The following is a 56,823-nucleotide window of genomic DNA, read 5'->3' as shown; positions in this document are numbered from 1 at the left end:
TTACCCGCAATCTCGATCGCGATATATGGCGGGATTTAATGAAGAAGTCGGGGATGCTGAGCCTTATGGATGCTGCAGCTCGTGAGCAGTGGAACCTGAGCCTGGAAAAGGACGATATTCCGGCTGTCAGTGAGGCCAATATACTCAGTACGTTTGAGCAACTGCATCAGAATAAAGGAGAGGTGTTTGAGCGCGGGGTGATAAACGTGTTTAAAGGGCTGAGCTGGGATTTCAAAACGAACAGCCCTTGCAAGTTTGGCACGAAAATTATCGTTACCGGGCTGGTCAAATTCGACAGGTGGGGCTTTGGTCTGAACTGGGGCTGGCAACGTGACCGCCTGGCTGACCTTGAGCGCATGCTGATGCTGCTGGATGGAAAACCTGTCCCCGACAACCGGGCTGACGTTACCCGTCGCCTGGGCGATCATATTCATGAGAACAGGCACAGCACGCGCTATGAAGATGAGATGTTTACGATTAAGTACTTTCAGAAGGGAACAGCGCACATCACCTTTAAGCGGTCAGAACTGGTCGATAAGCTTAATGACATCATCGCGCGACAATATCCGAGAACGCTGGCTGAGAGATAAGGAGGGAAGGAAGCAAATCCTTACCTGACCCATTACCTGACCCAAATTGCATTCAAAGAAAAAGGAGTTAGACGATTTTTCATCTAACTCCTTGTTTTATTTGGTGGCCCCTGCTGGACTTGAACCAGCGACCAAGCGATTATGAGTCGCCTGCTCTAACCACTGAGCTAAGGGGCCGTGGCGATGGATTATAAAGTAACTCCGCGTTGCAATCCAGACATAAGCGTACGGATGCTGTTTTTATAAACAATGTATTTTCAGTCCGTTATACTTGTTCCTCTGATGTATTGTTCGGAGTAATTATGGTTAAGGACATACTGGCACCGGGGCTGCGGGTGGTATTTTGTGGCATCAATCCGGGGCTCTCTTCTGCGGGTACAGGATTTCCCTTTGCGCATCCCGCGAATCGCTTCTGGAAAGTCATTCATCAGGCGGGATTTACCGATCGCCAGCTTAGGCCAGAAGAGGCGCAACACCTGCTGGACTTCCGCTGCGGCGTGACGAAATTTGTCGACAGGCCGACGGTGCAAGCAAATGAAGTCAAGCTCCTGGAGATGCGTAACGGCGGTCGTCTGCTCATTGAGAAAATAGAAGAGTATCAGCCCGCCGCACTCGCAATCCTCGGTAAGCAGGCATTTGAGCAGGGCCTTAGCCAGCGTGGGGCACAGTGGGGGAAACAGACGTTGACCATTGGCGCGACGCAAATATGGGTATTGCCGAATCCCAGCGGGTTAAGCCGGATCACGCTGGATAAACTGGTGGAAGCGTATCGGGAAGTGAACGACGCCCTGCTCAGGCGGGGACTATAAAGAAAAACGCCACCTTGCGGTGGCGTTTATGCTTAAGCGGCGAGATTAATCGTCGAGGAAGCTACGCAGTACTTCAGAGCGGCTCGGGTGGCGCAGTTTACGCAGCGCTTTCGCTTCGATCTGACGGATACGTTCGCGGGTAACGTCGAACTGTTTACCGACTTCTTCCAGCGTGTGGTCGGTGTTCATATCGATACCAAAACGCATACGCAGAACTTTCGCTTCACGAGCGGTCAGGCCAGCAAGAACGTCGTGCGTTGCGGCACGCAGGCTCTCGGTAGTCGCAGAGTCCAGCGGCAGCTCGAGGGTGGTATCCTCGATGAAATCACCCAGATGCGAATCTTCATCATCGCCGATCGGCGTTTCCATGGAGATAGGCTCTTTAGCGATCTTCAGCACTTTACGGATCTTGTCTTCCGGCATCAGCATGCGTTCAGCCAGCTCTTCCGGCGTCGGCTCGCGGCCCATCTCTTGCAGCATCTGACGGGAAATACGGTTGAGCTTGTTAATGGTCTCAATCATATGCACCGGGATACGAATGGTACGCGCCTGATCCGCGATAGAACGGGTGATCGCCTGACGGATCCACCAGGTTGCATAGGTGGAGAACTTATAACCACGACGGTATTCAAACTTATCAACCGCTTTCATCAGACCGATGTTGCCTTCCTGAATCAGATCCAGGAACTGCAGACCACGGTTGGTGTATTTCTTGGCGATAGAGATAACCAGACGTAAGTTCGCTTCAACCATCTCTTTTTTCGCACGGCGGGCTTTCGCTTCACCGATGGACATACGACGGTTGATATCTTTAACCTGCTCGATGGTCAGGCCAGTTTCTTCTTCAATCTGCTGCAGTTTCTGCAGGCCGCGCTGAACGTCATCTGCCACATCGTGCAGTTTTTCAGACCACGGCTTGTTCATCGCGATTGCTGCGTTGAACCAGGTTTCGCTGGTTTCATTGCCAGTGAACAGAGTGATGAAGTTTTTCTTCGGCATTTTGCACTGCTCAACGCAGAGCTTCATGATCAGACGTTCCTGAGTACGCACGCGGTCCATCATGACGCGCATGCTGTTTACCAGGTAGTCGAACTGCTTCGGCACCAGGCGGAACTGTTTGAACACTTCAGACAGCTTCTGAATTTCTTCCTGCGCGGCTGCATGGCTGCGGCCTTTCGCTTTGATAGTGTCGCGAGTGATTTCGTACTGAGTACGCAGTTCACCGAATTTCTCACGCGCTAATTCAGGGTCGATGCTGTTGTCATCATCGCTGCTGTCGTCGTCCTCTTCTTCATCTTCGTCTTCATCGTCGTCCATCTCTTCCTGAGAGAGTTCAGAACCGACGTGTGTCGCCGTTGGCGCCATGTCTTCTTCCGCGTTCGGATCGACAAAGCCGGTGATCAGATCGGAAAGACGTGCTTCTTCTGCTTCTACGCGATCGTATTGCTCAAGCAGGTAGGTGATGGCTTCCGGGTATTCGGCAACAGAGCATTGAACCTGGTTAATCCCGTCTTCGATGCGTTTAGCGATGTCGATTTCGCCTTCACGGGTTAACAGTTCAACGGTACCCATTTCACGCATGTACATACGGACCGGGTCCGTTGTACGACCTATTTCAGACTCAACGCTGGACAGAACCTGGGCAGCCGCTTCTTCTGCGTCTTCATCGGTGCTGTTGGAGGTTTCAGCAAGCAGCAGATCATCGGCATCAGGTGCTTCTTCCATCACCTGAATACCCATGTCATTGATCATTTGGATGATGTCTTCGATTTGATCTGAATCGACGATATCTTCCGGCAGATGGTCATTGACCTCGGCATAGGTCAGATAGCCTTGCTCCTTACCACGTTGGACAAGAAGCTTCAGCTGTGACTGCGGGTTTTGCTCCATAAGACGGTATCCACACTTAATTCGTTTGATTGGTGTTGGGCGGTAAAACCGCCAACGGCAAAACGAGGGCATACTTATATTTTGCCGCTGCCTCTCCGTGCGGCTGTCGGGGGCTTCCCGATAGGTATTCGGCAGTTAAGCCGTTAAATTCATTTTTTTTCCAGGGCCTGTCTGATTTCCCAGAACTCCCTGCGCTCTTCACTGCTCAAACCGTGCGTGCGATCGCGAGCTATCAACTCTTCCTGTCGCTGTTCAAGCATTGAATCAAAAATTCGGTTTAGCGTGTCGGTGAACATTTTTTCAACATTCTCATCCTTTATATCGTTCCAGGTTGAGAGTTTTTCAAGTGTTGCGTATTCACTTGCTCCGCGATAATTCTCTAACAGTTGACCCGTTGTCAGGCTGGGTTGCGCCACACACAGGTTGACCAGTTCGCTGAACAGGTTGAGCCCCGGTAGCTTTGCCTGAGCCAGCCCATGCATAGGTGGTACAAGTGGTGCCAGATTTGGGTTTTGCACCAGTAGTCCTATAAGTATACGCATAGGCGTCTGTTTTATCTGCTGAGGCGGGCGTACCACGCCACTTTCTGCCTGTTTTGGCATTAAACGATCAAGCGCCGCATCGTCAAAGATGCCCAGCTTCAGTCCCAGCGTCTGGCGCAGCTGAATCCGGTGCGCGTCACCTGGCACTTGGCTTATCAGCGGCAGGGCCAGCGCGGCGAGCTGCGTGCTGCCGTCCGGTGAACTGAGATCAACCTGCGGTAAGAGACTGTTAAATAAGAAGACGGAGAGCGGTTGTGCGTGCTCCATCCGTGCTTCAAAGGCCTCTTTACCCTCTTTACGTACCAGCGTGTCCGGATCTTCACCTTCGGGCAGGAACATAAAGCGTAGCTGACGACCGTCGGTCATGTACGGCATCGCGGTTTCCAGCGCACGCCATGCGGCGTCGCGGCCGGCGCGGTCACCGTCGTAACAGCAAATCACGTTGTTTGTCGCACGGAATAACATATGAATGTGGTCCGCCGTGGTCGACGTACCCAGCGAGGCGACGGCGTAGTTGATACCGTATTGCGCCAGCGCGACAACATCCATATACCCTTCGACAACCAGCAGACGCGGTGGTTCAGCGTTGTGCTGCTGGGCTTCATAAAGGCCATACAACTGACGGCCTTTATGGAAAATATCGGTTTCCGGGGAGTTGAGGTATTTTGGCGTATCGTTACCGAGTACGCGGCCACCAAAACCAATCACCCGGCCTCGTTTATCGCGAATCGGGAACATCACGCGATTGCGGAAACGGTCGTAGGTTCTTCCCTGGTCGTTATTGACCAGCATTCCGGCATCGAGCAGCAGCTTCCTGTTGTCGACATTTCCGCCGAAACGTTTTAAGGCGTTATCCCATCCCGGCGGCGCAAAACCAATAGCAAACTGCTGGACAATCTCGGCACTCAGACCGCGTTGCTCCAGATACTGGCGTGCTGGCTCGGCGATGGGTTGGGCGAAGGATTGCTGATAAAAATCATTTAACCCTTCCATTAGCTGATAGAGATTCTGACGCTGGTGACGCTCTATCTGGCTAAGACCTGTTCCGGCTTCATAAGGCACTTCAAGGTTGTGCATTGCGGCCAGTTCTTCGACGGTTTCCACAAACTCGAGCTTGTCATAGTTCATGAGAAAGTCGACGGCGTTGCCATGCGCGCCACACCCAAAGCAGTGATAAAACTGTTTTTCACCGTTTACAGTGAAAGAGGGGGTTTTTTCGTTATGGAACGGACAGCACGCGTGATAATTTTTGCCCTGCTTTTTCAGCTTTACCCGCGCGTCGATGAGATCGACGATGTCGGTTCTTGCCAGCAGGTCATTGATAAATACACGTGGGATTCGTCCAGCCATATGCCCCGTTATTACACTTCATCCTTCAAACTGTCTCTGCGTTGACTGCACTCGCTCACCCCTGTCACTTACTTAAGTAAGCTCCGGGGATTCACTCGCTTGCCGCCTTGATACAGTGTGAATGATTTTGTGTAATTGCTGATGTATAAACGAAAACAAGCCGCGCATTCCTTCCGGAAGCACGGCCTTACAACTACAACTCAGTCTGAATTGAGAGCTTTGGCTCTCAATAGATTAGTACAGACGAGTACGGCGTGCGTTTTCGCGAGCCAGTTTCTTCGCGTGACGTTTCACAGCAGAAGCTTTAGCGCGCTTACGTTCGGTAGTCGGTTTTTCATAGAACTCACGACGACGAACTTCCGCCAGAACACCTGCTTTTTCGCATGAACGCTTGAAGCGACGCAGTGCTACGTCGAACGGCTCGTTTTCACGTACTTTAATTACCGGCATGTAACTCTCACCTTTAATAAATTCGGTTTGCCGCTGGCATCAACGCCAGCTTATTTCAAAATGGTGCGGAATTTTACTGCAATTGCTGCTGCTTTGTAAAGCACCGACGCGATTTTGAAAGGGACTTTTATAAGGACAAGGAGTATACACGAGCGAAACACTTGGGGCGAACAAAGTTTTACATCAACCCGCATTGGTCCTACACTGCGCGGTAATAAAGCGAGGTAAAACAAGTCATGCGTGTACTGGGTATTGAAACATCCTGCGATGAAACCGGCATCGCCATTTACGACGATGAAAAAGGTCTTTTAGCCAACCAATTGTATAGTCAGGTGAAATTACACGCTGACTACGGCGGCGTAGTGCCAGAACTGGCCTCGCGCGATCACGTACGTAAAACCGTACCGCTGATCCAGGCCGCGCTGAAAGAGGCGGGACTGACGGCAACAGAGATTGATGCGGTGGCGTATACCGCAGGTCCTGGTCTGGTTGGCGCGCTGTTGGTCGGCGCTACCGTAGGACGCTCCCTGGCGTTCGCCTGGGACGTGCCGGCAATTCCTGTACACCATATGGAAGGGCATCTGCTGGCACCGATGCTGGAAGATAATCCTCCTGCTTTTCCGTTCGTCGCGCTGCTGGTTTCCGGCGGACATACGCAACTGATTAGCGTCACCGGTATCGGTCAGTATGAATTGCTGGGCGAATCGATTGATGATGCCGCTGGCGAAGCGTTCGATAAAACGGCCAAGCTGCTGGGGCTGGATTATCCAGGCGGCCCAATGCTGTCAAAGCTTGCCTCGCAAGGCGTTGAAAAACGTTTTGTCTTTCCGCGCCCGATGACCGACCGTCCGGGGCTGGATTTCAGCTTCTCCGGCCTGAAAACCTTTGCCGCGAATACCATTCGTAATAACGAAAATGACGATCAGACGCGCGCAGATATCGCTCGTGCGTTTGAAGATGCAGTAGTTGATACGCTGATGATCAAGTGCAAACGCGCGCTGGATCAAACCGGTTTTAAACGTCTGGTGATGGCAGGGGGCGTGAGCGCAAACCGTACGCTACGCGCAAAATTGGCCGAGATGATGCAAAAACGTCGTGGTGAAGTATTTTACGCGCGTCCGGAATTTTGTACTGATAATGGGGCGATGATCGCCTACGCGGGCATGGTGCGTTTTAAAGCGGGCGCAACGGCAGATCTTGGCGTGACCGTGCGTCCACGCTGGCCGCTGGCGGAATTACCGGCGGCGTGATTTTTTGCCCGGTGGCGGCTTCGCTTACCGGGCAGACAAAACCGTGGGCTGCCCCCCGGTGATAAACTGCACTACATCCGCAGCATCCCTTTCTCTTCAAGAAACGCGATAATTTTTTCCAGACCCTCTCCGGATTTTAAATTACTGAACGTCCACGGACGCTCGCCGCGCATACGCAGGGTATCGCGTTCCATCACCTCCAGCGAGGCACCGACGTATGGGGCCAAATCGGTTTTATTGATCACCAGAAAATCGGATTTAGTGATCCCCGGACCACCTTTGCGTGGGATCTTCTCGCCTTCGGCAACGTCGATCACATAGATCGTCAGATCTGCTAATTCCGGACTGAAGGTGGCGCTCAGGTTATCGCCGCCGCTTTCTACAAAAATCAGATCCAGATTGCCGAATTTCTCGCTTAATGCCTCTACGGCAGCCAGATTCATCGATGCATCTTCGCGGATAGCGGTATGCGGGCAGCCGCCGGTTTCCACACCGACGATCCTGTCTGGCTCCAGTGCGCCCGCTTCGGTGAGAATGCGCTGATCTTCTTTGGTGTAGATATCGTTGGTGACTACTGCCAGTTGATAGCTGCTGCGCATGGTTTTACATAACGCTTCCAGCAGCGCCGTTTTGCCCGAACCGACCGGGCCGCCAACGCCTACGCGCAGGGGATGCTTGCTGTTACTCATTTTTTCTCCTCAGGAGCGGAATAATCGGGAATATTGCGTTTCATGCCGGGCAGATGCGATTGCAGCCAGCGGCGTTGCGGAGCCGAGACTGGCATCAGGACACGCCAGCGCCTGTGCCAGGCCCTGCGCATAGCGATCGCATAGCGCAATAATCAAACGCTGGGCTGCCTGTTGACCAAAGGGAACCAGTTTGACGCCAGCCATCACTGCGCTCTCAATCCAGCTGTAGCCGAGGCTTAACGCCAGTTCGGTCAGGGGGATTTTCCAGCGCACACCCAGCCAGGCCATGCCGCAAAGCTGGCTGTCGACAAAGAGCGTTCGCCACTCCCGCGAGCAATCTGCTTCCCAATCGGTGACCAGTCGCGTAAACGCTGCGCCCCGACAGCGTTCTTCATCCCGCAGTTCGCGGGTTTCCCGGCAGGCCAACAGGTAAGCGGTCCAGCGGCGCGCTGCGGTGAGATCGCCCTGCTCGCAGGCGCGATACAGCCTCGCCAGCAGCGGTAGGTCGACGGTAAAAAAGTTCTGCTCCATCTGCTGAATTTGCCAGTCAGAGAAGTCATCGACGCTTTTCACCCAGCCGATTTCCACCGCCCATTCCAGGCCCTGGGACCAGGTAAACGACCCCACCGGGAGCGCGCTGCTGGCGAGCTGCATCAGACGTAGCTGTTGGGTGTTATGCATCAGTGTGCATGCCCGTGATGATGCCCGTGGGATTCACTGGCATAAGCGCCTGCTTCCGGTTCAAACGGTAGCTGAGCGAACGTCACCTCGAGGTTGAACTGGCGCAGCATGGCGTCCAGCACGTGATCGTGGTGGTAGCGCAGCTCATCGGGCAGAATTTGCAGCGGAACGTGGCGATTGCCGAGGTGATAACAGGCTTTGGCGAGCAGGAAAGGATCGACGCAGTGCACCACGGAAACCGACTCCGGCGCGGCGATCACTTCGATCACCTCGCTGCCATCTTCGGTGGCCAGCAGGTCGCCACCGCGTAACAGCAAACCGCGCGGTAGCATCAGCCCGGCTTCGCGACCGTCGTTCAGCGCTACTCTGGCGCGACTTTTTACGCGCATATCAATGGGTAGCGTGACGCTTGCGGTGACGCGGTGGGCGTGGTCAAGGCGTTGGGTCAGGTAGATCATCGTCACTCCTCAAAACAGAAAATAGCGTTGCGCCATCGGCAAAACGTTTGCCGGTTCGCTGGTAATCAGTTCGCCATCAATACGCACCTCGTAGGTCTGAGCATCGACAGTGATATTGGGTTGCAGGTCGTTGTGGATCATGTCGGCCTTTTTCACCGTTCTGCACCCTTTGACAACGGCGATGGCGCTTTGCAGGTTGAGCTGCTGCGGGATGTTTTGCGCGTCAGCGGCCTGAGAAATAAAGGTCAACCGGGTGTGATGCCGCGCCGCACCAAGTGCGCCAAACATCATGCGGTAATGTACCGGCTGCGGGGTGGGAATCGAGGCATTGATGTCGCCCATCGGCGCACAGGCGATCATCCCGCCTTTAACGATCGTCGCCGGTTTTACGCCAAAGAATGCCGGTGACCACAGCACCAGATCGGCCAGTTTGCCAGGTTCAACGGAGCCGACTTCATGGGCGATACCGTGGGTTAGCGCCGGATTGATGGTGTATTTGGCGACGTAGCGTTTAACGCGCAGGTTGTCGTTGTCGCCGGTTTCTTCAGCCAGTGGGCCACGCTGCGCCTTCATACGGTGTGCCACCTGCCAGGTGCGCAGGATCACTTCGCCCACGCGCCCCATTGCCTGTGAATCGGACGAGGTCAGGGAAAACGCGCCAATGTCATGCAGCACATCTTCGGCAGCGATCGTTTCCCGGCGAATGCGTGATTCGGCAAAGGCCACGTCTTCGGCGATATCCGGATCGAGATGGTGACAAACCATCAGCATATCGAGATGCTCGTCGATGGTGTTGATGGTATAAGGCAATGTCGGATTCGTGGAGGAGGGCAGGATATTCGGATGTGCGCAGGCGGTAATGATATCCGGCGCATGACCGCCGCCCGCGCCTTCGGTATGGAAGGTATGAATGGTACGATCGCCAATCGCCGCCAGCGTATCTTCCACGAAACCGGATTCATTGAGCGTGTCGCTGTGGAGTGCCACCTGGATGTCCATCTCGTCGGCCACGGTCAGCGCGCAGTCGATAGCGGCAGGTGTGGCGCCCCAGTCTTCGTGGATCTTCAGGCCAATGGCACCGGCCGTGATTTGCTCGCGCAGGGCGTCAGGGTTTGAGCCGTTACCCTTGCCCAGCAAACCAATATTAACCGGCAACGCGTCTGCCGCCTGCAGCATGCGCGCGATGTACCACGGACCCGGCGTACAGGTGGTGGCGTGAGTTCCGGCGGCCGGTCCGGTGCCGCCGCCTACCATCGTCGTCACGCCGGAAACCAGCGCTTCTTGCGCCTGCTGCGGGCAGATCCAGTGAATATGCGTATCCACGCCGCCCGCGGTGACGATCTTACCCTCCCCGGCGATGACTTCAGTTCCCACACCTATCGGGATCGTGACGTTGGGCTGAATATCAGGGTTGCCCGCTTTGCCGATGGCGAAGATCCTGCCAGCTTTGATGCCGATATCCGCTTTCACGATCCCCCAGTGATCGACGATCAACGCGTTGGTTATTACCAGATCCACACACGCTTGCGCGCACATTTGTCCCTGACCCATACCGTCGCGGATCACTTTGCCGCCGCCGAATTTGACCTCTTCGCCGTAGGTGGTGAAGTCTTTTTCCACCTCGATCCACAGGTCAGTATCCGCCAGTCGCACCTTATCGCCGGTGGTTGGGCCAAACATGTCGGCGTACGCCTGCCGGGAAATTTCACTCATTATCTGCCTCCAGCGCGCCTATCACTTCGCTGCGAAACCCGACGATCCTTTGTGCGCCAGCGACGCGCACCAGTTCGACTTCGCGTTTTTGTCCCGGCTCAAAACGTACCGCCGTGCCCGCCGCAATGTTCAGACGAAAGCCGCGAGCGGCCAGTCTGTCAAAGCGCAGCGCCGGGTTCACTTCAGAAAAGTGATAGTGCGATCCCACCTGGATGGGTCTGTCGCCATGATTTTCCACCACGATCGTGCAGGTCTCCCGCCCTTGGTTGAGCGTGATATTGCCTTTTACGATTTGATATTCACCTGGGATCATTACCGCTCCTTAGACGATCGGGTTGTGGACGGTGACCAGCTTCGAGCCGTCCGGAAACGTGGCTTCAACCTGAATATCCGGGATCATTTCCGGTACGCCTTCCATCACCTGATCGCGACGCAGCACGTGACGTCCGTCTTCCATCAGTGCGGCCACGGTTTGCCCGTCGCGCGCGCCTTCCATGATGAAAGCGCTAATCAGCGCCACCGATTCCGGGTAGTTCAGCTTCAGCCCGCGGGCCAGACGACGTTCCGCTACCAGTGCGGCGGTAAACAGCAACAACTTATCTTTTTCTCTGGGAGTCAGTTCCATAAGGGTTCTCTTAGGTTTGCCAGATTCGCGGTAGTACAGGCGTTTTATGTGTCAGCAGCGGGCGCAGGAATTGCCAGATGTCACGCATAACGCGCTGTACAATCAGGTTGTCGTCGGCAAGAAAGCGGATTGTCAGCAGCGAGTCATTAAGCGTTGCTCCGGCGTAATCGCCAAGTGATGTAAGCCGTTCGCGCGTGCCCTCCAGCATGTGTTCGCTGGCCGGATAACACAGCAACGTGCCGACCCAGGGATGATGCGCAACGCCACTCAGGTCTCCCTCCTGCAACTGCAAGCGTTCTATCAGCAGCGGCTGGCCATCCCGCCACACTTCCAGACGGTTTTGCAGCACGCCGTGGCTGAAGATTTCTTGCATAACCGGTCGCCCGAGACACAGTAGATCCCAGGCCAGCAAGCGACTCTCTGATGCGATGTGAAAGACGGACTGAATAACAGCGTTGGCGCCGGGAAAGAGGATCGTATCCTGCGGCAGCCACTCCAGCGTGGCATTCGAAGCGAGCGTGAAATGCTGGTGCAGCAACGCTTGTGGCCCACGACTGCGATAAAACTTGCCCGCGCCGGGCTGGGTGATTAACGCATGGCTGTTTTCGTCGAGTGTGACGGCAATATGAAGCTCATCTCCGCCAACGATCCCCGCCGGTGGATGAAGCAAATAGAGGTGACAGACGTCCTCTTCCGGGTAAAACGGACGCTGAACCGTCAATGGACCATGATGACGCGCCGAGGCGAGCACCGTTTTGTGCCCAGTGCGGGTAAAATGCAGATCCAGTTCGGCCTGCCAGCCCCTTGTGAGTGTCTCGTGCGCAACCGTGTCCAGAGCGTTTCTCTTATCAGCATGAGGGTGTTTGCATACAAAAAAGTATGCCTCAGCGCATCGGGAAATCGATCATATGAGAAGCTTATGGATTAAGGGGCGACAATACGCCGCCCCACCAGGGTTTTACAGTAAAACGAGGGGCATCCAGACCAGACCGGTGATCACCAGCAGAACGAGAAAAATCAGGCCAAAAATAGCGCCGAGCCGCCAGTAATCCACCGTCGGCAAATAGCCGCTGCCGTAGTAGATAGGGCTAGGACCGGTGGCGTAAGGGGTCAGAATGCTGCCCAGACCAATGGCGGCACCAACCATCAGGCAGAAGACCGGTAATGGGATTTCCGGCATCGCCAGCGCGGCGGCAATCATCATTGGCGCCAGGGCAGAGGTATACGCCGTGGCGCTGGCAAAGAAGTAGCGTAGCAGGTAGAACACCACGATGAGCGCCACCATCACCATCATCGGCGAATAGCCGCTCAGTCCTCCCGCCAGCAGTTTGCCAAACCAGGAGATAAAGCCGGTGTTGTTCAGTCCGGTGGCGAGCGTGATCAGCGAGGCCAGCCAGAAAAAGACGTTCCACGCGGCTTTATTACTGACGATGTCATCCCAACTGATGATGCGCAAAACCAGCATCAAGGCCACTACGCTGTATCCGACCATCGCGGCGTCAATAAAATCGCCGCCGAAGATCCACAGTACCAGCGCGCCGACCATCAGCACCAGCATCTTTTTCTCGCGAGCGCAGAGCGGTCCCATCGCTTTTAGCTCTGTATCCGCCCAGCGTGGAACCTGATCGCCGGATTTCAGTACCGGTGGGTACAACACATACGCCAACCACGGCACGGTCAACACCAGCAAAATGCTCAGCGGCAGCATGCCTAAGAACCAGTCGCCCCAGCTCAGCGCCGTGTGGGACGCACCTTTCATCAGGCCGATCAACAGCAGGTTCGGTGCCATCGCCGTTAAGAAAATGGCGCTGGTGACGCAGTCGGCGACAATGCCCATCCACATGATGTATGAGCCAATGGAGCGTGAACTGGTACTATTGGGCTGTGAGTTATACAGCGGCGGCAGGTTGCGGATAATCGGGTAGATTATTCCGGCTCCGCGCGCGGAGTTGGAAGGTGTGACGGGGGCGAGGATAAGCTCAGAGAACATCACCGCATAGCCGAGAAACAGCGTCCGGTGCCCCATCTTTTTCACCAGCATCAGCGCGATACGCCGACCGAGTCCGGTTTTCTCATAGCCGGTACCAAACATAAAGGCCGCGAAGATCAGCCAGATAACCGAGTTTGAAAAGCCAGATACCGCCCACGACAGTGATTTGGCGGTAAATTTAAAACCGTCCTGCGCGAGTTGCTCCGGGCTGAACAGCAGCCACGGTGAAAGGACGGCGATGATCGAAATGCCAATCATCGCCACTACCGCGCCCGGTACAGGTTCCAGAATAAGCCCGACAATCACACCGGTAAAGACGGCAAAATAGAGCCATGTATGACTCTCAAGACCGGTGGGGACGGGAAGAACAGCAATAATGGCGATGACCACCAGCGGAGCCAGGTATCGCCACCAACCAGCTAAAGGTGCCATTGTTGTACCCCTGCGAAGAGGGAGAGGCGTTACGCCCCTCCGGGAGGGTTATTTGATGTAGTGCACGTGCTCGCAGATTTCATCGACGATAGGATCGCGACGTTCAGCGAACAGCTTTTTGTTTTCGGCAATCAGGTTATTGCCGTGGGTATCGATGGAAACGATCAGCGGGCCAAACTCTTTTACCCGGCATACCCATAGAGATTCCGGCATGCCGAGTTCGGTCCAGTGTACCTCTTCAATTTCTTCAACCTGAGTTGCCGCCACGACCGCACAGCCTGCGGGGAAGATGACGTGCAGCGCTTTGAACTGCTTACAGCCTTCTTCCGTCAGCGGTCCCATGCCGCCCTTGCCGACCACCAGCTTGACGCCCGTCTGCTCGATAAAGTCTTTCTCAAACGCTTCCATACGCATGCTGGTAGTTGGGCCAACGGAGACCATCTCCCATTTATCACCGTTCTTACGGACGATCGGGCCCGCATGGAAAATGGCTTTGCCGTTCAGGTCATAAGGAATCGGGCGCTTCAATTCGATCAGGCGGCGGTGGCAAACGTCACGGCAGGTCACCAGCGTGCCGCTCAGGTAAATGACATCGCCAACGCGAATGTCTGCCAGATCTTCGGCTTTGATCGGGGTTGTGAGGATCTTTTTCATAACGCGCTCCGGGTGTGAGACAGGTTTTCGAAGGAGAGGTCGGCATGAACCAACAGCGTGCCGCGACGGTGCGCCCAGCAGCCGGTAGAGACGGCAACGCCGATAGTCGACGGGTGGCGCGCGGCGGATTCGACATGTACGCCCATCACCGAGCTATTCCCGGTCAACCCTTGCGGCCCAATGCCCAGACGGTTAAGCCCTTCTTCCAGACGCAGTTCCAGCTCAGCCGCTTTTGGGTTTGGATGGCGTGATCCGATAGGGCGTAGCACCGCTTTACGAGAAAGCACGGCAGCGGTTTCTACAGAGGTGGCTATACCCACACCTACCAATACCGGCGGACAGGCGTTAACAGCCAGCGTGGAGATATTTTCGAAGACAAATTTCACCACGCCTTCATAGCCTTCAGAAGGCATTAACACTTTTGAGCGCCCTGGCAGCGTACAGCCGCCGCCTGCCATGTAGACTTCGATTTCCGCGTCATCATTATCAGGGATGATGTCCCAGGTGACCCACGGCACGCCCGTACCGGTATTTTTTCCGGTATTCACTTCGTCAAAAATCTCAACCGCGTTATGGCGCAGCGGCGCTTTTACCGTAGCGTCTTCAACGGCCTGTTTCAGAATGCTTTGCAGTTCGCCGAGGAGCGGAAAACGGGAACCGACCTTCACGAAGAACATAATCTCTCCGGTGTCCTGACAGGCAGGGCGGTTCAGGTCGATAGCTTTCTGCATGTTGTCAAACATGGTGTGGTAGATGATTTTACCCATCGGCGAGGTTTCGCCTTCACGCAGTTGCTTTAATTTATCCACAACGTCGTCAGGCATGCGGGTAGAAATCATGGCGGTAAAGTCGGCGACAATGTTCGTCAGCGTAGTTATCGCATGTTGGTTATTTTGATTGCTCATCTTATTAACTCCAGTTCTTTTATTTATCTGGAAATAAACTCTCCGCCAAAAACTAACACTAAAAATGTGGATTTATATTATTTGGCACTGTGAATATCCAATTAGCAGTTCGTGAATGATGTCCAGATAAGGCAATAAAAATTGCGGCAGAGCAGGGTTTAATACGCATGAGAGAATTACACTGCGGTTAATCACATTACGGATTACCGATCATGCTGAACACGTATCCCCTGGCGAAAGACCTGCAGGTGCTGGTTGAAATTGTTCATAGCGGCAGCTTTAGCGCCGCCGCCGCGACGCTGGGCCAGACGCCTGCGTTTGTGACGAAGCGCATTCAGATCCTTGAGTCTACGCTAGGGGCTACGTTGCTAAGCCGCTCGGCACGCGGCGTGGCGCTAACGGAGAGTGGTCAACGTTGCTATGAACACGCGCAGGCGATCCTCGCAAGCTATCAGCATTTGGTCGATGACGTTACGCAACTCAAAACGCGTCCGGCAGGGATGATTCGTATCGGCTGTAGCTTTGGTTTTGGGCGCAGTTATATTGCACCGGCAATTACAGAATTGATGCACAGCTATCCTGAATTACAGGTACATTTCGAACTTTACGATCGGCAAATTGATTTGGCGCAGGATAATATCGATTTGGATATTCGCATCAATGATGAGATTCCTGATTATTATATTGCGCATTTGTTAACGAAAAACAAAAGGATATTATGCGCGGCACCGACGTATTTACAGAAATACGGTGAGCCGATGACGTTACCAGAATTAATTCGACATGATTGCCTGGTCACCAAAGAACGGGATATGACTCACGGGGTGTGGGAACTGGATAACGGCCAGGAGAAAAAGTCGGTTAAGGTGGCGGGACATCTTTCTTCTAACAGTGGTGAGATTGTGCTGCAGTGGGCGCTGCAGGGAAAAGGGATTATGTTGCGTTCCGAATGGGACCTGCAGCCATTTCTGGCTAGCGGGGAACTGGTGCGGGTGCTGCCGGACTATGCGCAAAGCGCCAATATCTGGGCGGTTTATCAGGAGCCGCTGTATCGCAGCGTGAAGCTTCGCGTGTGCGTGGAGTTTCTGGCGACGTGGTGTCAGCGTCGATTAGGCAAGCCGGTAGAAGGGTATCACATCCCCGAGGCCGGATAAGACGCCGACGCGTCACTATCCGACAATAAAATCACTCGGGGTCTTTTTCGCGTTTTTTCTTCAACTTGGTCCAGATCTTCGGTTCCTGACGACGCCACAGGCGCTGAATGTTGTCATGGTGACGAAGCAGAATTAAGCACGACAACATGGACACCGGGAAAGTGAACTGGGGATTGAACCACCAGACGTAAAAAGGGGCAATCAGCGCGCTGACAATAGCGCCTAACGACGAATAGCCGCTTAACAGGACGGTTAACAGCCAGGTTCCGGCCATCACGCCGGTTAAATCCCAGCCAATCGGCGCAATTGCGCCAAAGGCGGTGGCAACGCCTTTCCCACCTTTAAAACCGAAGAATACCGGCCAAATGTGTCCCAGACAGGCGGCGATTGCGATCAATCCCAGCCAGAAGGGGCTGATGCCTAGCGCATAGGCACCCCAGACGGGTAACATACCTTTCAGGACGTCGAAAATCAGCACCGCGACGGCGGCTCCCTTGCCACCGATTCGCAATACATTCGTCGCGCCCGGATTCCCAGAACCACTGTCCCGCGGGTCCGGCAATCCAGCAAGGCGGCATACCAGAATAGCACTGGAAATTGAGCCACAGAGGTACGCGAAGATAATCATTCCAGGCGCGATTGCACTCATAAGCTGTTCCGTTTTGAAAATGTCGTGTAAAACGCTACTTCTGTGGATAATACGCACATTTCGCCGGAAGTGGTATCCGGGTTAGCCAAAAAGCAGGCAGGTCGTGATGGATATTGTATTTATAGAGCAACTTTCCGTAATCACCACTATCGGTGTTTACGACTGGGAACAAACGATTGAACAGCAGTTGGTGTTCGATATCGAAATGGCGTGGGATAACCGCAAAGCGGCTAAAAGCGATGATGTGGCTGATTGCCTGAGCTATGCTGATATTGCACAAACGGTTGTTAACCATGTGGAAGGTGGGCGTTTTGCGCTGGTAGAACGTGTGGCGGAAGAGGTGGCGGATATGCTACTTAGCCGCTTTAATTCACCATGGGTGCGGATCAAACTCAGTAAACCTGGTGCGGTAGCCCGTGCGGCAAACGTCGGGGTCGTCATTGAGCGTGGCAATAATCTGAAAGAAAATAATTAATTTAATAATTTCTAAATCAAACGGGTATAAAAGAGTCCTTTCGTCGGCTCTTTTTTGCCGTGGTTTCTCTATCTAGGGGTTTATTAATGAGTGATATGCACTCGCTGCTGGTGGCGGCAATTTTGGGTGTGGTCGAAGGATTGACGGAATTTTTACCCGTTTCCAGTACCGGCCATATGATTATTGTTGGCCACCTGTTGGGTTTTGAGGGTGATACCGCAAAAACATTCGAGGTGGTGATCCAGTTGGGGTCTATTCTGGCAGTGGTGGTGATGTTCTGGCGACGTTTGTTTGGCCTGATCGGCATTCACTTCGGCAAGGACCCACATGAAGGGACAGGCAAAGGTCGGCTGACGCTGGGGCATATCCTGTTGGGGATGATTCCGGCCGTTGTACTGGGACTGGTGTTCCACGACACCATCAAGTCGCTGTTTAACCCGATCAACGTGATGTATGCGCTGGTGGTTGGGGGCGTGCTGCTGATTGCCGCAGAATGCCTGAAGCCGAAAGAGCCGCGCGCGCCGGGTCTGGATGATATGACCTATCGCCAGGCGTTTATGATTGGCTGTTTTCAGTGTCTGGCGCTGTGGCCGGGCTTTTCTCGTTCCGGTGCGACGATTTCTGGCGGTATGCTGATGGGCGTGAGCCGTTACGCGGCTTCTGAGTTTTCATTCCTGCTGGCGGTACCGATGATGATGGGCGCCACGGCGCTGGATCTTTACAAAAGCTGGTCGTTCCTCAGCGCATCAGATATACCGATGTTTGCAGTTGGCTTCGTGACGGCATTTATTGTGGCGCTGGTCGCGATCAAAACCTTCCTGCAGCTGATTAAGCGCATTTCGTTCATTCCGTTTGCGATTTACCGCTTTATTGTGGCCGCTGCCGTTTACGTCGTGTTCTTCTGATGACTAACCTGGTGCCGGATGGCGGCGTTCCGCCTTATCCGGCCTGGGGGTGATATCCGTTCAGGCGGTGGGTTTAGGACACCGCTTCTCCTTCCAGTTAGCCACCGCTGCGATGCGACGTCGGGTCAGTTCTTCACGAATTGCCTGACCTTTGAATCCCGCTTCCACGACATCTTTCGTGGGTACCGCCTGCGCAACCTGCCAGGCCTCGCGCAACAACCTGCCTTGCGGGTAATCCGCCGCTTCAAAACCGGTTCGCCCACGCACGTCGGCCTCGCTGGTCAGGGCGATTTGCTCCACGCGCTGCGGTTTACGCCAGGCATCGATGGAATCAAACAGCTTAACGATGGTTTTCGGCTGCAGGATCGGGAAGGTATGAATCAGGTCGTGGAACTCAGCCACCAGTTTGGCTAAATCACGGATGTCATTCGGCACGCGCAGGCGCTGACACAGTTGCTCGACCAGCTTAACGCCCGCCGGACCGTGGCCGTGATGGCGCGGCCATAGCGCTTTAGGCGTTAATGCTTTGCCAAGATCGTGGCACAGCGTGGCGAAACGCACGTCGACCTCCGGGCTTAACATGGCTGCCATCGACAGCGTCATCAGCGTGTGAATGCCGGTATCAATTTCCGGGTGCCATTGCGCGGGCGCAGGGACGCCGAACAGGGCATCCACTTCAGGAAACAGAACGCGCAGTGCGCCACAGTCGCGCAGGACCTGAAAAAAAACGTGTGGATTACGGGTGGTTAAGGCGCATTCCGTTTCTTTCCACACGCGCTCTGGCGTCAGGTGTTCCAGCTCGCCAGCGGCGTTCATCTCGCGCATCAGCGTCATGGTTTCGTCGGCAATACGAAAGCCGAGGTGTGCATAACGGGCAGCAAAGCGCGCCACGCGCAACACGCGTAGCGGATCTTCGCTAAAAGCAGGGGAAACATGGCGCAGCAGGCGGTTTTCCAGATCGTCGAGTCCATTATACGGGTCGATAATCTCCCCGTCGTCATCGCGGGCCATTGCGTTGATGGTCAGGTCGCGACGCTGAAGATCGGCCTCCAGCGTCACATCTGGCGCGGCGTAGCAGGTGAATCCGGTATATCCTGAGCCTGATTTACGTTCAGTACGTGCCAGCGCATACTCTTCCCGGGTTTGCGGGTGCAGAAACACGGGAAAATCGCGACCTACCTGCTGGTAACCCGCGTTGAGCATTCCTTGCGGCGTGGCGCCGACTACGACCCAATCTTTATCTTTAATCGGTAGCCCTAATAACGCATCCCGAACTGCACCACCGACCAGATAAATCTTCACGCCACTTTCCTTTTGAAAAAAACATTCCTTAATCATATGTCAGTGTGGCGGAGAAGGCGATTCAGTTCATCCAGCGATCTTTGCGTTTACGGCTTGGGATCATGTGTGGCAGAACCAGACCGAGCAGCAGACCAAGACCCAGCACGCCGCCGCCATACATAAACCATTGCATGATGATAGTACGCTGCTTGTCATCAAGCTGAAGGTTGGCTGCGCTCACCTTCTTTTGCGCCACGATAAGTTCGTTCTTCAGCTTCTGGTTTTCTTGTTTCAGCCCGTCAATCACGCTGTCGCTTTGTGCTACCTTTTGCTGCATGTCGGCGGTACGCTGATTCCATGTGGTATCGATATTATTGAGCTTATCGGTCAAGGTCTTAACCTGGTTTTCCAGGTCGGGAACGCGGGTACGCAGGCTCGGCGTACTGTTCAGCTCTTTCAGTGGGATCCAGGCGGTACGTCCGGTGCTGTCTTTCACCTGGGCGTAGTTGGTGTTGGCATCGGTCTGTAATAGCGTGACTTCCTCGCCGGCGTTAACCGTACCCACGAGGCGATAATTATCTCCCGGACCGCTGCGGACCCAGGTGTTCAGTTCGTCAGAGACATAGCGCTTTTCTTCGGCATGAGAGACTGCAGTGGCGCTAAGTGCGAGTAAAGTTAATCCAATCAGGCGTAATTTTGGCATCAGGCTGTCGTTATTGTCATAGAAAGTGGAACGATAGTAGTGGCATCAGTGTCTCTACGCAAAGCATTCGACATCAATCGGAATCATCTGTGTCCTTTTTGCCACCACCCGAAACTTTTACGCCCGTCAAATTGCTCGTTGCATGGCAATTTGGCGCAAAATACTATCTACTGACCATAAAGAACGAACTTAGTTCGCAGTCAGTTTTCTCAACTGTGACATAACCCATAAGTACAAGACCATGGCCCAGGAAATCGAATTAAAATTTATCGTCAATAGTGACGCTGTAGATGCGCTGCGTGAATGTCTGAATACGCTGGGGGGAGAGCATCATGCGCCCAGCCAGTTGCTGAATATTTACTACGAAACGCCGGATGCGTGGTTGCGTAATCACGATATGGGGCTGCGTATTCGCGGTGAAAACGGTCATTACGAAATGACCATGAAAATTGCCGGACGCGTGACGGGCGGCCTGCATCAGCGACCGGAATTTAACGTTGCGCTGAGCGTGCCTGAGCTGGATCTCGCCTTGTTCCCAACGGAAGTCTGGCCAGATGGCGAACTGCCTGCTGAACTTGCCTCTCAGGTGCAACCACTGTTCAGCACCGATTTTTATCGTGAGAAATGGTGCCTGGATGTTGACGGCAGCCGTATTGAAATCGCCCTCGATCTCGGGGAAGTAAAAGCGGGCGAATGTGCTGAACCTCTCTGTGAGCTTGAACTTGAGCTGCTAAGCGGCGATACCCGGGCGGTACTGAAGCTGGCAAACCAGCTGGTTTCGCAAGCCGGTCTACGCCAGGGCAGCCTGAGCAAAGCGGCGCGCGGCTATCATCTGGCTCAGGGGAATGCGCCGCGTGAACTCAAACCGACGCGCATTTTGCAGGTTCCGGCGAAGGCGAGTATTGAGCAGGGGATGGAAGCGGCGCTGGAGCTGGCATTATCACAGTGGCAGTACCATGAAGAGCTGTGGGTACGCGGCGTCAAAGGGGCGAAAGCCGAGGTTTTGGCTGCAATGGGGCTGGTACGCCACATTCTGATGCTGTTTGGTGGCTGCGTGCCACGAAAAGCGAGCGCTCACTTACGTGATTTGTTGACCCAGTCGGAAGCGATCATCGCGTCTGATGTGTCTGCCGTTTCGGCGGTTTACAGCACCCAAACGGCGATGGCCAAACTGGCGTTAACCGAATGGCTGGTGACCAAAGGGTGGCAGCCGTTCCTTGATGCGAAGGCGCAGGGTAAAATTGCCGACTCCTTTAAGCGTTTCTCGGATACGCATCTCTCACGCCATGCCGCTGAACTGAAAACCACTTTCGCTCAGCCGTTGGGCGATAAGTACGTCGATCAGCTGCCGCGCCTGACGCGCAATATTGATAGCATGCTGATGCTGGCGGGATACTACGACGAAAATGTCGCATCGGAATGGATCGCCAACTGGCAGGGCTTACGTCACGCCATTGCGGCCAACCAATATATTGAAATTGAACACTTCCGCAACGAGGCGATCGCGCTGGAACCGTTCTGGCTGCACAGCGGAAAACGATAATTAGGGTTGAGGCCTCAATACGCAAAGGATGTCCCATACATGAAGCAGCTCTCTTCACCGTTACAGCAGTACTGGCCGACCGTTGTTGAGCGGCTGCCAGCAGCAATCTCTGAGTCCTCGCTTAGCGTGCAGGCGAAGTCAGTGCTTACATTCAGTGATTTTGTCCGCGACAGCATGATTGCCCATCCCGAATGGCTGTCTGAGCTGGAAAGTACGCCACCTCAGGCGGATGAATGGCAACATTATGCCGAGTGGTTACAGCAAGCATTGGTCGATGTCAGCGACGAAAACACGCTGATGCGTGAGCTGCGCTTGTTTCGCCGTCGTATCATGGTGCGTATCGCCTGGGCGCAGACACTGTCGCTGGTGACCGAAGAGAGTATTTTGCAGCAGCTAAGTCATCTGGCTGAAACGTTGATCGTCGCCGCGCGTGACTGGTTATACGCCGCCTGCTGTCGCGAGTGGGGAACGCCCTGTAATCCTGAAGGTGTTGCGCAGCCGCTGCTGATTTTAGGTATGGGAAAACTCGGCGGCGGCGAGCTGAATTTTTCTTCTGATATTGACCTGATTTTTGCCTGGCCGGAGCACGGCAGTACGCAGGGCGGGCGTCGCGAGCTGGATAACGCGCAGTTCTTTACTCGCATGGGGCAGCGGCTCATCAAGGTGCTGGATCAGCCCACAATGGATGGTTTTGTCTATCGGGTGGACATGCGTTTACGCCCGTTTGGCGACAGCGGCCCGCTGGTGCTGAGTTTCTCTGCGTTGGAAGATTATTACCAGGAACAAGGGCGCGACTGGGAACGTTATGCGATGGTCAAAGCCCGCATTATGGGCGATTCCGACGGTACCTACGTCAGTGAACTTCGCGCGATGCTGCGGCCATTTGTCTTCCGCCGCTATATTGATTTCAGCGTGATCCAGTCTCTGCGAAACATGAAAGGGATGATTGCCCGTGAAGTGCGCCGCCGAGGCCTGAAAGACAACATTAAGCTGGGGGCGGGCGGTATTCGTGAAATCGAATTTATCGTGCAGGTATTCCAGCTTATTCGCGGTGGGCGCGAGCCGTCTCTGCAATCCCGATCGCTGTTACCGACGCTCAGCGCCATCAATGAATTGCACCTGCTGTCTGATACCGACGCGGAACAACTGCGCGCAGCCTATCTCTATTTGCGCCGCCTGGAAAATCTGCTGCAAAGTATCAATGATGAGCAGACCCAGACGCTGCCGGGCGATGAACTGAATCGTGCGCGACTGGCGTGGGGGATGAACGTTGATGACTGGCAGCAGTTAACCGATGTGCTGGTCAATCATATGGACAATGTGCGCCGGGTATTCAACGAGCTGATTGGCGATGACGAAGCTGAAACCCAGGAAGAGTCGCTCTCTGAGCAGTGGCGCGAACTGTGGCAGGACGCATTACAGGAAGATGATACCACGCCGGTGCTGACGCATCTGGCAGATGACGATCGCCGGCGCGTGCTGTCTCTGATTGCTGATTTCCGCAAAGAGCTGGATAAACGCACTATTGGCCCACGTGGACGCCAGGTGCTGGATCATTTAATGCCGCATCTGTTGAGCGATGTCTGTACGCGTGACGACGCCTCAATACCGCTGTCGCGCATCACTCCGCTGCTGGTCGGCATTGTGACCCGCACCACCTATCTGGAGCTGCTGAGCGAATTCCCGGGAGCGCTTAAGCACCTGATTTCACTCTGTGCCGCCTCGCCGATGATTGCCAGCCAGCTGGCGCGGTATCCGCTGTTGCTCGATGAACTGCTGGATCCGAACACCCTGTATCAACCCACCGCGACGGATGCCTACCGTGATGAGCTGCGCCAGTATTTGCTGCGCGTACCGGAAGATGACGAAGAACAGCAACTGGAAGCGCTGCGACAGTTTAAGCAAACGCAGCTTTTGCGAATTGCCGCGGCTGATATTGCCGGTACGCTGCCAGTGATGAAGGTGAGCGACCACTTAACCTGGCTGGCGGAAGCCATGATCGATGCGGTAGTCCAGCAGGCGTGGACGCAAATGGTCGCCCGCTACGGGCAACCTACCCATCTTGACGAGCGTGAGGGGCGCGGTTTTGCCGTCGTTGGCTATGGCAAACTGGGCGGCTGGGAACTTGGCTACAGTTCGGATCTTGATTTGATCTTCCTGCATGATTGTCCGATGGACGTAATGACGGACGGTGAGCGTGAGATTGACGGGCGACAGTTCTATCTGCGTTTGTCGCAGCGCATTATGCACCTTTTCAGCACCCGCACCTCGTCTGGTATTTTGTACGAAGTGGATGCGCGGCTGCGTCCATCCGGCGCGGCGGGAATGCTGGTGACATCAATCGACGCTTTCGCCGATTACCAACGCAACGAAGCGTGGACGTGGGAGCATCAGGCGCTGGTGCGTGCTCGCGTGGTATACGGCGACCCGCAGTTGACCTCTCAGTTTGATGCGATTCGTCGCGATATCATGACCCTCGTCCGTGATGGAAAAACCTTGCAGACCGACGTGCGTGAAATGCGTGAGAAAATGCGCGCCCATTTGGGCAATAAGCATCGCGATCGCTTTGATATTAAAGCTGACGAAGGTGGCATTACCGACATTGAGTTTATTACGCAATATTTAGTGCTGCGCTATGCGCATGAAAAACCGAAGCTGACGCGCTGGTCGGATAACGTGCGCATTCTGGAATTACTGGCACAAAACGACATTATGGATGAGCAGGAAGCGCTGGCACTTACCCGCGCTTATACAACGCTGCGCGACGAACTGCACCATCTTGCGTTGCAGGAACTTCCAGGCCATGTAGCGCCGGAACACTTCAACGCTGAACGTACGCTGGTGCATGACAGCTGGCAGAAGTGGCTGGTTGCCGAGTGAAGTGTGCTATTATCGCGCGCAAATTTTAAGACCCTCAGAGAATCTCTCAGGAGACAGGAATGAAAGTAACGCTGCCAGAGTTTGAACGTGCAGGAGTCATGGTTGTCGGTGATGTGATGCTGGATCGCTACTGGTACGGTCCTACCAACCGTATTTCACCTGAAGCGCCGGTTCCGGTGGTGAAGGTCGATACCATCGAAGAACGTCCCGGTGGCGCAGCAAACGTGGCGATGAACATTGCCTCTCTGGGTGCAAATTCCCGTCTGGTGGGTTTGACCGGTATTGACGACGCGGCGCGGGCGCTGAGCAAAACACTGGCGGATGTGAACGTAAAATGCGATTTCGTTTCCGTGCCGACGCATCCGACAATCACCAAACTGCGCGTGCTCTCCCGCAACCAGCAGTTGATTCGCCTGGATTTCGAAGAGGGTTTTGAAGGCGTGGATCCGCAACCGCTGCACGAGCGTATTAATCAGGCGCTGGGCTCTATTGGCGCTCTGGTGCTCTCCGATTACGCCAAAGGCGCGCTGGCAAGCGTGCAGCAGATGATTGCGCTGGCGCGTAAGGCTGGCGTGCCGGTACTTATCGATCCGAAAGGGACCGATTTTGAACGCTACCGCGGCGCAACGCTGCTGACGCCCAACCTGTCTGAGTTTGAAGCGGTAGTCGGTAAATGCAAAAGCGAAGATGAACTGGTTGAGCGCGGCATGAAATTGATTGCTGATTTCGACCTTTCCGCACTGCTGGTTACCCGTTCAGAACAGGGTATGACGTTGCTGCAACCGGGCAAATCGCCACTGCATATGCCGACACAGGCGCAGGAAGTGTATGACGTGACCGGTGCGGGCGATACGGTAATCGGTGTGCTGGCGGCGACGCTGGCGGCGGGTAATTCACTGGAAGAGGCGTGCTATTTTGCTAACGCTGCAGCCGGTGTTGTGGTCGGTAAACTGGGAACCTCCACCGTTTCTCCGATTGAACTCGAAAACGCTGTGCGTGGCCGGGCTGATACTGGTTTTGGCGTGATGAACGAATCTGAGCTGAAACAGGCCGTTGCCAGCGCGCGCAAGCGTGGTGAGAAAGTGGTGATGACCAACGGCGTGTTCGACATCCTGCATGCGGGCCACGTTTCTTATCTGGCGAATGCGCGCAAGCTGGGCGATCGCCTGATCGTGGCGGTAAACAGCGATGCATCGACCAAACGTCTGAAAGGCGAAACGCGTCCAGTCAACCCGCTGGAACAGCGCATGATCGTGTTGGGCGCGCTGGAATCCGTCGACTGGGTGGTCTCGTTTGAAGAAGATACACCGCAGCGTCTGATCGCCGGCATCCTGCCGGATCTGCTGGTTAAAGGCGGCGACTATAAGCCGGAAGATATTGCGGGTAGTAAAGAGGTATGGGCAAACGGCGGTGAAGTGCTGGTGCTGAACTTCGAAGATGGCTGCTCAACGACCAATATCATCAAGAAGATCCAGAAAGACAGCGATAAGTGAGCTCTGACCTGATAGCCGGATAGCGACACTATCCGGCATTATTACGGTTTATTCCTGAGTCACAGCGTTGCTTTCCACAGATTTCAGCGGCTCGGCCAGTGCCGACAGTGAACCGCCGGATAAGCCAATTTCATTTAACAGCGAATCAATCAGCGGCGCTTGTGTACGATAGGCAAGAGCTGCTGATAATGCCTGCTCAGCCAAATTTCCACTGCTTACGTTACCTGCGCTTACTTCACCGACGGCGCCGCCACGATTCAGGCCATCAACCTGAATAATCTTGATTCCGTCGATAGACTTCATTGGCTCAACGGATTTCTCAATAACCGCTGGCAGAGACTGCAGCAGAGCCAGCTTAAATTTCAGGCTGGTCTGTTCGTCGGAAAGCACGTTGATGGCATCGTTGAGCGTACGCTGGGCTTCGGCTTCCGCCAGACCTTTTTTCCGCGTCGCTTCGGCCAGTTCAACAATTGCTGCCGCCTGCAATTCTGCGGCTTCTTTTTCGGCTTTTGCCCGGACGGTCAGTTCAACCGCCTGGGTTTCTGCATCCTGCGCAGCGGCGATCAGCGCAACCTGTTTGGCTCGATCCGCTTCTGCGGTCTGGCGGGTGGTTTCTACGTTCTGCTGGGCGCGAACCGCTTCGGCCAGGGCATCGTTAGCACGCGCTTCGGCCTGAGACTGCTGTTCGGACTTGGCGGCAATGGCGATGGACTTGGTTTGGTTGGCGATCTCCGTTGCCTGCTGCTGTTCGATCTCTTTGATGCGAACTTCACGCTCGGCCTCGACTTTTCTTGATCGCACCGCCTGTTCGCGCTCGATTTCCGTTTCCTGAATCTGGCGTTCGGCAAGAATGCGTGTCTGCTCAGCTTCACGATGACGTTCAGCTTCGAATGCGGCAATTTTGGCGTTTTGCTCGGCCGTGCGGGTCTTCACCTGCTGCTCCTGCTCAAGCGTCATGAAGGCTTCCTGCTGCTCGATCTCCAGCTTGCGCGCCAGCGCATCACGGTTTTTCTCGCGCACCGCAACTTCAACGTCCTGCTCGACTTCGTTACGTTCGCGGCGACGGCGTTCTGTTTCCTGGGTCAGCTTGGTCAGACCCTCGGCATCAAAGGCGTTATTCGGGTTGAAATGGACTTTTTCGGTCTGGTTAAAGTTGGTGAGTGAAACGCTCTCGAGTTCCAGGCCGTTTTTGGACAGGTCTTCCGCGACGGTATTTTGTACGCCCTGAACGAAGTTTTCACGCGTATCCTGCAGTTCATGCATGGTCATCTGCGACGCAGTGGCACGCAGGGCATCGACAAACTTATCTTCTATTAGCACACGTAAATCCTCTGGTGACAGCGTTCGCTGTCCCAGCGTCTGTGCGGCGGTAGCAATTCCTTCAACAGACGGTTTTACACGCACGAAAAAGGCGACGACGACATCCACGCGCATACGGTCTTTGGTGATGAGGCTGTCGACAGTCGAACGGCTCACCTCAAGTTTGAGGGTGTTCATGTTGATAGGAATAATTTCGTGGAAGATGGGCATGACAATTGCGCCGCCGCTCATCACCACTTTTTGCCCGCCAAGTCCGGTACGTACAAACGCCTGTTCAGCAGACGCGCGGCGATACAGGCGGGCAAAGATAATCCCGATAATTAATAAGACGACCACCGCCACAATGGCGGTAAACATCCATGAAGGTAACATGCCAAAAACATCATCCATTGTGTTATTCCCTTAAAGTAAAAATTACAAAACATTTGGCCAGGGGTTTAGCTCGGCCAGGTAACGCGTTGCGGAGAGTCGGCAGATAATCAGCACCTTGTCTCCTTTTTTGAATTCTTGGCCTGCTTCAGGCTCCAGCAGCACATAGTGAGTCTGCCCGAACTTATCGGTAAATTTGCCTTCGCAGGGGGTTCCTGCACTTGCGGAATGTCCGGTAATAATCGCCATGCAGCCGATAAACTCATCTTCTGCGAGGGCGGTGGTTTCATCCCTCGGCAGCCAGGGAGCAATGATTTTTCCGCTGTAATGCACGGCAAAGACGGCAAGAATAAAACTCACCGGAGCAAGCAGTAGGTTGCTGAGCGGTACTTGCCATAGCGTGATCGAACCATGTTGAAGAAGGATGCCGAAGAGTCCGAAGAACCCTGCGAGTAAACACAGCACGATAAGTGCGGGAATACGTCCGATATTCAAATAGTGCAGCGCCTGGCCGATATTGCCGGAAGTCAGGGCATCGTAATGTTCAAGATGCGCATCAAGCGCACCCGAAAGGAAATGCCCGAAAATAAGAGAGATGACTTCCAGTAAGCCAATCAGCAGGACAAATGAAATAGCAAACAGGTAGGGGGCGTTATAATCCGTGAATAAAACCAACTTTCTTCCTCCTGCGACCGCGTTCCCTGATAGTGTCAAAAGTAATGGTTTTACCTCTTACTTTTACATGACGTTACAATAACATGCGTTCTCCTTGGCTTGAATCCGAAAAGAGGCACATCCCCCCTCTTAGATTTCGTAGGAAACTGTGAAGCTGGTGGTTTTTTTGCGCACAATATGTGCAGAATAACTTCGCATCCAGGGAAATACTGAAATCAGAAAAAGCATATGGCCTTAGCAGATATTCAATAACTGGAGGGTATGCTCATGAACAGTAGTATGTATTCAATGAACAATTTCGATTTCCTGGCCCGCAGTTTTGCCAGGATGCAGGCTGAGGGCCATCCCGTTGATATCCAGGCGATAACTGGGAATATGGATGAAGAACACCGTAGCTGGTTTTGCAAACGCTATGCGCTGTACTGCCAGCAGGCGACGGAGGCCAGGAAGCTGGAACTGGAACACTAACAGAAAACGGGCCTTGCGGCCCGTTGTCGTTTTTACTCTTGCGGATCGACTGACGGGATCGCGGGGGCAGGCTTAGTTTCTGCCGTTGTTTCACGCGATTCCAGCTCGGTCAGACGTTGCTCAAGCAGCGCCAGCTTTTCACGGGTACGCAGCAAAACCTGAGTCTGTACATCAAACTCTTCACGGCTTACCAGATCCAGACGGGTCAGCTGTGACTGAAGCGTTTGACGAATTTTCTTCTCAACGTCTTCGCCAAACTCGCGGATCCCTTTCGGCATCGACTCATGAACCTGACGAGCAATCTGCTCAATTTTTTTCGGGTCAATCATTGTGGTTTCCCTGAACTGGTACGTGTTGCTGCATATTGTAGTGCGAACTGGCACAAGCATAAACCAGAATTGTGTGAAGCTAAGCCGAGCAAAGGCGTTGATGAAGGTAATCAATAGCGTTATAGTTAACGCGCTTATTCTCAGGGCGGGGCGAAATTCCCCACCGGCGGTAAATCAACTGATGTTGAAAGCCCGCGAGCGCTTTGAGTGCAAACTCAAAGGTCAGCAGATCCGGTGTAATTCCGGGGCCGACGGTTAAAGTCCGGATGGGAGAGAGTAACGATCCAGTCGGGCATGGACCCGCTCACGTTATTTTTTGCCGCTTAGACGGTACTCCTAAGACTGCCCTGATTCTGGTAACCATAATTTTAGTGAGGTTTTTTTACCATGAATCAGACGCTACTTTCCTCTTTTGGTACGCCTTTCGAACGTGTTGAACATGCGCTGTCTGCGCTGCGTGAAGGACGCGGTGTGATGGTGCTTGACGACGAAGATCGTGAAAACGAAGGCGATATGATTTTCCCGGCAGAGACCATGACCGTTGAACAGATGGCGCTGACCATCCGTCACGGAAGCGGTATTGTTTGCCTGTGCATCACCGAAGACCGCCGTAAACAGCTCGATCTGCCAATGATGGTTGAAAATAACACCAGTGCTTACGGTACCGGCTTTACCGTGACCATTGAAGCCGCTGAAGGCGTGACCACCGGCGTTTCCGCTGCAGACCGTGTTACAACGGTTCGCGCGGCAGTTAAAGAGGGTGCAAAACCGTCCGACCTGAACCGTCCGGGGCACGTGTTCCCGCTGCGTGCTCAGGCTGGTGGCGTGTTAACCCGCGGTGGTCATACTGAAGCGACCATCGACCTGATGACGCTGGCAGGGTTTAAACCGGCAGGTGTGCTGTGCGAATTGACTAATGATGATGGCACCATGGCGCGTGCGCCACAGTGCATTGAGTTTGCCGGCAAGCACAATATGGCTGTAGTCACTATCGAAGATTTAGTGGCTTATCGTCAAGCGCACGAGCGTAAAGCCAGCTAATTGTAAGACGAACTGGTGAAATAGCAAAAAGCCGATGCAACGCCATCGGCTTTTTTACGCTTAGTTGTAGTTAATTTTAAATAAAACTACTGTTTCAAATGGCCCAGTCTTCACGGTGTCGCCGGTGACCTGACTTAATTCAGCCTGATAGCTTTTCTCTCTGGTCAGTAATTCTGTGTCAAACTCGGCATATTCAGAGTATGCGTTAAAGGTGGATAAGGTATTATCTTCCATATTGCGTATTTTTAACTGCAAACCATTACCGATTCTTAACGATTTATCATCCTCAGCCAATTCTTCTGTCGTATAAAATGAGGACGAAACTTTAAACGTGTCGGTACACCCGCTTTCTGCACCCTGATTCTTGGTTGTCTTAATGGAAAAGCTTTTGGTCAAGGTTTTGGCGTTAATTTCCATATTATTAAAGGTGCCAAAATCGATGGTTTGGTTTTCCGGAAAAATGTTGAATTTTACGCTGCAGTCCAGTACGCGGATTTGATCTAATCCCGTAACATGATATTTGAGATTGGCAGCATCCGGGCTAACGTTAATACCGCCAACGCCATCAAACTGCACCAGAATATAATCGCCGATACTGCTGGTGTAGTCGTGGGGAGGCATGGATATGATTTTTACGTACAGACGCATACGGGCCACAAACGTTCTCGAGTAGTGCGTATCGTCCGCGTTTCCTGAGCAAAGGTAGTGCTCCCAACCACTGGCTCTGATTTGCGCTGGGGTATAGATCTTAAGCTTCTGATTATCAATGCACTGGTGCGTATCAATGCTGACCGCACCTTGCGTGGCGTCATAATCAATGCCTTCATAGGTGACGCCCAGTTGATAATAGGTATCGTTGACTGAGGTGTAGGGGTTTACCCATGCGTAGACGTTTTCGCTGCTATAAGCATTTTCGGAGGTTGCGTTATCGCAGTAGACGGGGATTTTTATATCGTTGCTTTCCCAGATTTTGTCCCCGGGTTTAGCGTTGTTAGGGACTGCAAACGGCTCGATAGCGGTATAACCTTCAACAGGACCACCGGAGGCTCCCAGATAGCAGTGAACCGCCAGCGCGGAACGAAAAGGGATAACGATGAATATTAACAACAGAAATAACCGTAGCGTGCGGATCATTTTCTGGCCTCCGGCACGATAAGATCGCACTGACCATAGCATTTCACGTTCAGCATGCGCAGTCCGCCATAATCATCCATATATCCCAGTGCGAATGTATTTCCGTTATAACCGCCGGCATTTAATGTGGCAGAGGAAAAAGGGGGAATCATCTTACTGCTAAAGCCCGACAATTGGCTTTTGCTGTCTTTGCCAAAAAAAGCCAACGTAATGTAGTAGGCGGTAGGATTATTGACCAACAGCGTATTTCCCTGCTGACTTATTTTAAGCTGATGTTCGACTTCGACTCCCGGTTTTTTCTTTAATGCGGCGGGTCGCCAGAACAATTTCATGCGGGATTGCAATGCCATTTGTACTACGACATTGCTACCTTTATTTTCTGGCTCAGGTGGAATTTCCCGGACATTAAAATAAAACAACGATTCCCGATCCTGAGGCAGTGAACGCGCTTTATCCTGCTTAACGATCCTCACTTGTGAAATTGCGCCGGGATTTAACCGCTGGATTGGTGGTAGAGCAACTAAAAAGGTGTCATCTTTATTTCCTTTTTCATCTTCAATCCATGAGTAAGCCAGATAAGGCAACTGCTTGCTCTGATTTTCGAGCTTCAGGCTGCTGGCTTTTTCGTTGCCGTTAAATATTATCCGCGTTCTGTCGGGCTGAATTGCCGCCTGGCAGGTGAGTGATAAGGCGAGTAGTACTATTGTTAATCCTTTGAATAATGTCATTTTTCATCCTTAATTAATGACAAGGTAAAATCAGACCTTGCATGGAGATATCCAGCGAGTCCGGTAATGCGATGGTGCAGGTCTGTTTGTCACCCCACTGCACGGTAAATTGCTGCCTACTGTCGACACCACCAAGCCACGCATGGCCATCTTCGCTGACCATTCCCACTTCGGTATTGCTTTCAATCTGCCGCACGATCGCGCCGAGCGGCGGGAAGTCGCCATTTTCCATTCTGATGCCGACGGTAATATTTTTGCCAGCGCGGGATATCAGCCCTTTGTAGCCAATGGCACCTTCGGTCCAGGTTTGGCGGGTGATCGTTTCATCAACGGTCACGCCGTCAGGCAGATCGTTCATATTGACCGCGATGGTTGAGGGCTGGTAGCTGGAAACCATTGGCACCACCGCATAGCCCAAACTGTTGGTGCGGTTGCTATCTCCCTGTACAGGAATGTCGGCCACGCCATCGGCCCCGACCATGACCCTGGGCTCATTGCCAAAGCTACGACGATGCAACGCGATGCCGCTGCCTGTTGCGGTCATTGAACCGCTCCAGCTTGCGCTGGCGGAAGTATAGTCGCTGGCCGCGTAGCTTCCGGAGAACTGTAGTTCGCCAGCGGGGGTGACATGCTGGTAGTTGCCTCTGAACTGCGCGCCGTTATGTGGCCTGTCGGTTGCGGTTCCTGCGGATACACCCCAGGTATTATGCGGATCGGATGAATCATTCCATGAGAGCGTGTTAGTCGTATTGCTACTGTTACGCATGTCATAATTCAACCGTCGACCAAAGTCGAAGGGAGCGGAGAGCGAAACGTAAACTTGCTTATCGTTATCACTCTCCTCGTAGTGCGTTGTGCTGAAGGATGTTGACAGTGATAAACCTTTCCAGTCGCCAATATCGAAATTAAACCCGGCGGTAACCGATGCGGTAGTGGAGCTGTCGCCATCCCACCATTGCTGACGCAGTGCGCTGACGTACAGATTCATCCGCAGAGGATCAATTGGCTGATTGAAGGCGATGCTTACGGTCTGCTTTTCGTCCTGAGTATCAGCTTCATTGTACTGATGGGCGACAAAGTTGGCATAACTATGAAATTCACGTTCGGAAAAACGGTAGGCGGCGAGTGAGATCTGGCTGTTCGTTGCATCAAAACGTTTACTGTAGTTCAGACGATAGCTGAGACCACTTTCTTCATGACCGTCCTCGAAAGTACTGCGGGAGTGCGTAACGTCAAATGAGAGCGCGCCCAGCCAAAGCATGTTTTGTCCAATACCCACTGCCGCTGAGCGATAATCGTTGCCCGCAGCGAGGATCCCGCCATAGAGAGATGTGTTCGACAGCATTCCCCATGAAGCTTCGCTACTCACGAAGGAGTCATCAATCACGTGATGCGAGATGTCCGGGCGTGCACGACCCGCGGCGATTTTGTAGCGAACTTGCCCTTCGCGGGTCAGGAAAGGTGTGGAGGCTGCAGAAACCTGAAATGTATTGGTTCGGCCGTCTTCTTCGGTGATTTTCACGTCCAGCGTTCCCTGTACCGATTGATTGAGATCGGTAATAACAAAGGGACCAGGGGCAACTTTGGTTTGATAAATTACGCGACCGGAATGGCTAACGGTGACTGTGGCATTGGTTTGCGCGATGCCGCTGATTTGTGGGGCATAACCACGTAATTCCCACGGCAGCATACGGTCGTCGCTGGCCAGAGATGCGCCATTATAGGAAAAGCCATCAAAGATATTGGAGCTTAAATCTGTCTCGCCCAGCGTGAGTTTCGCTCCTATTGTAGGGAGGGGGCGAAAAAGATAGGTACGCGAAATACTTCGCGTCGTTTGGATATTTTCGTCGCTGCGATTTTGGCTGACCTGATAATCACTGCGTAAGCGCCAGGCACCCATGTTCAGGCCCGCGGTGCCATAGGAGTTTAGATTTTCTGTGCTTCCACCTGTGTCGGGGCGATAGGTGCTGGCGAATAGGTTGTAGTCGAACAGCAGACCGTTCACACCATGATCCCAGCTTGAGGGGGGCATCCAGCTTTCTGACTTCCATGCCAATAAAACCTGGGGGACACTGATATCCAGGCGTTGATTTGCCATATCTAAGTTGAAGGCAATATCGTTGTATTCGGCAAAATCTATGCAATCGTGGTGTACTGGCAGTGAATTTAAAATCTTTTCTTTCAACCCCAGTTGCCTGGCGAGGTCAGAAGGAATACAGACGGCAACGCTCTCGCCATGTTTTTTCCAGGTCAACTGGCGGCCTGATGATATTTGGTTTTTATTCACAGCGACGGTAACAAAGTAGCTCCCTGGCGCTATTGCGGAATCATCTTTTAATAGCGAGAGATCAACACTGTTACGCATGGATTTATCCAGCACGTTCAGGTTGAATTCGACGGCCATAGCTGAAAATGACAACAGCAACCCACATCCGCAGGCCGCAATCTTGCAGGTATTCATGGCAATCCTTACCTATACCCAAGCGTTACAAGTGTTAAATGGTGGCCATCCGGCCACCATTGCGTGACTACTTATAAGTGAGTCTGTAGGTTGCCGTTGCGGCGACAGCACCTACGGTGACATCCGTTGAGCCAATTTTTTGCATATAGGCCATAAAGGGAAGGATTTGGGTTGCGGAGGTGGAGATTAAATCAATGCTTTTGGCTGTTCCCAGAGTAATATTTGTACTTGATTTGTCCAACAGACGTACGCCAACATTCTGCGCGCCGCTGGCGAAGGTATTGCTCAACAGGCTGGTGTCTTCCGTTGTAACGCTGTCGCTGTTGAAGGTGACTTCGACTTTACTCACGGGTACGTCGCTGCCATTGTTCGAGTTTGGCAGATTGCAATTGATCAAATGCAGGCTTGAATCTACCGCATCAGAATGCCCGTTAGTATTAATGTAGGAGGCAGGCACTTCACCCAATTCGACCTGCTTATCAATATCGTCAGGTTGAATAGCGCATGGCGCGTTGATAACGGTACCGGTGAAGGTGATTTTGCCGCTACCGCCGTCAACATCGGCGAAGGCATAGCTGGAGGTTAATGTGGCAATAGTAAGAGCCAATAACGCCTTATTTACTGATTTCATATACATTCCTTTAGTGGTGAAAATATCCTTGATATACAAGTCAAAGCACGCCGCCTTTTTTAAAATTATATCATCAGGTATTCCCTGGATGTTCGTGCTTGCACTGAATTCAGAATTTGCCCCGCCACTAATTAAATTTAAATATATATAAATTTAATATTATATTTGCTTTAGTGCTAAAAATCGGAATGTGTGAGGTTTTATTATGTTTTCTTGTACCAGAAGCAGAAAGATATTTCTTTAAAACTGTGAGCTGAATGCACTATTTTTCTTAAAATCAGAATATATCAATATGGAAAAATTATCATTGATGTTAAGAGAAGATAAATTTGGAATGTTTTTAATTCGAAAGGGGTAATACCAATTGAATTGTATAGCTAATGTGAGAAAAGCAGAAGTCTGGATGCAGACCTCTGCTTTAGTATTAGCATTCTAATTATTTGATTCTGGTCATTTTTAAAGCCCAGGCACAGCTCATTATCACCAACAGCAGCAAACATAGGCCAAAGGCCAGTAAGCAAGCCTGTGCCATGTTCATAAAATGCCACGGTGGAAGCAGATACCAGCCTTCAGACTGTTGGTATAGATCGATAAATCACGTTTGCGTACCATAGTGTCACGGTCTTTCTGATATTCGATAACCGAGGTGATGGGACTATAGAAATCGTAACTGCGCTCTTTGCCGTATTCCCAGATTTGCTGAACGGTACCTTTTTTCTCGTCAACTTTATATTCGACGAAACGAGAGTATTTCATCGTCGGCAATGCCGGTTGTTCGAGCCCACGACCATCGCCGTTGTCAAAGATGGTTAATGTTCCTTTGCTCGAGAGCCATGCGGTGTGCTGTGTATAAGTAAAATCGAAATCGGTGTTTTCACACTTGCCGTTTTCGTCACATTTTAGCGCATTGCCTTTACTATCAATCGGTTTTAACAGCTTGCTTGCCAGCGCCTTATTTCTGCCTTTCGACGGAGCGAGGATCCATTTCACCTGTTTATCACGACCGATTTTGACGACGCCCTGATGGCGGGAAGAGATAATAATGGAGTCATCTTTGGCATCATAGGCAATGGAGTTAACGTGCGCCAGTTACGACCCGCACCCACTCCGAGGGCGTCACCGTAAGGAGTATCTGGCTCCAGTTTCGCCTGTTGACCGGCATGAGCGAGGTCAACGTTGACGCTACCGCGCTTGCGTCCAGTGCGCCCAGAAGCGCATCACGCATCGGATCGAGTATTTTTGTCAGATCCCATACGTCAACCACACGACCTGACTTGTCTACTTCAATTATCTGATCGCGGATAGTTTGCACATGGATGCCATCTTCTTTGCGATAATCGCGTTTGCCCGCGCGAAGCAACATGGTGTCGTTGATTGTTTCGAGCGATTCATGCGACGCGTCGAGGAAGCCGCGCGGTAGCTTATGATCGGCCAGAATCTGCCCCATCATATCGAATTCGTACCAATGCTGACCCTGAACGGCTGTGAAGGTGCCGCGCGGCGTTTCCCGGATACCCATCAAGTAACCGCGCTTATTGATATCCATGTCATGGCCATTGTAAAAGGTATCTTGATCCAGCCACCAACGATATTCACCTTCCGTATCGACGATAAAGGTGAAGGGGGCAATGTCAAAGGGTAATGCCCGCCCGCAGGACCCGCATCCAGAATGCCGGCATTTTTATCTTTTTCGCCATGCCAGTGGAATTCCGCCCCTTGTGCCGTGAAGATATGGGTATTCACCAGATAGAGACGATCTTCAAAACCAGGCGCTACCTTAATAACTTTCGTTTGCTGTAAATCGGAAACAGAACGATTATCCATGTAGTGATTAACGATGGCGGACGTTTGCACCACATAATCATCCTTCATGGCTTTGCCATTTTCTTTATATTCAACGGTGACCTTATTAGCAAACTTTTGATAAAGACCAAAAATAGGCACGCCGTCATAGGTTGCTAATGATTCTTTGCCAACAGTATAAGTAACAGGAACTCCTTTCTCGCCTTTGCCATGAACGGTGACTTTAACATCTGAAATAACGTGACTGTCTAATTCAACCAGTGCGGTAAGTGGGGCGTTTCCATAAAGATCAACGACTATTGCGCCCAGATTCCTTGCGGGTTGGCGGATTGAAAACCCGCGGCAAAGGAATTTCCAACTGTTAATCCAAACGTCAGTGCCAGAGTGCCTGCGAGAAGTGTTTTTCGATATTGCCTAAACATGGATATATCTCCTTATATTACCTATAAAAATAATCTCAATGAATATATTATGTTTTTAAGGTATGGCTAAAAATGAAAAAGGTACTACTGATGTCACTTTTATTATGGGTATATAAATATTGATGAAGTGTATTATTTTACAAGATCTAATTTTTATTGTTTTCTGGATAGTATGAGTGAGGTATTTTAAGGACAATGTTTATTATTGCTTAGTGTGATCTCGTCGACAGAGTTTTATTTTTTATAACTGTTTTCGCTATTGGCATAGCTGCTGGTTTATATGATCGAAATCATATATTTGTTTCTGAAATATGCCACTATAGGGGTATGTCAGAATAAGCTTATGTAAAATTTTAACGTTAAATGTTTAATGATGTTAAATGTTAAGGGTAAAAGAATGTTTATTGCCTGGTATTGGATCGTATTAATTGCACTCGTTGCATTGGGTTATTATTGCCATATGAAGCGTTATTGTCGGGCATTCCGACAGGACAGAGACGCATTGCTTGAGGCACGAAACAAACTCTTCCGTCGTTCTGGAGAAGATAACAGCGTGATTAAGGAACAGGAATAGTCCTTCACGTTCTGCTATGGATGAGCGGATGCTGTAAAATAGCAGGGTGGCATCCGCCCTCTGGATTATCCGATTCCCATGGACTGGAGGATGACGAGACTTAATCCCATCACCGACATTCCGCACAGGACCCCATAGCTGGGATTATTATTTGGGTCGATCTCTTTTGCCAGTGGCATCAATTCATCGACTGACAGCGCCACCATGATTCCGGCGACCGCCGCCATTATTGCCGCCATTACCACCGGTGAAATCAGACTACCAAGAATTAACCACGCCAGCACGCCGCCCAGTATTTCCGCCATTCCCGAGATCCCTGCCCAGAATATCGCGGTACGTTTTGAACCCGTGGCGGCATAAACGGGCCCGGCAACGGCTAAACCTTCAGGTATATTATGTAATGCGACAGCAAGCGCAATGCCAAACCCCAGTTCGAGGTTGCTGCTGGCGGTAACAAAAGTCGCAATCCCTTCCGGGAAATTGTGCAGGCTAATGCCGAGCGTAAGTAAAATAGCGGTACGTTTAATGGAGCTGGGTAGAGGTTGCTTTGTTTTCTGTACCAGATCCTGAGGGTGGGCGTGTGGCAATAGACGATCCAGGCCAAAATAGCCCAGCAAGCCAAAGATAAACATCCCGTAGCCCAAAACTGGGGACATGCCTTCAGCAGCCAGAGCGGCGGGTAGCATCTCCATCAGGGAGATCAGTAACATTATCCCGGCGGCGAAGCCTAAAGAAAAGGCGAGAACGCGGTTGGAGGGCTTTTGCCCTAACACACCGAGAAATGCGCCAATAAACGTAGCGGCACCTGCCAGTAAAGTCAGAAGTAAAGGTACTGACATCGACAAATCAAACTCCTTATCAATCTACCTTTCGGGCCAGATCGTCAAAATAACTGATGATCTTCATCATGGTTATCTGAGTTCTTCATCAACCGAATAAGCGTATTGTGATGGTATCAAAATGACTCCCTCAGTAAGGATATCATCATGTCTTCAACTCGTATGCCAGCATTGTTTTTGGGCCACGGCAGCCCGATGAATGTTCTGGAAGATAACGTTTATACCCGTGCCTGGCAGCAACTGGGGGAAACGTTGCCACGTCCGAAAGCCATCGTGGTAGTCTCAGCGCACTGGTTTACGCGCGGCACTGGTGTAACCGCGATGGAAGCACCTAAAACGATCCACGATTTCGGTGGTTTTCCGCAGGCGCTGTATGACACACATTACCCGGCACCGGGCTCGCCAGAACTTGCGCAGCACCTGGTTGATTTACTTGCTCCTGTGCCCGTCGCGTTAGACAAAGAGGCGTGGGGTTTTGACCACGGTTCATGGGGCGTGCTGATCAAGATGTACCCGAATGCCGACATCCCGATGGTGCAGTTAAGCATTGATAGTACAAAACCGCCGGCCTGGCATTTCGAAATGGGTCGTAAGCTGGCAGCGCTGCGCGATGAAGGTATTATGCTGGTGGCCAGCGGTAACGTGGTGCATAACCTGCGCACAGCACGCTGGCACGGCGAGAATACACCGTATCCGTGGGCGACCTCATTCAACGATTATGTTAAGGCAAACCTGACATGGCAGGGACCGGTTGAACAGCACCCGCTGGTGAACTATCTCGATCATGAAGGTGGATCGCTGTCGAATCCAACGGCGGACCACTATCTGCCGCTGCTGTATGTACTCGGCGCGTGGGATGGCAAAGAGCCAGTGACTATTCCTGTTGATGGGATTGAGATGGGTAGCCTGAGTATGTTGTCAGTGCAGGTGGGATAAAAACGTAGGCCCGGTAAGCATTAGCGATACCGGGCACAGCGAATTACTCGACAAAAATATGCGGATAGAAACGGGAAAGATCCTGTGTGATCAGCGCGCGGTCTTCGCGAATGCCGATACCTGCAGGTTGATCGTTGATTAGCCAACTGCCGATCAGCATGTAGCTGTCGCCGAACTTCGGTAGCTGATGGAACTGCTGCACGATCATTCCCTCTTCACCGTACGGACCTTCCACCGCTTCGATCGTTTTACCGTTCTCAACGATCGACACGTTAGCGCCTTCACGCGAGAAGATCGGTTTCACGACGAATTTCTCCATCTGCGGATAGTCGTCTTCGGCGAAGTACGCCGGCAGAAGATTCGGATGGTTCGGGAACATTTTCCACAGCAGCGGTAACAACGCTTTGTTGGAGATAATGCTCTTCCAGGCCGGTTCCAGCCAGCGGACGCCGGCATCTTCCAGCTTAGTGGAGAACATCTCGCGCAGCATAAATTCCCACGGATAGAGCTTAAACAGGTTGGCAATCACCTGATCCTCTAAATCCGTGAACTGACCTTTTTCACCAAGACCAATATCTTCAACATAAAGGAATTCAGTGGCGATTTCTGCTTCGGCAGCGCAATCCTGCAGATACTGGATCGTTCCGCGATCTTCAACGGTATCGCGACAACAGGTCAGATGTAGCAACTGAAAACCATATTGCTCACGCAGTGCGGTGAAGCGCTCGATCAGCTTTTCCTGCAGACTATTGAACTGATCGCTGCCTTCCGGCAAATTGCCTGCATTGAGCTGATCTTCCAGCCAAATCCATTGGAAAAATGCAGCTTCGTACAGCGAGGTGGGCGTATCGGCGTTGTTTTCTAAAAGCTTAGGTTCACCGGTTCCATCCCACGCCAGATCGAGGCGGGAATAGAGCGACGGTTGCTGTGTCAGCCAGGACTGACGGACAAAGCCCCAGGTATGCTTCGGAATGCGAAATTTGGTCATCAGCTCGTCGCTGGCAATGACCTTTTCAACCACCTTGAGGCACATCTGATGCAGCTCAGCGGTGACCTCTTCCAGCTTTTCGACCTGAGCAAGCGTCAGCTTATAGTATGCGTCTTCACACCAGTACGGCTCGCCGTACATGGTGTGAAAGTTGAAACCGTATTCGGTGGCCTTATCGCGCCAGTCCGGGCGCTCGACAATACTGACTCTTTCCATGACGATCAGCCACCCATTGAACGTGTGGTAGTACCGCTTGCGCTACGCTGCATGGTGCTTTGTTTAGCGACTGATTCACCAAATCCGCCGCGGGTTACGGTAGAGGTGGTGGCTGGTTTCGGCGCCATGGCAGTTTTGGGTACGGTCATGGTGCGACCCGGCGTTGCTGCACCGTAGTTTTTGCCGCTGGCGTCAGTATATTTGCCGTATGCAGGGCTGGCTGGGTTTTTCGAGCTGAACAGCGGTTGCTGAGCGCCCATTCCGCCGCCCATCAGTCGGCCCATCATGTAGCCGGCCATCAGCGGCATCCAGAAGCTGCCGCTGCTTTGGTTCTGCGCCTGAGCCTGGCCTTCACCGGTCGGCGCCATGCCTGCTTGCGCAGGTGCCTGCTGGCACTGGCCTTCGCCGAATTCAGCAATACAGTCTTCGCGAGTGGCGTATTTTGGCGCGGTGCGTTCGGCTTCTTTCAGCGCGTTGTTAAACGCGGTGGTACATTCAGCGCTTTTACCCGGATTAGCCGCAGAGCAGTCGTCCGCATTTTGATAAAGCGAAACCGTTTCGTCACTCTTTTCACAGCCCGCGAGCATAAACACTGCGGTAACTGCCAGGGCGACAGGAGTCAGGTGGCGCGCGCTCCAGCTTTTGCGGAACGAGGCGTGATGTATCGATTTTGTCCGTTTCATTTTTGTCTTCCAGGACCCAGTGGTAAACACAGTAAATAATGCTCAGGATAGAGGATGACTGGTCGAAATTGAAGCGGGAAGAGGCGAGAATGCGCAGGAAGAGGCGGATCTTTACGTTGCCTTACGTTCAGACGGGGCCGAAGCCCCGTCTTCAGCATCAATTACGGAACGGGTTGTTACCGTTGCTGCTGGTTGAACGTGCAGCCGTCGGCTGAGCCGCAGGCAGATTGCCAGTGCCGTTATAGTCATTCACGGCGGCATCTTGTTGAGGATTTTGCGGTGCCACGGTATCCGGCGTTGTGGATACCGGTTTACCCAGCGTATTGTTCAGCGCCACCAGATCCTGCTCGTTCAGCGTACCGAGCGCAGATTTGACGTTTAGCTGGTTGATAAGATAGGTATAACGCGCATTAGCCAATTGTTGTTTGGCGTTGTACAGCGTGGTGGTGGCATCCAACACATCTACAATGGTACGTGTACCTACGGAATAACCGGCTTCCATCGCATCCAATGAGCTTTGGGCAGAGACAACCGCTTGTTTGTACGCGTTAATGCTACTAATGGAGGCATTAATGTTGTTGAATGAAGAACGAACGGTCTGCACCACGCTACGGTGCGCGCTTTCCAGTTGTTCACTCGCGCCAACAAAGTTGTACTGCGCTTGTTTCACCTGCGAGTTAACCATTCCGCCCTGGTACAGTGGCAGCGAGAAGCTCAGGCCGATTTTGTTCTGACCCATGTTGCTGTCGTCATACTGGGAGCCGGCTGCACCACGGGTTTTAGATCCACTATAAGAGGTGTCAGACACGCCGGTAGAGGCGGTTAAATCCAGCGTTGGTAAATGACCGTCCTGCGCCTGACGAATCTGTTCGCGCGCCAGATCCTGGCTCAAACGTGCCTGCAATAAGGTCAGGTTGCGGTTTTCCGCTTCTTTCAGTAGCGCATTCACCGCCTGCGGTTTGTTGGTTTTAAAGCCATCAACGTTCAGCGAAGCCAGTTCCGGGTAGTAGTTACCGGTCACCTGACGCAGCTGTTCTACCGCGTTATCCAGATTGTTACGTGCAGTCACTTCATTCGCTAATACGGTATCGTATTGTGAGCGGGCGTTTTGTACGTCAGTGATGGCGACCAGGCCAACGTTAAAACGCTGAGTGGTCTGATCTAACTGACGATAAACCGCATCTTTCTGTGCCTGGGTGTACGACAGCACGTCAATCGCGTTCAGTACGTTAAAATAAGCGGTGGCGGTATTCAGGATCAGCGTTTGCTGATCGGTCTGGTACGTCACGTCCTGGATGCCCGCTGATTTTTCTTGCAGCGTCAGGGCACGCCATTTAGACATGTCGAACAGCGTCTGAGTCAATTGTAATGACGCGCTGGTAGCGTTGGAGTTGACGCCGTTTGCATCACGGTAGCCATTGCTGTAGGTGTAATCGGCACCTAAACCCAGTTGCGGCAGTAATGGGCTACGCGCTTCGTTAATTTTTTCGAATGCAGCATCGCGATCGGCGGCCGATTTACGCAATTCCGGGTTGCTCAGGCGTGCTTGCTGATAAACCTGCATCAGGTTTTCTGCCTGGCTCAAAGTACTGAACCCCGACAGGCTCAGGCCGATAAGGATGGGGAGCAATTTCTTCATTTGCATTCCTTGTTGTGAAGCAGTATTTAGCGCTGATCAAATTATAAAAATATTTGCTGATTCTAGCAGAATCTGCCACTGCAAAAAGTTGGCGTTACGTGCCATACGGCGTTAATTTGCATCAATTTAACACAAGGGCGTTCAAACATCAGTCAAACTACCTTGAAATTCACATTTTAATCACTATTGGTTTCAGGACAGAACAATGCGTAAACCAGACAACTTGCCAATGACTTTCACTAAAAATGATGTAGAAATTATTGCACGAGAAACGCTATACCGCGGTTTTTTTTCACTGGATCTTTATCGGTTCCGTCATCGCCTGTTTAACGGCGGTATGAGCGGTGAAGTAAAGCGCGAAATTTTTGAGCGCGGACACGCGGCAGTCTTGCTACCCTTTGACCCTGAGCGGGACGAAGTTGTACTGGTCGAGCAGATCCGTATTGCGGCGTTTGATACCAGCGAAAGCCCGTGGCTACTGGAAATGGTGGCCGGCATGATCGAAGAGGGCGAAACCGTTGAGGATGTGGCCCGTCGTGAAGCGATGGAAGAAGCCGGGCTGGAAGTTAAACGCACGAAACCCGTTCTGAGCTATCTGGCAAGCCCAGGTGGTACCAGTGAGCGCCTGTCTATTTTAGTTGGCGAAGTGGACGCCACGACCGCGAGCGGAATTCATGGTCTGGCTGATGAAAACGAAGATATTCGTGTTCATGTGGTGAGCCGGGAGCAGGCTTATCAATGGGTAGAAGAGGGGAGAATCGACAACGCGGCTTCTGTCATCGCCTTGCAATGGTTACAGCTGCACTATCAAGAGTTAAAAACTGAGTGGAAAAAATGAAGCGTTACACACCTGACTTCCCTGAAATGATGCGCCTGTGCGAAACCAATTATTCGCAATTGCGCCGCCTGCTGCCGCGTAATGACGCAGCCGGTGAAACAGTGAGCTATCAGGTAGCAAACGCACAATATCGGTTAACGATCGTGGAATCGACCCGATACACTACGCTTGTCACGATCGAACAAACGGCACCGGCTGTCACTTACTGGAGCCTGCCGTCATTAACCGTGCGCCTGTATCATGACGCGAGGGTGGCTGAAGTGTGTTCAAGTCAGCAGATCTTTCGCTTCAAAGCGCGGTATGATTATCCAAATAAAAAGTTGCATCAACGCGACGAAAAGCATCAAATTAATCAGTTTCTGGCCGACTGGTTACGGTACTGTTTAGCACATGGAGCGATGGCGATTCCGGTTTATTAGCGTCGTGAAACCTAAGGACACCATTTGGAAAGCCTGTTAACCCTTCCTTTGGCTGGTGAGGCCAGAGTCAGGATCTTACAAATTACAGACACTCACCTGTTTGCCGAAAAGCATGAAACGCTGCTGGGTGTGAACACCTGGGACAGCTATCAATCCGTACTGGATGCCATACATGCAGAGTCGCCTGAGTACGATCTGATCGTCGCGACGGGGGATTTGGCGCAGGATCAATCCGCTGCGGCTTATCAGCATTTTGCTGAGGGCATCGCAAGCTTTCGTGCGCCCTGCGTTTGGTTACCGGGTAATCATGATTTTCAGCCGGCAATGTACAGCGCGCTTCAGGACGCGGGCATTTCTCCGGCCAAGCGCGTTTTCATCGGCGAACAGTGGCAAATATTATTGCTCGACAGCCAGGTGTTCGGCGTTCCCCACGGTGAATTAAGCGAATTTCAGCTCGAATGGTTGGAACGTAAACTTGCCGATGCGCCTGAGCGCAATACCTTGCTGCTTCTGCATCACCATCCTCTGCCCGCGGGCTGCAGCTGGCTCGATCAGCATAGCCTGCGTAATGCCGCGGAGCTGGATAACGTACTGGTGAACTATCCGCGCGTGAAATATCTGTTGTGCGGGCATATTCATCAGGAACTGGACCTGGACTGGAACGGACGCCGTCTGATGGCGACGCCGTCGACCTGCGTGCAGTTTAAGCCGCATTGTTCCAACTTCACGTTAGATACCATCAGCCCCGGCTGGCGGACGTTGGAGCTTTTTGCTGACGGGACGTTGCAGACTCAGGTTCGCCGTCTGCAGGGTAATCGTTTCCACCCTGATACCGCTTCAGAAGGCTACTGATGTCTACGCTTCTCTATCTTCACGGATTTAACAGTTCTCCTCGTTCGGCGAAGGCGTGCTTACTGAAAAACTGGCTGGCGGAGCATCATCCGCACGTAGAGATGATCGTGCCGCAGTTACCACCGTATCCGGCCCAGGCTGCAGAGATGCTGGAATCGATCATTCTTGAACATGGCGGAGAGTCGTTGGGTATTGTCGGCTCCTCGTTGGGCGGCTATTACGCCACCTGGCTGTCGCAATGTTTTATGCTGCCAGCCGTGGTGGTGAACCCCGCTGTACGGCCTTATGAACTACTGGTCGACTATCTCGGTCAAAACGAGAACCCCTACACGGGGCAGCAATATGTGCTAGAGTCACGCCATATTTACGATCTTAAAGTCATGCAGATTGACCCGCTGGAAGCGCCGGATTTGATCTGGCTGCTTCAACAAACGGGCGATGAAGTGTTGGACTACCGCCAGGCGGTGGCGTATTACGCCTCCTGCCGTCAGACAGTTATTGAGGGCGGAAACCACGCATTCACGGGCTTCGAAGATTATTTCAACCCGATTGTCGATTTCCTTGGACTGCACAGTTTCTGACGATCAATTCGAATTGCTTATTTAAACCATGACGCAAACTTATAACGCTGATGCCATTGAGGTACTCACTGGGCTTGAGCCGGTACGCCGTCGCCCAGGGATGTACACCGATACAACCCGTCCGAACCATCTTGGACAGGAAGTGATTGATAACAGTGTGGATGAAGCACTGGCGGGCCACGCGAAACGCGTGGACGTGATCTTACATGCCGACCAGTCTCTGGAAGTCATTGATGATGGCCGCGGCATGCCGGTAGACATTCACCCTGAAGAAGGCGTTCCGGCGGTAGAGCTGATCCTCTGTCGTCTGCACGCGGGTGGTAAGTTCTCCAATAAGAACTACCAGTTCTCTGGTGGCCTGCATGGGGTAGGGATCTCCGTGGTCAACGCCCTGTCGAAGCGTGTCGAAGTGAACGTGCGCCGCGACGGGCAGGTGTACAACATCGCGTTTGAGAACGGTGATAAGGTGCAGGATTTACAGGTAGTCGGTACCTGCGGTAAACGCAATACCGGAACCAGCGTGCACTTCTGGCCGGATGAAAGCTTCTTTGACAGCCCGCGCTTTTCCGTTTCGCGCTTAACGCACGTACTGAAAGCCAAAGCGGTACTGTGCCCGGGCGTTGAGATCACCTTTAAGGATGAGGTCAACAACAGCGAACAGCGCTGGTGCTACCAGGATGGTCTGAATGACTATCTGAGCGAAGCGGTGAATGGCCTGCCGACGCTGCCGGAAAAACCGTTTATCGGTAATTTCAGCGGTGAAACAGAAACCGTGGACTGGGCGCTGCTCTGGCTGCCGGAAGGCGGCGAGCTGCTGACCGAAAGCTATGTGAACCTGATCCCAACCATGCAGGGCGGGACGCACGTCAACGGCCTGCGTCAGGGCCTGCTGGATGCGATGCGCGAGTTCTGCGAATACCGCAATATCCTGCCGCGCGGCGTGAAGCTGTCGGCGGAAGATATCTGGGATCGCTGCGCGTACGTTTTGTCTGTGAAAATGCAGGATCCACAGTTTGCCGGTCAAACCAAAGAACGTCTGTCTTCACGTCAGTGTGCGGCGTTTGTTTCTGGCGTGGTGAAAGATGCCTTTAGCCTGTGGCTGAACCAGAACGTGCAGTCAGCCGAGCTGCTGGCTGAGATGGCGATTTCCAGCGCCCAGCGTCGTCTGCGCGCGGCGAAAAAAGTGGTACGTAAAAAGCTGACCAGCGGTCCGGCGTTGCCGGGGAAACTGGCGGACTGTACCGCACAGGATCTCAATCGCACTGAATTGTTCCTCGTCGAAGGTGACTCGGCGGGTGGCTCGGCCAAACAGGCGCGCGATCGTGAATATCAGGCGATCATGCCGCTTAAAGGTAAGATCCTTAACACCTGGGAAGTCTCTTCCGATGAAGTGCTGGCCTCACAGGAAGTTCACGATATTTCGGTGGCGATCGGCATCGATCCGGACAGCGACGATCTGAGCCAGCTGCGCTACGGTAAGATCTGTATTCTGGCGGATGCGGACTCCGATGGCCTGCATATTGCCACGCTGCTGTGCGCATTGTTTGTGAAGCATTTCCGTACGCTGGTGAAACACGGACACGTTTACGTGGCGCTTCCGCCTTTATACCGTATCGACCTGGGTAAAGAGGTGTATTACGCGCTAACGGAAGAAGAGAAAGCGGGCGTACTGGAGCAGTTAAAGCGCAAGAAAGGCAAGCCGAACGTCCAGCGCTTTAAAGGTCTGGGTGAAATGAACCCGATGCAGCTGCGCGAAACGACGCTGGATCCGAACACCCGTCGCCTGGTACAGCTCATCATCGATGATGAAGACGATCAGCGTACCAACGCCATGATGGATATGCTGCTGACCAAGAAGCGTTCTGAAGATCGTCGTAACTGGTTGCAGGAGAAGGGCGACCTGGCGGATCTTGAAGGTTAATTGACCGTTGAATGCCGGAAAAGCAATGTGCTTTCCGGCGTTATTGTTTATGCCGCTTGCGATACTGCAACGGCGTCTCGCCAATGCCTTTGCCGAAGGCGCTGATAAAGTACGTTACCTCCGAAAATCCCACCTTTTGAGCAACTTCCCGCACGCTGATTTCACTGTGTAACAGCGCTTCACAGGCTTTTCGCAGTCGCAGCGTATTGAGATAGTCAAGAATGCTCTCGCCCGTTTCCATCTGGAAGCGTCGGGAAACATAGCTTTTTGATTTATTCAGCTCCTGCGCCAGCGCTGCCAGACTAAATTTGTGAGTGTAATGCTCATCCAGCCAGAACATCACCTGACTGGCAATACCGCTGCTAATTTCCGGCATATTGCCATTATCGTCGGGTAACAGGCCGAGTAAGTTGACTAACAAACAAGCAACCTGTTCTGTATTTAGCGGTTTCTGAGTGACCATTTTTTCATAACGGCTGAAGAGAAAATCAACATGCGGATGAACATCCGCCGCGTCGACGACCCATGCTTCACTGCCGCGAATGCTCAGATTTTGCAGATGCTGCTGAGTGTGTGGCAAGTCGCGAAGCACCTTCAGCACCGCATGTTGATCGAGATGAATGATGGTACGCCGATAACTATCCCGTGCCTGCTCATCGACCCAGATCTTGTGTAGAGTAAACGGTGGGAAAAAGAACATGCGTCCCGGTCGCATGGTGAACTGCTTATGGTCAACCGTGACCACGCCAAAGCCTTCTTCCACATACAGCACTTCCAGACACTGATGCCAGTGGTGATAACGCACGGTATTAGCGAATAAACGACTGAACGACGCAACCGCATCATTGAGGGCGATCAGCTCCAGACGTTCTTGCGGTGAGGATAAAGTCATAGTGCAATAAATTTAAATTTTTGCCGCCTAATGGTAATTTATAAACCCTATTTTTAAATTTTCTCAATAGCTGTTTTACTTTAATTCTGGTGGTGTGATTGACGTAACATTTCTGCTGGTCTGCGATTCACTATTCTTTAGCCACTTAATTCAGAGGGGCAGAGTATGTGGTCAGCAACTGAAGAAAAATCAAATCCATTGTCATCACGCAAAGACGTAATGTGTGCGGTTAACGCCATTTTACGTGCGCTGGTTCGGCAGTTTCCGGCGGGGCAGGCTCAGTTTTCTCTTGGCAATACCTGTGCTCACTACAGCGCGGATATTGCCAGTATGGAAGGGCTTTCCCGGGCGTTGTGGGGGCTATTTCCGCTGATGGCTGGCGGGGCTAAAGTGCCGTTTGCCGAAAAGTACATTCAGGCGATAAAACTCGGTACTGACCCACAAAGCCCACATTACTGGGGAGATACCGGTCCTTACGATCAGCGTCTGGTTGAGATGGCGGCTTATGGCCTGGGTCTGGCATTGTTACAGACGCAATTAACGGAGCATTTCTCCCTGAGCGAACGCGAGAATCTGCACCGCTGGCTGAATCAGATAACCGACTCGCAAATGCCGGACAGCAACTGGAACTATTTTGCGATTATCGTTCAGCTTGGTTTCAAGCGTGCGGGTCTGCCTTACGATCAGGCGGCTATCGATCGCCGCTTTGAGTTGATGGAAGCCTACTATCTTGGCGACGGTTGGTATTCCGATGGTCCCGGTCGACCGAAAGATTACTACATCTCAATGGCTTTTCACTTCTACGGCCTGTTGTATGCCACCCTCAGCCCGGATGATACCGAACGCGCTGTCGTTCTGCGTGAACGTTCGCGCTTGTTTGCAGAAGATTTTATTTACCTGTCCGCCGCTGACGGCGCATCGGTGCCATTTGGTCGCAGCCTGACCTACCGTTTTGCCATGGTTGCCTTCTGGAGCGCGGTGGCGTTTGCCGAACTGGATGTTTTTTCGCCAGGCATAATCAAAGGAGTGATCCTGCGTCATTTGCGCTGGTGGCAGAAGCAGCCGATTTTCGATCGCGATGGCATTCTGACGCTGGGGTTTGCCTACCCGAATCTGGCGATGTGTGAAGACTACAACTCGCCGGGATCGCCTTATTGGGCATTGAAGGTCTTTTTGATTCTTGCACTGCCGGAGGATCATCCATTCTGGCAGGCTGAAGAGCTGGCGCTACCGCGACTCGCTGAAAAATGCGTTATCCCCCATGCTGCGCAGATCCTGCAGCATAGTGAGCATTCTGAGCATGTCATGATGCTGACCTCAGGCCAGCTTGAACTGAACAACTACGTTAATACCGAAGCCAAATACACCAAATTTGCTTACTCCAGCCGCTTTGGTTTCACCATTGAGCGTGGCCGTTACGGCATCAAGCATGCAGCCTGTGACTCTATGCTGCTGTTGGCGGATGGTGATGGCTACTATCGTGGCCGCCGTCAGTGCGACGAGGTTCAGGTCGATGAGAATTATATCTGGTCCCGCTGGTCTCCCTGGCATGACGTCATGATTGAGACCTGGCTGATTCCGTTTGGCGAATGGCATCTTCGCCTGCACCGTATTAACAGTGCGCGAACGCTGCAAACGGTGGAGGGAGGATTTGCGGTGATGAAAGCCGAGCCTCGGTTACGTGAGCGTGGATGTCTCCTTGCGGCATGCAACGGAACCAGCGTTATCGTTGATCTGTCGCCGTCCATATTTCGTCAGCCAGATAGCGTGGTCACGCCACCGAACAGTAGCATCATGTTCCCGGAATGCGCGTCGATTCCTGTGTTGACCAGCGAAATCCCGCAGGGCCAAAGCTGGCTTTGCTGCGCCGTGAGCGCCAGCGGGCAGCAAAGACAGTACGCCACCGTTCCGCAGCTATCTATCAACAATAACCAGGTTGTTATTCAGCAGCCTGAAAATGCACGCCAGTTGTCGTTCTTTTTATAGCGAGGGTGGTATGAAAAATAATTCAACGGGAAATCGGACTGAATATTATAAAATAAGCAGTTTTATATTCCTCTATTTCTTTACCTGGTCCGCAAGTATTGGCTTGTTGGCTATCTGGTTGGGGCAAAAGGCGCAGTTGAGCGGTACGGTGATCGGCACCGTATTTGCTGTGAATGGTATATTCTCGGTTATTCTGAAACCTATTTATGGCTATATCCTCGATAAAATAGGTATGAGTAAATATCTGCTCTATTTCGTCGTGGTGATGTCAGCGTTAATGGCACCGTTTTTTATTTATGTCTATCAGCCATTATTACTCTCCAATACCATGCTGGGTATTATTGTTGGCGCGATTTACTTGAGCTTTGCATGGTATGCCGGGGTGGCTGCCTGTGAATCTTATTCTGACCGCTACAGCCGTCTGAACGGCATGGAGTTTGGGCAGATCCGTATGTGGGGGTCGCTTGGCTGGGCGGTGGCGTCATCGTTCTCTGGCCTGCTGTTTAACCTCTCACCGGCCTATAACTTTATGCTCGGCAGCCTGGCGTCAGTGGTGATGCTGGTTGTTCTGGTGAGTCTGAAAGTCAATGTCAATGCGGCCAATGCCTCGGAGGTGCTAACCAAAGAGAAGATCGCACCCGCGGATGTTTACGCCCTGCTGCGTAATCGCAAATTTTGGGCATTCTGCCTGTACGTTGCGGGCGTGGCGTGGATGATGTTTATCGCGGAGCAGCAGTTCTCCCGGTACTTCGTTACTTTCTTTGCCGATGTACATGAAGGGAACGCCGTCTTTGGTTATCTGGGCACCGTACAATCGGGAATGGAATTTTTCATGTACATGGTCATTCCGCTATTCGTCAATTATGTTGGTGCGAAGCGTGGCCTGCTGATTGTTGGGACGCTGGTGGGCGCACGACTGGTTATCTCAGGCCTGTGCGACTCCCACCTGCTCATTTCTGTGCTGAAGCCACTATACGGTCTGGAGATCTGTTTATTACTGGTTTCTGTCTTTAAATATATTGCCGAGCATTTTGATAAACGTGTCAATGCGACCATGTATTTACTGGGTTATCAGGCCATGCTGTATGTCGGTAACGTGGTGGTTTCCTCTCCCGCCGGATTAATGTACGACCGGATAGGCTTTGAGAAGACATATATCATTATGGGCATTGTGGCGCTGACTTTTACATTGATATCGGCATTTACTTTATCTACCTGTCAGAGTAAACGAGGCAAAAATATCGCTCTCGATATTGCTGAAAATAACCCTGCAAAATAATTTACGTCATAAGGAACCGAAATATGTTAAATCATATTGTTGAGGAATCGTTGCGCACATTTCCTGGCAGTCCGGTTAATCCCGGCAGTTTTCAGGATCAAATAAGTTGCGCCCGAGAACATGTCCTCGAATTGATTAGCCGTCATTTAACGGAATTCGGTGAACAATTCCCTGCCGAAACCTGTGTGCAAGGTTATTACCCACTGACAGAGAATGTGGAATGGACGACCAGCTTCTGGACCGGGCAGTTATGGCTGGCGTGGGAAATGAGTGGTGAGAGCAAATTTCGTGAGATGGCGGAGAACCATGTGCGTTCGTTTGGCCTGCGTATTGCCGGACGCCACGATACCAACACCCACGACCTGGGATTCCTCTACACGCTTTCCTGTGTGGCGGCCTGGCGGTTGACGGGCAATCGCGATGCTCGAGGTTTTTCCCTGATGGCGGCTGAAGCGCTGTTGGAGCGTTTTCATGAAAAGGCGCAGATCATCCAGGCGTGGGGCGATCTTCGCGATCCCGATCAGGCCGGACGGATGATCATTGACTGCAATATGAATCTGCCGCTGCTGTACTGGGCGAGTGAGCAAACGGGCGATCCGCGTTTTGCGAATGCGGCGAAGGCCCACGTTGCGCAGGCAGCCAAACATCTGATCCGCCAGGATGCGTCGACCTTCCACACCTACTATATGGACGTGCAAACCGGCGCGCCGCGTTACGGTAATACCCAGCAGGGCTATGCTGATGATTCTTGCTGGTCGCGTGGGCAGGCATGGGGGATTTATGGTTTTCTGCTGAGCTATATTTACACTGGCGATAAACAAATGGTGCAGTTGTCGAAAAAGCTGGCCAACTACTTTCTTAATCGCCTGCCGGAAGATGCCGTTTGCCACTGGGATCTGGCATTAGTCGGAACCGATGCGCTGCGCGATTCATCTTCGGCGGCGATTACCGTCTGTGGTCTGCTGGAGCTGATTAAACATCTGCCGGTGACCGATCCGGATCGCGAGCGCTATCAACAGTGGGCGATGGGGATCATGTCTTCGCTGACCAGGCATTATCTGATGGGTAAAGATGAACAGGGGAACGGGCTACTGAAACACTCGGTGTATCACCTGTCGAGCAACAAAGGGGTCGATGAGTGTGCAAGTTGGGGGGATTATTTCTACGTTGAAGCGTTAATGCGCTTCACTCAGAGCTGGAAGCTCTACTGGTAAGGAGTGCCCGGTGGCGCTGCGGTTGAATGCCGGATGGTGGCCTAAAACGCCTCATCCGGCAACTCGGCAATCTTAAATGCCTGACTCCAGAATACGGATATTCATGTCCAGCACATCGCCTTTCACTGCTTCGCTATAGGCTTTCATATGCGGTGTTTGCAAATGCGCTTCAAGGTGCGCAATGCTTTCCCACTGTTCAACCATCACGATTGAGTCCGGTGCCGTGGTCTGAAAACTGACGCCAGCAGCATGATCGACCATCGGCGCGTAGCCGTGACAACCTTCTTCTTTCAGTACGGTCGGAACGATTTTAGCGAACTGGTCAAGTACCGCCTGGCGGTGATGTTGACCTGGACGTGTACGGATTTCTGCAATAACGGTAAGCATGGTTAACTCCTTCTAATTCCAGGTTACCAGTTAACCAAAAATTTCGTTCAGATGCTTGCGATATTCTGCGATATAACGCGGGACGTCTGGCATTTTAATCACGTCATTGGTGATAAAGGTCGGCAGCGCTTCCATTCCCAGGAACTGGTTTGCTTTATGGAACGGGAGATAAACGCCATCAACGCCAACGCCATGGAAGAACTGGTCTTTTTCAGTGAAGGCTTCCATCGGTGCGTTCCAGGTCAGAGACAGCATGTAGGTTTTGCCCTGAATCAGCCCGCCGGATCCGTATTTTTTAGACGCATCTGAACGTGTGCGGCCATCGCTGGCGTACAGCGTGCCGTGCCCTGCGGTGAATACATCATCAATGTATTTTTTCACCGTCCACGGCGCGCCCATCCACCAGCCAGGCATTTGCCAGATAACCGTATCTGCCCAAACAAAATTCTGCACTTCTGTTTGTGCGTCATAGTCGCTGTCTGCGCGTACGACTTTAACATCATGCCCGAGGTCGCGCAGGAAGCCGTCCGCGACCTCGGTCAGGGTGTCATTTAGTTGGCCATTGGAATGGCCGAATTTTTTCGCACCATTGATAATCAGAATGTTGCTCATGTTGTGTCCTCAAAGAATAACGTTTGAGGGCGATTTTACCCCTACCAGCACTGCGGTGAAATTAGCAAAATGTGCAAAGTCTTTTGCTACGTGAGCAACAATAATGCAATTACCAACTGACTTTCGCTTCAAACCCACCTTCCGGCGCATTGCTAAACGAGGCTGACATTCCATGCAGCGTCGCAATACGACGGACGATTGACAGGCCGAGGCCGCTGCCGGTCACGCTTTGTCCCGGGGGACGATAAAAGCGTTCACCGATGTGCGTCAGGACTTCCGGCGCAACGCCTGGCCCGTTATCTTTAATGCTGAAATTTCGGGCGTTGAGCGTCACTTCCACAATGCTTCCCCGCGGGCTGTAGCGAACCGCATTATCCAGGAGATTGCGGACCATCAGGCTGAGCAACAGTGGTTGCCCGGTGCGTGTAATGTCGTGCGCGTTAATCTGCAAACGCACATCAATGTGGGCCTGCTGCGCCGGATGGTAGATGTCCATCACTGCAGATTGCAGGAGCTGCTCCAGCGAGATTTCCGCCACATCCTGAAGATTATCGAGGGAGTCGAGGCGCGAAAGCGTCAGTAGCTGATCGACCAGACGCGTGGCGCGGTCAATTCCCGTTTGCATCTGCATTAACGCTTTTTGTCGTGCCTGCGGATCATCGTCGGACAGCTGCACCACTTCGGTCTGTACTTTCAGCGCGGTCAACGGGCTGCGCAGTTCGTGGGCGGCATCTGAGGTAAAGCGCCGCTCGCGTACCATGGTGGTATGAATACGTGTAAAAAGTTGATTGAGCGATTCAACCAGTGGGCGTACTTCGCTTGGCACACCTTTCGGGTCGAGCGGCTCTTCCGATTCCGGTGAACGCCAGCGCAGAGCCTGCGCCAGTTTTTTTAACGGCCTGAGTTCGCGGCTCAGCATGACCACCAGGATCAGCAACATGAGCGGCAGCGCAATCAGCCAGGGCGTTAGCTGAGCGGTGACGATCGACAGCGCCATATCCTCCCGATACTCCCATTCCTGACCCACCACGATGCGGTATTTACCGTCTGCGGAATTTAGCCACAGAAAGCGCCACGGATCGTTGTCGCCATTGAGTTGGCCATCACTAAAGCCTTCCCGGCTGTAGCTGTAGGGAATATCCTGGCCTTTATCGCCATCGTGCAAGACCATTTTGCCGTCGGTGGAATAGATGGCAAACGCCAGCGCGTCATCATCAATATGGCCGTGCTTCAGCTTCTTCGGCGTGCGGGCCATATTATGAGACGTAGTAACGTCGCTGATATCCAGCGTGCTGAGACGCTTGGCGAACAGCATCAACTGCGTATCAAACAGCTCATCGACATTATCGGTGGTCTGCTTCCAGGCCACAAAGCTGGAAACGGCCCAGGTCGCAGATGCAAGAATCAGAAAAATCAGTGTTAGCCTGATGCGCAGGCTGAGGCGTTGTGTGAGTTTCATGCGTCACCCAGGGTATAACCAATGCCATGCACGGTACGGATAAAGTCGCTGCCGAGCTTACGGCGTAGGTGATGGACGTGTACCTCAACCGCATTACTGGAGACGTTTTCATCCCAGTTATACAGTTTTTCTTCAATATGTTTGCGGGGGAGTACGCGCCCTTTGTTGCGCATCAGTAGTTCCAGCAGTGCGAACTCTTTTGGCTTGAGTGATAATGGCTCATCTGCGAACGTGGCGACCAGCGCGCCGGGGTTAAGCGTCACCTGACCGTGGCGCAGTTCGCTGGTGGCCTGGCCGCTGGCACGGCGCACCAACGCCTCCAGCCTTGCGGCAACTTCGATCAGCGCAAAGGGTTTACACAGATAGTCATCCGCGCCGAGGCGCAGACCTTCCACGCGTTCCGCCAGCGCGTCACGGGCGGTCAGAATCAGCACCGGCTCTTGCTTCCCGTTGGCTCGCCATTCGCGCAAGATGTCCCGCCCATCTATGCCTGGCAGCGTCAGGTCGAGGATCACCGCATCATAAGGGGCGCTGTAGAGCGCTTCTTTTCCCTGACGACCCTCAGTAAACCAGTCGATGCTGAAACCCATTTTACTCAGACCTGTTTTCAGGCCGTCGCCAATCAACGTGTCATCTTCTACCAGTAAAATACGCATATGCTCTTCCCTGCGGTCACTCTCATTACCGTCAAGTAAACCTGTGGCTACAGCCTCTGTACAGCAAAAAAGTATCTTTTTTTGCCTTAAGAACTTGTTAAGGATTAACTTATTTAATAGTCGTAAACCAACATGAAAGGGAGACATGACGATGAAAAAATTAGCTGCAATGGTTGCCGTAATGGCACTGTGTTCCGCACCTGTTCTGGCCGCGCAGCAGGGCGGCTTCTCTGGACCGACAACGACTACACAAAGCCAAAACGGCGGCTTTGTTGGCCCTAACGGCAGCAGCACGACGGTAGAAAGCGCCAAATCGCTGCGTGATGACACCTGGGTTACCCTGCGCGGGAACATTGTAGA

Annotated in this window: 53 protein-coding genes, 1 tRNA gene, 2 pseudogenes and 1 riboswitch (2 of these 57 cut by a window edge); of the genes and pseudogenes, 21 read left to right on the top strand and 35 right to left on the bottom strand. The window is 52.6% G+C overall.

Features of this window, described 5'->3' with window-relative positions; genetic code table 11:
- Nucleotides 1-590: the 3' portion of a DUF4942 domain-containing protein gene (locus ACU8YC_RS16270; RefSeq protein WP_446895549.1), read on the top strand. 256 nt of this gene lie to the left of the window's left edge; 590 of the gene's 846 nt are visible here — the last part of the coding sequence; the start codon falls outside the window, past its left edge; it ends in the stop codon at nt 588-590.
- 101 nt (nt 591-691) lie between these two features.
- Here ACU8YC_RS16270 and ACU8YC_RS16265 read toward each other — a convergent pair.
- A tRNA-Ile gene (locus tag ACU8YC_RS16265) sits at nt 692-767 on the bottom strand.
- A 125-nt stretch (nt 768-892) separates the two neighbouring features.
- Between ACU8YC_RS16265 and mug the strand changes: the two genes are divergently transcribed.
- Nucleotides 893-1,399, top strand: a complete 507-nt coding sequence (gene mug, locus ACU8YC_RS16260) for a G/U mismatch-specific DNA glycosylase (protein ID WP_151224374.1) — start codon at nt 893-895, stop codon at nt 1,397-1,399.
- A gap of 45 nt (nt 1,400-1,444) precedes the next feature.
- Here mug and rpoD read toward each other — a convergent pair whose 3' ends face one another.
- The 3 genes from rpoD to rpsU all read right to left on the bottom strand — a co-directional run bounded on the left by rpoD (nt 1,445) and on the right by rpsU (nt 5,631).
- Nucleotides 1,445-3,289, bottom strand: a complete 1,845-nt coding sequence (rpoD, locus tag ACU8YC_RS16255; protein WP_151217760.1) for an RNA polymerase sigma factor RpoD — start codon at nt 3,287-3,289, stop codon at nt 1,445-1,447.
- A 149-nt stretch (nt 3,290-3,438) separates the two neighbouring features.
- A complete protein-coding gene (gene dnaG / locus ACU8YC_RS16250) occupies nt 3,439-5,181 on the bottom strand; it encodes a DNA primase (RefSeq protein ID WP_446895548.1) in 1,743 nt (580 codons plus the stop codon).
- A gap of 234 nt (nt 5,182-5,415) precedes the next feature.
- Complete coding sequence (rpsU, locus tag ACU8YC_RS16245; protein WP_001144069.1) at nt 5,416-5,631, bottom strand: 30S ribosomal protein S21; 216 nt, start codon at nt 5,629-5,631, stop codon at nt 5,416-5,418.
- A 236-nt stretch (nt 5,632-5,867) separates the two neighbouring features.
- On the opposite strand from rpsU, the gene tsaD reads away from it, so the two are divergent.
- Nucleotides 5,868-6,881 carry a tRNA (adenosine(37)-N6)-threonylcarbamoyltransferase complex transferase subunit TsaD gene (gene tsaD, locus ACU8YC_RS16240; RefSeq protein ID WP_252838740.1) on the top strand — a complete coding sequence of 338 codons (1,014 nt, stop codon included), beginning with the start codon at nt 5,868-5,870 and terminating at the stop codon, nt 6,879-6,881.
- Nucleotides 6,882-6,952: 71 nt separating this feature from the next.
- Here the strand turns inward: tsaD and ureG are convergent, their stop codons facing one another.
- From ureG to ttdA, 10 genes are all read right to left on the bottom strand, one after another.
- Nucleotides 6,953-7,570 (bottom strand): urease accessory protein UreG, encoded by a 618-nt coding sequence (gene ureG, locus ACU8YC_RS16235; protein ID WP_151217758.1) that lies wholly within the window; start codon nt 7,568-7,570, stop codon nt 6,953-6,955.
- 9 nt (nt 7,571-7,579) lie between these two features.
- Nucleotides 7,580-8,251: an urease accessory protein UreF gene (locus ACU8YC_RS16230; RefSeq protein WP_187253275.1), complete on the bottom strand. Its 672-nt coding sequence runs from the start codon at nt 8,249-8,251 to the stop codon at nt 7,580-7,582.
- The gene (ureE, locus tag ACU8YC_RS16225; protein WP_187259029.1) at nt 8,251-8,709 is read right to left on the bottom strand and encodes an urease accessory protein UreE; all 459 of its coding nucleotides are present in this window, start codon (nt 8,707-8,709) and stop codon (nt 8,251-8,253) included. Before ureE ends, ACU8YC_RS16230 begins: the two co-directional genes overlap by 1 nt.
- Nucleotides 8,710-8,718: 9 nt before the next feature.
- Complete coding sequence (ureC, locus tag ACU8YC_RS16220) at nt 8,719-10,422, bottom strand: urease subunit alpha (protein ID WP_210905390.1); 1,704 nt, start codon at nt 10,420-10,422, stop codon at nt 8,719-8,721.
- Nucleotides 10,415-10,735 (bottom strand): urease subunit beta, encoded by a 321-nt coding sequence (locus tag ACU8YC_RS16215; RefSeq protein ID WP_446895547.1) that lies wholly within the window; start codon nt 10,733-10,735, stop codon nt 10,415-10,417. The genes ureC and ACU8YC_RS16215 overlap by 8 nt, the downstream gene beginning before the upstream one ends.
- Before the next feature lie 9 nt (nt 10,736-10,744).
- Nucleotides 10,745-11,047: an urease subunit gamma gene (locus ACU8YC_RS16210; RefSeq protein ID WP_003024678.1), complete on the bottom strand. Its 303-nt coding sequence runs from the start codon at nt 11,045-11,047 to the stop codon at nt 10,745-10,747.
- Nucleotides 11,048-11,057: 10 nt separating this feature from the next.
- Nucleotides 11,058-11,882 carry an urease accessory protein UreD gene (locus ACU8YC_RS16205; RefSeq protein WP_210905456.1) on the bottom strand — a complete coding sequence of 275 codons (825 nt, stop codon included), beginning with the start codon at nt 11,880-11,882 and terminating at the stop codon, nt 11,058-11,060.
- Between the two features lie 123 nt (nt 11,883-12,005).
- Complete coding sequence (locus ACU8YC_RS16200) at nt 12,006-13,469, bottom strand: anion permease (protein WP_151224372.1); 1,464 nt, start codon at nt 13,467-13,469, stop codon at nt 12,006-12,008.
- Between the two features lie 48 nt (nt 13,470-13,517).
- Nucleotides 13,518-14,123: a L(+)-tartrate dehydratase subunit beta gene (gene ttdB, locus ACU8YC_RS16195; protein WP_187253270.1), complete on the bottom strand. Its 606-nt coding sequence runs from the start codon at nt 14,121-14,123 to the stop codon at nt 13,518-13,520.
- Nucleotides 14,120-15,028: a L(+)-tartrate dehydratase subunit alpha gene (gene ttdA / locus ACU8YC_RS16190; RefSeq protein ID WP_252838743.1), complete on the bottom strand. Its 909-nt coding sequence runs from the start codon at nt 15,026-15,028 to the stop codon at nt 14,120-14,122. The genes ttdB and ttdA overlap by 4 nt, the downstream gene beginning before the upstream one ends.
- Before the next feature lie 212 nt (nt 15,029-15,240).
- Between ttdA and ttdR the strand changes: the two genes are divergently transcribed.
- Nucleotides 15,241-16,182, top strand: coding sequence for an L-tartrate utilization transcriptional activator TtdR (gene ttdR, locus ACU8YC_RS16185; protein WP_151217752.1), 942 nt, complete (start codon nt 15,241-15,243; stop codon nt 16,180-16,182).
- A gap of 31 nt (nt 16,183-16,213) precedes the next feature.
- Here the strand turns inward: ttdR and plsY are convergent, their stop codons facing one another.
- Nucleotides 16,214-16,831 carry a glycerol-3-phosphate 1-O-acyltransferase PlsY gene (plsY, locus tag ACU8YC_RS16180; RefSeq protein WP_151217751.1) on the bottom strand — a complete coding sequence of 206 codons (618 nt, stop codon included), beginning with the start codon at nt 16,829-16,831 and terminating at the stop codon, nt 16,214-16,216.
- A 106-nt stretch (nt 16,832-16,937) separates the two neighbouring features.
- Here plsY and folB point away from each other — a divergent pair, with 106 nt between their 5' ends.
- Both folB and bacA read left to right on the top strand, forming a co-directional pair.
- Complete coding sequence (folB, locus tag ACU8YC_RS16175) at nt 16,938-17,306, top strand: bifunctional dihydroneopterin aldolase/7,8-dihydroneopterin epimerase (protein ID WP_151217750.1); 369 nt, start codon at nt 16,938-16,940, stop codon at nt 17,304-17,306.
- Between the two features lie 86 nt (nt 17,307-17,392).
- Nucleotides 17,393-18,211, top strand: a complete 819-nt coding sequence (gene bacA, locus ACU8YC_RS16170; RefSeq protein WP_151224367.1) for an undecaprenyl-diphosphate phosphatase — start codon at nt 17,393-17,395, stop codon at nt 18,209-18,211.
- Between the two features lie 60 nt (nt 18,212-18,271).
- Here bacA and ACU8YC_RS16165 read toward each other — a convergent pair whose 3' ends face one another.
- Together ACU8YC_RS16165 and ACU8YC_RS16160 are read right to left on the bottom strand one after the other, a co-directional pair.
- Nucleotides 18,272-19,513 (bottom strand): multifunctional CCA addition/repair protein, encoded by a 1,242-nt coding sequence (locus tag ACU8YC_RS16165; RefSeq protein WP_446895546.1) that lies wholly within the window; start codon nt 19,511-19,513, stop codon nt 18,272-18,274.
- A 61-nt stretch (nt 19,514-19,574) separates the two neighbouring features.
- On the bottom strand, nt 19,575-20,195 hold the full coding sequence (locus ACU8YC_RS16160; protein WP_048232822.1) for a TIGR04211 family SH3 domain-containing protein: 621 nt from the start codon (nt 20,193-20,195) through the stop codon (nt 19,575-19,577).
- A gap of 241 nt (nt 20,196-20,436) precedes the next feature.
- Between ACU8YC_RS16160 and ACU8YC_RS16155 the strand changes: the two genes are divergently transcribed.
- Genes ACU8YC_RS16155 through hldE form a run of 3 tightly spaced genes read left to right on the top strand, consistent with a single transcriptional unit; the run spans nt 20,437 to nt 26,111 of the window.
- Nucleotides 20,437-21,738 (top strand): CYTH domain-containing protein, encoded by a 1,302-nt coding sequence (locus ACU8YC_RS16155; RefSeq protein WP_151224366.1) that lies wholly within the window; start codon nt 20,437-20,439, stop codon nt 21,736-21,738.
- Between the two features lie 39 nt (nt 21,739-21,777).
- Nucleotides 21,778-24,618 carry a bifunctional [glutamate--ammonia ligase]-adenylyl-L-tyrosine phosphorylase/[glutamate--ammonia-ligase] adenylyltransferase gene (gene glnE, locus ACU8YC_RS16150; protein WP_370607921.1) on the top strand — a complete coding sequence of 947 codons (2,841 nt, stop codon included), beginning with the start codon at nt 21,778-21,780 and terminating at the stop codon, nt 24,616-24,618.
- A 59-nt stretch (nt 24,619-24,677) separates the two neighbouring features.
- Entirely contained in the window at nt 24,678-26,111 is a 1,434-nt protein-coding gene (gene hldE, locus ACU8YC_RS16145) for a bifunctional D-glycero-beta-D-manno-heptose-7-phosphate kinase/D-glycero-beta-D-manno-heptose 1-phosphate adenylyltransferase HldE (protein WP_151217746.1), read from the top strand.
- Nucleotides 26,112-26,159: 48 nt separating this feature from the next.
- On the opposite strand, the gene ACU8YC_RS16140 is transcribed toward hldE, so the two are convergent.
- Both ACU8YC_RS16140 and ACU8YC_RS16135 read right to left on the bottom strand, forming a co-directional pair.
- On the bottom strand, nt 26,160-27,821 hold the full coding sequence (locus ACU8YC_RS16140; protein ID WP_446895545.1) for a flotillin family protein: 1,662 nt from the start codon (nt 27,819-27,821) through the stop codon (nt 26,160-26,162).
- 24 nt (nt 27,822-27,845) lie between these two features.
- Nucleotides 27,846-28,475, bottom strand: a complete 630-nt coding sequence (locus ACU8YC_RS16135; RefSeq protein ID WP_151224363.1) for an OB-fold-containig protein — start codon at nt 28,473-28,475, stop codon at nt 27,846-27,848.
- Nucleotides 28,476-28,736: 261 nt separating this feature from the next.
- On the opposite strand from ACU8YC_RS16135, the gene glgS reads away from it, so the two are divergent.
- Complete coding sequence (glgS, locus tag ACU8YC_RS16130; RefSeq protein ID WP_086523459.1) at nt 28,737-28,943, top strand: cell surface composition regulator GlgS; 207 nt, start codon at nt 28,737-28,739, stop codon at nt 28,941-28,943.
- Between the two features lie 32 nt (nt 28,944-28,975).
- Here the strand turns inward: glgS and ubiK are convergent, their stop codons facing one another.
- Nucleotides 28,976-29,272, bottom strand: coding sequence for a ubiquinone biosynthesis accessory factor UbiK (gene ubiK, locus ACU8YC_RS16125; RefSeq protein WP_151217743.1), 297 nt, complete (start codon nt 29,270-29,272; stop codon nt 28,976-28,978).
- A gap of 132 nt (nt 29,273-29,404) precedes the next feature.
- Nucleotides 29,405-29,554: riboswitch (FMN riboswitch) on the top strand.
- A 105-nt stretch (nt 29,555-29,659) separates the two neighbouring features.
- Between ubiK and ribB the strand changes: the two genes are divergently transcribed.
- Nucleotides 29,660-30,313: a 3,4-dihydroxy-2-butanone-4-phosphate synthase gene (gene ribB / locus ACU8YC_RS16120; RefSeq protein WP_151224361.1), complete on the top strand. Its 654-nt coding sequence runs from the start codon at nt 29,660-29,662 to the stop codon at nt 30,311-30,313.
- Between the two features lie 60 nt (nt 30,314-30,373).
- Here ribB and ACU8YC_RS16115 read toward each other — a convergent pair whose 3' ends face one another.
- The 7 genes and pseudogenes from ACU8YC_RS16115 to zupT form a co-directional block, all read right to left on the bottom strand.
- A complete protein-coding gene (locus ACU8YC_RS16115; protein WP_446895544.1) occupies nt 30,374-31,447 on the bottom strand; it encodes a type 1 fimbrial protein in 1,074 nt (357 codons plus the stop codon).
- Nucleotides 31,444-32,175 carry a fimbrial biogenesis chaperone gene (locus ACU8YC_RS16110; protein ID WP_446895543.1) on the bottom strand — a complete coding sequence of 244 codons (732 nt, stop codon included), beginning with the start codon at nt 32,173-32,175 and terminating at the stop codon, nt 31,444-31,446. Before ACU8YC_RS16110 ends, ACU8YC_RS16115 begins: the two co-directional genes overlap by 4 nt.
- A 13-nt stretch (nt 32,176-32,188) precedes the next feature.
- The gene (locus ACU8YC_RS16105) at nt 32,189-34,636 is read right to left on the bottom strand and encodes a fimbria/pilus outer membrane usher protein (protein ID WP_286538543.1); all 2,448 of its coding nucleotides are present in this window, start codon (nt 34,634-34,636) and stop codon (nt 32,189-32,191) included.
- 67 nt (nt 34,637-34,703) lie between these two features.
- Nucleotides 34,704-35,267, bottom strand: coding sequence for a fimbrial protein (locus ACU8YC_RS16100; protein WP_151217740.1), 564 nt, complete (start codon nt 35,265-35,267; stop codon nt 34,704-34,706).
- Nucleotides 35,268-35,703: 436 nt separating this feature from the next.
- Nucleotides 35,704-35,862 (bottom strand): annotated as a pseudogene (locus ACU8YC_RS16095) (protein-disulfide oxidoreductase DsbI); the annotation flags it as partial.
- A 14-nt stretch (nt 35,863-35,876) separates the two neighbouring features.
- Nucleotides 35,877-37,492: pseudogene (locus ACU8YC_RS16090) on the bottom strand (aryl-sulfate sulfotransferase); the annotation flags it as partial.
- Nucleotides 37,493-38,131: 639 nt separating this feature from the next.
- The gene (gene zupT / locus ACU8YC_RS16085) at nt 38,132-38,905 is read right to left on the bottom strand and encodes a zinc transporter ZupT (RefSeq protein WP_151217739.1); all 774 of its coding nucleotides are present in this window, start codon (nt 38,903-38,905) and stop codon (nt 38,132-38,134) included.
- Between the two features lie 147 nt (nt 38,906-39,052).
- On the opposite strand from zupT, the gene ygiD reads away from it, so the two are divergent.
- Nucleotides 39,053-39,841, top strand: coding sequence for a 4,5-DOPA-extradiol-dioxygenase (gene ygiD / locus ACU8YC_RS16080; RefSeq protein WP_210905380.1), 789 nt, complete (start codon nt 39,053-39,055; stop codon nt 39,839-39,841).
- 43 nt (nt 39,842-39,884) lie between these two features.
- Here the strand turns inward: ygiD and ACU8YC_RS16075 are convergent, their stop codons facing one another.
- The 3 genes from ACU8YC_RS16075 to tolC all read right to left on the bottom strand — a co-directional run bounded on the left by ACU8YC_RS16075 (nt 39,885) and on the right by tolC (nt 43,367).
- Nucleotides 39,885-41,045: a glutathionylspermidine synthase family protein gene (locus tag ACU8YC_RS16075; RefSeq protein WP_446895542.1), complete on the bottom strand. Its 1,161-nt coding sequence runs from the start codon at nt 41,043-41,045 to the stop codon at nt 39,885-39,887.
- A 5-nt stretch (nt 41,046-41,050) separates the two neighbouring features.
- Entirely contained in the window at nt 41,051-41,728 is a 678-nt protein-coding gene (locus ACU8YC_RS16070) for a DUF1190 family protein (protein WP_003024591.1), read from the bottom strand.
- Between the two features lie 157 nt (nt 41,729-41,885).
- Nucleotides 41,886-43,367 carry an outer membrane channel protein TolC gene (gene tolC / locus ACU8YC_RS16065; RefSeq protein WP_446895541.1) on the bottom strand — a complete coding sequence of 494 codons (1,482 nt, stop codon included), beginning with the start codon at nt 43,365-43,367 and terminating at the stop codon, nt 41,886-41,888.
- A gap of 205 nt (nt 43,368-43,572) precedes the next feature.
- Between tolC and nudF the strand changes: the two genes are divergently transcribed.
- The 5 genes from nudF to parE are packed head-to-tail and all read left to right on the top strand — an operon-like array spanning nt 43,573 to nt 47,978.
- Entirely contained in the window at nt 43,573-44,205 is a 633-nt protein-coding gene (gene nudF / locus ACU8YC_RS16060) for an ADP-ribose diphosphatase (protein WP_151217735.1), read from the top strand.
- On the top strand, nt 44,202-44,624 hold the full coding sequence (locus ACU8YC_RS16055) for a DUF1249 family protein (RefSeq protein WP_151217734.1): 423 nt from the start codon (nt 44,202-44,204) through the stop codon (nt 44,622-44,624). Before nudF ends, ACU8YC_RS16055 begins: the two co-directional genes overlap by 4 nt.
- Before the next feature lie 24 nt (nt 44,625-44,648).
- Nucleotides 44,649-45,476, top strand: a complete 828-nt coding sequence (cpdA, locus tag ACU8YC_RS16050; RefSeq protein WP_187253262.1) for a 3',5'-cyclic-AMP phosphodiesterase — start codon at nt 44,649-44,651, stop codon at nt 45,474-45,476.
- Complete coding sequence (yqiA, locus tag ACU8YC_RS16045) at nt 45,476-46,057, top strand: esterase YqiA (RefSeq protein ID WP_003024575.1); 582 nt, start codon at nt 45,476-45,478, stop codon at nt 46,055-46,057. Before cpdA ends, yqiA begins: the two co-directional genes overlap by 1 nt.
- Before the next feature lie 28 nt (nt 46,058-46,085).
- Nucleotides 46,086-47,978: a DNA topoisomerase IV subunit B gene (gene parE / locus ACU8YC_RS16040; RefSeq protein WP_446895540.1), complete on the top strand. Its 1,893-nt coding sequence runs from the start codon at nt 46,086-46,088 to the stop codon at nt 47,976-47,978.
- A gap of 40 nt (nt 47,979-48,018) precedes the next feature.
- On the opposite strand, the gene ACU8YC_RS16035 is transcribed toward parE, so the two are convergent.
- Nucleotides 48,019-48,870: a helix-turn-helix transcriptional regulator gene (locus tag ACU8YC_RS16035; protein WP_151224355.1), complete on the bottom strand. Its 852-nt coding sequence runs from the start codon at nt 48,868-48,870 to the stop codon at nt 48,019-48,021.
- Between the two features lie 165 nt (nt 48,871-49,035).
- On the opposite strand from ACU8YC_RS16035, the gene ACU8YC_RS16030 reads away from it, so the two are divergent.
- From ACU8YC_RS16030 to ACU8YC_RS16020, 3 genes are read left to right on the top strand one after another with little or no spacing between them, the layout of a single operon-like run.
- On the top strand, nt 49,036-50,856 hold the full coding sequence (locus ACU8YC_RS16030; protein WP_446895539.1) for a DUF2264 domain-containing protein: 1,821 nt from the start codon (nt 49,036-49,038) through the stop codon (nt 50,854-50,856).
- Nucleotides 50,857-50,866: 10 nt separating this feature from the next.
- On the top strand, nt 50,867-52,135 hold the full coding sequence (locus ACU8YC_RS16025) for an oligosaccharide MFS transporter (protein WP_151224354.1): 1,269 nt from the start codon (nt 50,867-50,869) through the stop codon (nt 52,133-52,135).
- A 23-nt stretch (nt 52,136-52,158) separates the two neighbouring features.
- On the top strand, nt 52,159-53,349 hold the full coding sequence (locus tag ACU8YC_RS16020; protein ID WP_446895538.1) for a glycoside hydrolase family 88 protein: 1,191 nt from the start codon (nt 52,159-52,161) through the stop codon (nt 53,347-53,349).
- Between the two features lie 72 nt (nt 53,350-53,421).
- Here ACU8YC_RS16020 and ACU8YC_RS16015 read toward each other — a convergent pair whose 3' ends face one another.
- From ACU8YC_RS16015 to qseB, 4 genes are all read right to left on the bottom strand, one after another.
- Nucleotides 53,422-53,736 carry a putative quinol monooxygenase gene (locus tag ACU8YC_RS16015; protein ID WP_003024557.1) on the bottom strand — a complete coding sequence of 105 codons (315 nt, stop codon included), beginning with the start codon at nt 53,734-53,736 and terminating at the stop codon, nt 53,422-53,424.
- Nucleotides 53,737-53,766: 30 nt separating this feature from the next.
- Nucleotides 53,767-54,348 carry an NAD(P)H-dependent oxidoreductase gene (locus ACU8YC_RS16010; RefSeq protein ID WP_151217727.1) on the bottom strand — a complete coding sequence of 194 codons (582 nt, stop codon included), beginning with the start codon at nt 54,346-54,348 and terminating at the stop codon, nt 53,767-53,769.
- 109 nt (nt 54,349-54,457) lie between these two features.
- A complete protein-coding gene (qseC, locus tag ACU8YC_RS16005; protein WP_187259012.1) occupies nt 54,458-55,807 on the bottom strand; it encodes a quorum sensing histidine kinase QseC in 1,350 nt (449 codons plus the stop codon).
- Nucleotides 55,804-56,463 carry a quorum sensing response regulator transcription factor QseB gene (gene qseB, locus ACU8YC_RS16000; protein ID WP_151217725.1) on the bottom strand — a complete coding sequence of 220 codons (660 nt, stop codon included), beginning with the start codon at nt 56,461-56,463 and terminating at the stop codon, nt 55,804-55,806. The genes qseC and qseB overlap by 4 nt, the downstream gene beginning before the upstream one ends.
- 151 nt (nt 56,464-56,614) lie before the next feature.
- Here qseB and ACU8YC_RS15995 point away from each other — a divergent pair, with 151 nt between their 5' ends.
- Nucleotides 56,615-56,823: the 5' portion of a YgiW/YdeI family stress tolerance OB fold protein gene (locus ACU8YC_RS15995; RefSeq protein ID WP_005123105.1), read on the top strand. It continues 187 nt past the right edge of the window; 209 of the gene's 396 nt are visible here — the first part of the coding sequence; its start codon is at nt 56,615-56,617; the stop codon falls past the right edge of the window.

This window comes from Citrobacter sp. VF227 (genome assembly GCF_052950715.1).
Note: the sequence above shows the minus strand (reverse complement) of the source record. Positions and strands in the feature narration are given on the sequence as shown.

Coding starts and splice junctions, on each gene's coding strand:
- glnE (WP_370607921.1), top strand. CDS start 21,778: ATGAAGCAGCTCTCTTCACCGTTACAGCAGTACTGGCCGACCGTTGTT.
- mug (WP_151224374.1), top strand. CDS start 893: ATGGTTAAGGACATACTGGCACCGGGGCTGCGGGTGGTATTTTGTGGC.
- ttdB (WP_187253270.1), bottom strand. CDS start 14,123: ATGAAAAAGATCCTCACAACCCCGATCAAAGCCGAAGATCTGGCAGAC.
- ACU8YC_RS16075 (WP_446895542.1), bottom strand. CDS start 41,045: ATGGAAAGAGTCAGTATTGTCGAGCGCCCGGACTGGCGCGATAAGGCC.
- bacA (WP_151224367.1), top strand. CDS start 17,393: ATGAGTGATATGCACTCGCTGCTGGTGGCGGCAATTTTGGGTGTGGTC.
- ACU8YC_RS16155 (WP_151224366.1), top strand. CDS start 20,437: ATGGCCCAGGAAATCGAATTAAAATTTATCGTCAATAGTGACGCTGTA.
- rpsU (WP_001144069.1), bottom strand. CDS start 5,631: ATGCCGGTAATTAAAGTACGTGAAAACGAGCCGTTCGACGTAGCACTG.
- ttdA (WP_252838743.1), bottom strand. CDS start 15,028: ATGAGCAATCAAAATAACCAACATGCGATAACTACGCTGACGAACATT.
- ubiK (WP_151217743.1), bottom strand. CDS start 29,272: ATGATTGACCCGAAAAAAATTGAGCAGATTGCTCGTCAGGTTCATGAG.
- ureE (WP_187259029.1), bottom strand. CDS start 8,709: ATGATCTACCTGACCCAACGCCTTGACCACGCCCACCGCGTCACCGCA.
- ACU8YC_RS16010 (WP_151217727.1), bottom strand. CDS start 54,348: ATGAGCAACATTCTGATTATCAATGGTGCGAAAAAATTCGGCCATTCC.
- ribB (WP_151224361.1), top strand. CDS start 29,660: ATGAATCAGACGCTACTTTCCTCTTTTGGTACGCCTTTCGAACGTGTT.
- dnaG (WP_446895548.1), bottom strand. CDS start 5,181: ATGGCTGGACGAATCCCACGTGTATTTATCAATGACCTGCTGGCAAGA.
- ureC (WP_210905390.1), bottom strand. CDS start 10,422: ATGAGTGAAATTTCCCGGCAGGCGTACGCCGACATGTTTGGCCCAACC.
- ACU8YC_RS16210 (WP_003024678.1), bottom strand. CDS start 11,047: ATGGAACTGACTCCCAGAGAAAAAGATAAGTTGTTGCTGTTTACCGCC.
- ACU8YC_RS16055 (WP_151217734.1), top strand. CDS start 44,202: ATGAAGCGTTACACACCTGACTTCCCTGAAATGATGCGCCTGTGCGAA.
- ACU8YC_RS16200 (WP_151224372.1), bottom strand. CDS start 13,469: ATGGCACCTTTAGCTGGTTGGTGGCGATACCTGGCTCCGCTGGTGGTC.
- zupT (WP_151217739.1), bottom strand. CDS start 38,905: ATGTCAGTACCTTTACTTCTGACTTTACTGGCAGGTGCCGCTACGTTT.
- yqiA (WP_003024575.1), top strand. CDS start 45,476: ATGTCTACGCTTCTCTATCTTCACGGATTTAACAGTTCTCCTCGTTCG.
- folB (WP_151217750.1), top strand. CDS start 16,938: ATGGATATTGTATTTATAGAGCAACTTTCCGTAATCACCACTATCGGT.
- qseC (WP_187259012.1), bottom strand. CDS start 55,807: ATGAAACTCACACAACGCCTCAGCCTGCGCATCAGGCTAACACTGATT.
- nudF (WP_151217735.1), top strand. CDS start 43,573: ATGCGTAAACCAGACAACTTGCCAATGACTTTCACTAAAAATGATGTA.
- ACU8YC_RS16115 (WP_446895544.1), bottom strand. CDS start 31,447: ATGATCCGCACGCTACGGTTATTTCTGTTGTTAATATTCATCGTTATC.
- ygiD (WP_210905380.1), top strand. CDS start 39,053: ATGTCTTCAACTCGTATGCCAGCATTGTTTTTGGGCCACGGCAGCCCG.
- ACU8YC_RS16230 (WP_187253275.1), bottom strand. CDS start 8,251: ATGCATAACACCCAACAGCTACGTCTGATGCAGCTCGCCAGCAGCGCG.
- ACU8YC_RS16025 (WP_151224354.1), top strand. CDS start 50,867: ATGAAAAATAATTCAACGGGAAATCGGACTGAATATTATAAAATAAGC.
- ACU8YC_RS16070 (WP_003024591.1), bottom strand. CDS start 41,728: ATGAAACGGACAAAATCGATACATCACGCCTCGTTCCGCAAAAGCTGG.
- ACU8YC_RS16030 (WP_446895539.1), top strand. CDS start 49,036: ATGTGGTCAGCAACTGAAGAAAAATCAAATCCATTGTCATCACGCAAA.
- rpoD (WP_151217760.1), bottom strand. CDS start 3,289: ATGGAGCAAAACCCGCAGTCACAGCTGAAGCTTCTTGTCCAACGTGGT.
- ACU8YC_RS16035 (WP_151224355.1), bottom strand. CDS start 48,870: ATGACTTTATCCTCACCGCAAGAACGTCTGGAGCTGATCGCCCTCAAT.
- qseB (WP_151217725.1), bottom strand. CDS start 56,463: ATGCGTATTTTACTGGTAGAAGATGACACGTTGATTGGCGACGGCCTG.
- plsY (WP_151217751.1), bottom strand. CDS start 16,831: ATGAGTGCAATCGCGCCTGGAATGATTATCTTCGCGTACCTCTGTGGC.
- ureG (WP_151217758.1), bottom strand. CDS start 7,570: ATGAGTAACAGCAAGCATCCCCTGCGCGTAGGCGTTGGCGGCCCGGTC.
- glgS (WP_086523459.1), top strand. CDS start 28,737: ATGCTCATGAACAGTAGTATGTATTCAATGAACAATTTCGATTTCCTG.
- ACU8YC_RS16140 (WP_446895545.1), bottom strand. CDS start 27,821: ATGGATGATGTTTTTGGCATGTTACCTTCATGGATGTTTACCGCCATT.
- ttdR (WP_151217752.1), top strand. CDS start 15,241: ATGCTGAACACGTATCCCCTGGCGAAAGACCTGCAGGTGCTGGTTGAA.
- ACU8YC_RS16105 (WP_286538543.1), bottom strand. CDS start 34,636: ATGAATACCTGCAAGATTGCGGCCTGCGGATGTGGGTTGCTGTTGTCA.
- hldE (WP_151217746.1), top strand. CDS start 24,678: ATGAAAGTAACGCTGCCAGAGTTTGAACGTGCAGGAGTCATGGTTGTC.
- ACU8YC_RS16110 (WP_446895543.1), bottom strand. CDS start 32,175: ATGACATTATTCAAAGGATTAACAATAGTACTACTCGCCTTATCACTC.
- parE (WP_446895540.1), top strand. CDS start 46,086: ATGACGCAAACTTATAACGCTGATGCCATTGAGGTACTCACTGGGCTT.
- ACU8YC_RS16160 (WP_048232822.1), bottom strand. CDS start 20,195: ATGCCAAAATTACGCCTGATTGGATTAACTTTACTCGCACTTAGCGCC.
- tolC (WP_446895541.1), bottom strand. CDS start 43,367: ATGAAGAAATTGCTCCCCATCCTTATCGGCCTGAGCCTGTCGGGGTTC.
- tsaD (WP_252838740.1), top strand. CDS start 5,868: ATGCGTGTACTGGGTATTGAAACATCCTGCGATGAAACCGGCATCGCC.
- ACU8YC_RS16100 (WP_151217740.1), bottom strand. CDS start 35,267: ATGAAATCAGTAAATAAGGCGTTATTGGCTCTTACTATTGCCACATTA.
- ACU8YC_RS16015 (WP_003024557.1), bottom strand. CDS start 53,736: ATGCTTACCGTTATTGCAGAAATCCGTACACGTCCAGGTCAACATCAC.
- ACU8YC_RS16020 (WP_446895538.1), top strand. CDS start 52,159: ATGTTAAATCATATTGTTGAGGAATCGTTGCGCACATTTCCTGGCAGT.
- ACU8YC_RS16215 (WP_446895547.1), bottom strand. CDS start 10,735: ATGATCCCAGGTGAATATCAAATCGTAAAAGGCAATATCACGCTCAAC.